At 57.7% G+C, this 55,802-nt stretch carries 58 protein-coding genes and 1 riboswitch (2 of these 59 only partly in view); of the genes, 29 read left to right on the plus strand and 29 right to left on the minus strand.

Features of this window, described 5'->3' with window-relative positions; genetic code table 11:
- Both LL947_RS12535 and polA read right to left on the minus strand, forming a co-directional pair.
- Positions 1-1,055, minus strand: the 5' portion of a protein-coding gene (locus LL947_RS12535) for an ATP-binding protein (RefSeq protein ID WP_499833394.1). It extends 514 nt beyond the left edge of the window; only the first 1,055 of its 1,569 coding nucleotides appear in the window; the start codon lies at positions 1,053-1,055; its stop codon lies off the left edge, out of view.
- A gap of 145 nt (positions 1,056-1,200) precedes the next feature.
- On the minus strand, positions 1,201-3,951 hold the full coding sequence (gene polA, locus LL947_RS12540; RefSeq protein ID WP_499833395.1) for a DNA polymerase I: 2,751 nt from the start codon (positions 3,949-3,951) through the stop codon (positions 1,201-1,203).
- 160 nt (positions 3,952-4,111) lie between these two features.
- On the opposite strand from polA, the gene LL947_RS12545 reads away from it, so the two are divergent.
- A complete protein-coding gene (locus LL947_RS12545; RefSeq protein ID WP_404414345.1) occupies positions 4,112-5,071 on the plus strand; it encodes a homoserine kinase in 960 nt (319 codons plus the stop codon).
- A complete protein-coding gene (gene speA / locus LL947_RS12550; protein ID WP_499833397.1) occupies positions 5,068-6,999 on the plus strand; it encodes a biosynthetic arginine decarboxylase in 1,932 nt (643 codons plus the stop codon). The genes LL947_RS12545 and speA overlap by 4 nt, the downstream gene beginning before the upstream one ends.
- A gap of 6 nt (positions 7,000-7,005) precedes the next feature.
- On the opposite strand, the gene LL947_RS12555 is transcribed toward speA, so the two are convergent.
- From LL947_RS12555 to LL947_RS12565, 3 genes are all read right to left on the minus strand, one after another.
- Positions 7,006-7,671: a fumarylacetoacetate hydrolase family protein gene (locus tag LL947_RS12555; protein ID WP_290822957.1), complete on the minus strand. Its 666-nt coding sequence runs from the start codon at positions 7,669-7,671 to the stop codon at positions 7,006-7,008.
- 102 nt (positions 7,672-7,773) lie between these two features.
- Positions 7,774-8,091 (minus strand): hypothetical protein, encoded by a 318-nt coding sequence (locus LL947_RS12560; protein WP_290822956.1) that lies wholly within the window; start codon positions 8,089-8,091, stop codon positions 7,774-7,776.
- Between the two features lie 200 nt (positions 8,092-8,291).
- Complete coding sequence (locus LL947_RS12565) at positions 8,292-8,681, minus strand: GIY-YIG nuclease family protein (RefSeq protein ID WP_499833398.1); 390 nt, start codon at positions 8,679-8,681, stop codon at positions 8,292-8,294.
- A 146-nt stretch (positions 8,682-8,827) separates the two neighbouring features.
- On the opposite strand from LL947_RS12565, the gene LL947_RS12570 reads away from it, so the two are divergent.
- Complete coding sequence (locus LL947_RS12570) at positions 8,828-9,148, plus strand: hypothetical protein (protein WP_404414349.1); 321 nt, start codon at positions 8,828-8,830, stop codon at positions 9,146-9,148.
- Between the two features lie 105 nt (positions 9,149-9,253).
- Here LL947_RS12570 and argE read toward each other — a convergent pair whose 3' ends face one another.
- Positions 9,254-10,426, minus strand: a complete 1,173-nt coding sequence (argE, locus tag LL947_RS12575) for an acetylornithine deacetylase (RefSeq protein WP_499833399.1) — start codon at positions 10,424-10,426, stop codon at positions 9,254-9,256.
- 209 nt (positions 10,427-10,635) lie between these two features.
- Between argE and ugpB the strand changes: the two genes are divergently transcribed.
- From ugpB to LL947_RS12615, 8 genes are all read left to right on the plus strand, one after another.
- A complete protein-coding gene (gene ugpB, locus LL947_RS12580) occupies positions 10,636-11,961 on the plus strand; it encodes a sn-glycerol-3-phosphate ABC transporter substrate-binding protein UgpB (protein ID WP_499833401.1) in 1,326 nt (441 codons plus the stop codon).
- Positions 11,962-12,097: 136 nt separating this feature from the next.
- Entirely contained in the window at positions 12,098-12,982 is an 885-nt protein-coding gene (gene ugpA, locus LL947_RS12585; RefSeq protein WP_404414355.1) for a sn-glycerol-3-phosphate ABC transporter permease UgpA, read from the plus strand.
- 48 nt (positions 12,983-13,030) lie between these two features.
- The gene (gene ugpE, locus LL947_RS12590; protein WP_499833403.1) at positions 13,031-13,873 is read left to right on the plus strand and encodes a sn-glycerol-3-phosphate ABC transporter permease UgpE; all 843 of its coding nucleotides are present in this window, start codon (positions 13,031-13,033) and stop codon (positions 13,871-13,873) included.
- A 2-nt stretch (positions 13,874-13,875) separates the two neighbouring features.
- Positions 13,876-14,931 carry a sn-glycerol-3-phosphate import ATP-binding protein UgpC gene (locus LL947_RS12595; RefSeq protein WP_499833404.1) on the plus strand — a complete coding sequence of 352 codons (1,056 nt, stop codon included), beginning with the start codon at positions 13,876-13,878 and terminating at the stop codon, positions 14,929-14,931.
- Positions 14,932-15,248: 317 nt separating this feature from the next.
- On the plus strand, positions 15,249-16,067 hold the full coding sequence (locus LL947_RS12600; protein WP_290822948.1) for a transporter substrate-binding domain-containing protein: 819 nt from the start codon (positions 15,249-15,251) through the stop codon (positions 16,065-16,067).
- Positions 16,068-16,151: 84 nt separating this feature from the next.
- Positions 16,152-16,820, plus strand: coding sequence for an amino acid ABC transporter permease (locus LL947_RS12605; RefSeq protein WP_290822947.1), 669 nt, complete (start codon positions 16,152-16,154; stop codon positions 16,818-16,820).
- Positions 16,817-17,470 carry an amino acid ABC transporter permease gene (locus LL947_RS12610; RefSeq protein WP_290822946.1) on the plus strand — a complete coding sequence of 218 codons (654 nt, stop codon included), beginning with the start codon at positions 16,817-16,819 and terminating at the stop codon, positions 17,468-17,470. The genes LL947_RS12605 and LL947_RS12610 overlap by 4 nt, the downstream gene beginning before the upstream one ends.
- On the plus strand, positions 17,467-18,189 hold the full coding sequence (locus LL947_RS12615) for an amino acid ABC transporter ATP-binding protein (protein WP_499833405.1): 723 nt from the start codon (positions 17,467-17,469) through the stop codon (positions 18,187-18,189). The genes LL947_RS12610 and LL947_RS12615 overlap by 4 nt, the downstream gene beginning before the upstream one ends.
- Before the next feature lie 16 nt (positions 18,190-18,205).
- On the opposite strand, the gene LL947_RS12620 is transcribed toward LL947_RS12615, so the two are convergent.
- A complete protein-coding gene (locus LL947_RS12620; protein ID WP_404414365.1) occupies positions 18,206-18,871 on the minus strand; it encodes an SDR family oxidoreductase in 666 nt (221 codons plus the stop codon).
- 135 nt (positions 18,872-19,006) lie between these two features.
- On the opposite strand from LL947_RS12620, the gene LL947_RS12625 reads away from it, so the two are divergent.
- The 8 genes from LL947_RS12625 (at position 19,007) to LL947_RS12660 (ending at position 26,972) form a co-directional block, all read left to right on the plus strand.
- Entirely contained in the window at positions 19,007-19,564 is a 558-nt protein-coding gene (locus LL947_RS12625) for a histidine phosphatase family protein (RefSeq protein WP_499833406.1), read from the plus strand.
- Between the two features lie 421 nt (positions 19,565-19,985).
- A complete protein-coding gene (locus LL947_RS12630) occupies positions 19,986-20,951 on the plus strand; it encodes a porin (RefSeq protein WP_499833407.1) in 966 nt (321 codons plus the stop codon).
- 239 nt (positions 20,952-21,190) lie between these two features.
- On the plus strand, positions 21,191-22,366 hold the full coding sequence (locus LL947_RS12635; RefSeq protein WP_499833408.1) for a glycosyltransferase family 4 protein: 1,176 nt from the start codon (positions 21,191-21,193) through the stop codon (positions 22,364-22,366).
- A complete protein-coding gene (locus LL947_RS12640; protein WP_290822940.1) occupies positions 22,338-22,877 on the plus strand; it encodes a phosphatase PAP2 family protein in 540 nt (179 codons plus the stop codon). Before LL947_RS12635 ends, LL947_RS12640 begins: the two co-directional genes overlap by 29 nt.
- A gap of 112 nt (positions 22,878-22,989) precedes the next feature.
- A complete protein-coding gene (locus LL947_RS12645) occupies positions 22,990-23,514 on the plus strand; it encodes a YqiA/YcfP family alpha/beta fold hydrolase (RefSeq protein WP_290822939.1) in 525 nt (174 codons plus the stop codon).
- A 93-nt stretch (positions 23,515-23,607) separates the two neighbouring features.
- Positions 23,608-23,781 carry a DUF6435 family protein gene (locus LL947_RS12650; RefSeq protein WP_171701737.1) on the plus strand — a complete coding sequence of 58 codons (174 nt, stop codon included), beginning with the start codon at positions 23,608-23,610 and terminating at the stop codon, positions 23,779-23,781.
- Positions 23,782-23,785: 4 nt separating this feature from the next.
- Positions 23,786-24,973 carry a ChaN family lipoprotein gene (locus LL947_RS12655; RefSeq protein ID WP_499833409.1) on the plus strand — a complete coding sequence of 396 codons (1,188 nt, stop codon included), beginning with the start codon at positions 23,786-23,788 and terminating at the stop codon, positions 24,971-24,973.
- A gap of 4 nt (positions 24,974-24,977) precedes the next feature.
- Positions 24,978-26,972, plus strand: a complete 1,995-nt coding sequence (locus LL947_RS12660; RefSeq protein WP_499833410.1) for a M1 family metallopeptidase — start codon at positions 24,978-24,980, stop codon at positions 26,970-26,972.
- Positions 26,973-26,993: 21 nt separating this feature from the next.
- Here LL947_RS12660 and glnG read toward each other — a convergent pair whose 3' ends face one another.
- The 4 genes from glnG to glnA all read right to left on the minus strand — a co-directional run bounded on the left by glnG (position 26,994) and on the right by glnA (position 31,729).
- Positions 26,994-28,421, minus strand: a complete 1,428-nt coding sequence (glnG, locus tag LL947_RS12665) for a nitrogen regulation protein NR(I) (protein ID WP_290822936.1) — start codon at positions 28,419-28,421, stop codon at positions 26,994-26,996.
- A 46-nt stretch (positions 28,422-28,467) separates the two neighbouring features.
- Positions 28,468-29,517, minus strand: a complete 1,050-nt coding sequence (gene glnL / locus LL947_RS12670) for a nitrogen regulation protein NR(II) (RefSeq protein WP_290822935.1) — start codon at positions 29,515-29,517, stop codon at positions 28,468-28,470.
- A gap of 155 nt (positions 29,518-29,672) precedes the next feature.
- Positions 29,673-30,203 (minus strand): DUF4124 domain-containing protein, encoded by a 531-nt coding sequence (locus LL947_RS12675; protein ID WP_499833411.1) that lies wholly within the window; start codon positions 30,201-30,203, stop codon positions 29,673-29,675.
- Between the two features lie 119 nt (positions 30,204-30,322).
- On the minus strand, positions 30,323-31,729 hold the full coding sequence (glnA, locus tag LL947_RS12680; RefSeq protein WP_404414381.1) for a glutamate--ammonia ligase: 1,407 nt from the start codon (positions 31,727-31,729) through the stop codon (positions 30,323-30,325).
- Between the two features lie 550 nt (positions 31,730-32,279).
- Between glnA and LL947_RS12685 the strand changes: the two genes are divergently transcribed.
- Positions 32,280-32,585 (plus strand): hypothetical protein, encoded by a 306-nt coding sequence (locus tag LL947_RS12685; RefSeq protein ID WP_290822932.1) that lies wholly within the window; start codon positions 32,280-32,282, stop codon positions 32,583-32,585.
- A 583-nt stretch (positions 32,586-33,168) separates the two neighbouring features.
- Here LL947_RS12685 and LL947_RS12690 read toward each other — a convergent pair.
- From LL947_RS12690 to LL947_RS12745, 12 genes are all read right to left on the minus strand, one after another.
- Entirely contained in the window at positions 33,169-34,659 is a 1,491-nt protein-coding gene (locus LL947_RS12690; protein WP_499833412.1) for an NAD-dependent succinate-semialdehyde dehydrogenase, read from the minus strand.
- Positions 34,660-34,695: 36 nt separating this feature from the next.
- A complete protein-coding gene (locus LL947_RS12695; RefSeq protein WP_404414385.1) occupies positions 34,696-35,340 on the minus strand; it encodes a TetR/AcrR family transcriptional regulator in 645 nt (214 codons plus the stop codon).
- A gap of 162 nt (positions 35,341-35,502) precedes the next feature.
- On the minus strand, positions 35,503-36,207 hold the full coding sequence (locus tag LL947_RS12700) for an ABC transporter ATP-binding protein (RefSeq protein WP_404414387.1): 705 nt from the start codon (positions 36,205-36,207) through the stop codon (positions 35,503-35,505).
- Positions 36,204-36,986 (minus strand): ABC transporter ATP-binding protein, encoded by a 783-nt coding sequence (locus tag LL947_RS12705; protein WP_404414389.1) that lies wholly within the window; start codon positions 36,984-36,986, stop codon positions 36,204-36,206. Before LL947_RS12705 ends, LL947_RS12700 begins: the two co-directional genes overlap by 4 nt.
- On the minus strand, positions 36,983-37,930 hold the full coding sequence (locus tag LL947_RS12710; RefSeq protein ID WP_499833413.1) for a branched-chain amino acid ABC transporter permease: 948 nt from the start codon (positions 37,928-37,930) through the stop codon (positions 36,983-36,985). The genes LL947_RS12705 and LL947_RS12710 overlap by 4 nt, the downstream gene beginning before the upstream one ends.
- Positions 37,927-38,796 (minus strand): branched-chain amino acid ABC transporter permease, encoded by an 870-nt coding sequence (locus tag LL947_RS12715; protein WP_404414393.1) that lies wholly within the window; start codon positions 38,794-38,796, stop codon positions 37,927-37,929. Before LL947_RS12715 ends, LL947_RS12710 begins: the two co-directional genes overlap by 4 nt.
- 73 nt (positions 38,797-38,869) lie before the next feature.
- On the minus strand, positions 38,870-40,093 hold the full coding sequence (locus tag LL947_RS12720; RefSeq protein ID WP_499833414.1) for an ABC transporter substrate-binding protein: 1,224 nt from the start codon (positions 40,091-40,093) through the stop codon (positions 38,870-38,872).
- 166 nt (positions 40,094-40,259) lie between these two features.
- The gene (locus tag LL947_RS12725) at positions 40,260-41,963 is read right to left on the minus strand and encodes an AMP-binding protein (protein WP_499833415.1); all 1,704 of its coding nucleotides are present in this window, start codon (positions 41,961-41,963) and stop codon (positions 40,260-40,262) included.
- A 3-nt stretch (positions 41,964-41,966) separates the two neighbouring features.
- On the minus strand, positions 41,967-42,344 hold the full coding sequence (locus LL947_RS12730) for a DUF6285 domain-containing protein (RefSeq protein WP_404414398.1): 378 nt from the start codon (positions 42,342-42,344) through the stop codon (positions 41,967-41,969).
- Complete coding sequence (locus tag LL947_RS12735) at positions 42,341-43,405, minus strand: phosphotransferase family protein (RefSeq protein ID WP_499833416.1); 1,065 nt, start codon at positions 43,403-43,405, stop codon at positions 42,341-42,343. Before LL947_RS12735 ends, LL947_RS12730 begins: the two co-directional genes overlap by 4 nt.
- On the minus strand, positions 43,402-44,607 hold the full coding sequence (locus tag LL947_RS12740; RefSeq protein ID WP_499833417.1) for an acyl-CoA dehydrogenase family protein: 1,206 nt from the start codon (positions 44,605-44,607) through the stop codon (positions 43,402-43,404). Before LL947_RS12740 ends, LL947_RS12735 begins: the two co-directional genes overlap by 4 nt.
- A gap of 9 nt (positions 44,608-44,616) precedes the next feature.
- Positions 44,617-45,441: an SDR family NAD(P)-dependent oxidoreductase gene (locus LL947_RS12745; protein WP_404414404.1), complete on the minus strand. Its 825-nt coding sequence runs from the start codon at positions 45,439-45,441 to the stop codon at positions 44,617-44,619.
- Between the two features lie 231 nt (positions 45,442-45,672).
- On the opposite strand from LL947_RS12745, the gene LL947_RS12750 reads away from it, so the two are divergent.
- From LL947_RS12750 to LL947_RS12770, 5 genes are all read left to right on the plus strand, one after another.
- A complete protein-coding gene (locus LL947_RS12750; protein ID WP_171701723.1) occupies positions 45,673-45,822 on the plus strand; it encodes a hypothetical protein in 150 nt (49 codons plus the stop codon).
- Complete coding sequence (locus LL947_RS12755) at positions 45,819-46,553, plus strand: metal ABC transporter ATP-binding protein (protein ID WP_499833418.1); 735 nt, start codon at positions 45,819-45,821, stop codon at positions 46,551-46,553. Before LL947_RS12750 ends, LL947_RS12755 begins: the two co-directional genes overlap by 4 nt.
- Complete coding sequence (locus LL947_RS12760; protein WP_290824177.1) at positions 46,537-47,427, plus strand: metal ABC transporter permease; 891 nt, start codon at positions 46,537-46,539, stop codon at positions 47,425-47,427. The genes LL947_RS12755 and LL947_RS12760 overlap by 17 nt, the downstream gene beginning before the upstream one ends.
- A 35-nt stretch (positions 47,428-47,462) precedes the next feature.
- A complete protein-coding gene (locus LL947_RS12765; RefSeq protein WP_499833419.1) occupies positions 47,463-48,614 on the plus strand; it encodes a metal ABC transporter solute-binding protein, Zn/Mn family in 1,152 nt (383 codons plus the stop codon).
- A gap of 135 nt (positions 48,615-48,749) precedes the next feature.
- On the plus strand, positions 48,750-49,430 hold the full coding sequence (locus LL947_RS12770) for a cupin domain-containing protein (protein WP_499833420.1): 681 nt from the start codon (positions 48,750-48,752) through the stop codon (positions 49,428-49,430).
- Here the strand turns inward: LL947_RS12770 and LL947_RS12775 are convergent.
- Entirely contained in the window at positions 49,411-49,776 is a 366-nt protein-coding gene (locus LL947_RS12775) for a DUF6164 family protein (protein WP_499833421.1), read from the minus strand. The genes LL947_RS12770 and LL947_RS12775 overlap by 20 nt on opposite strands.
- Before the next feature lie 2 nt (positions 49,777-49,778).
- Entirely contained in the window at positions 49,779-50,312 is a 534-nt protein-coding gene (gloA, locus tag LL947_RS12780; protein WP_404414414.1) for a lactoylglutathione lyase, read from the minus strand.
- A 141-nt stretch (positions 50,313-50,453) separates the two neighbouring features.
- Between gloA and LL947_RS12785 the strand changes: the two genes are divergently transcribed.
- The 4 genes from LL947_RS12785 to thiE all read left to right on the plus strand — a co-directional run bounded on the left by LL947_RS12785 (position 50,454) and on the right by thiE (position 52,904).
- Entirely contained in the window at positions 50,454-50,828 is a 375-nt protein-coding gene (locus LL947_RS12785) for a DUF2237 family protein (protein ID WP_290822987.1), read from the plus strand.
- 105 nt (positions 50,829-50,933) lie between these two features.
- A complete protein-coding gene (locus LL947_RS12790; RefSeq protein ID WP_499833422.1) occupies positions 50,934-51,278 on the plus strand; it encodes a hypothetical protein in 345 nt (114 codons plus the stop codon).
- A gap of 43 nt (positions 51,279-51,321) precedes the next feature.
- Positions 51,322-51,449: riboswitch (TPP riboswitch) on the plus strand.
- A 29-nt stretch (positions 51,450-51,478) separates the two neighbouring features.
- Entirely contained in the window at positions 51,479-52,288 is an 810-nt protein-coding gene (gene thiM / locus LL947_RS12795; protein ID WP_290822985.1) for a hydroxyethylthiazole kinase, read from the plus strand.
- The gene (gene thiE / locus LL947_RS12800; RefSeq protein ID WP_404414417.1) at positions 52,278-52,904 is read left to right on the plus strand and encodes a thiamine phosphate synthase; all 627 of its coding nucleotides are present in this window, start codon (positions 52,278-52,280) and stop codon (positions 52,902-52,904) included. Before thiM ends, thiE begins: the two co-directional genes overlap by 11 nt.
- Here the strand turns inward: thiE and LL947_RS12805 are convergent.
- From LL947_RS12805 to LL947_RS12820, 4 genes are all read right to left on the minus strand, one after another.
- Complete coding sequence (locus LL947_RS12805; RefSeq protein WP_404414419.1) at positions 52,882-53,754, minus strand: DMT family transporter; 873 nt, start codon at positions 53,752-53,754, stop codon at positions 52,882-52,884. The genes thiE and LL947_RS12805 overlap by 23 nt on opposite strands.
- A 75-nt stretch (positions 53,755-53,829) precedes the next feature.
- The gene (locus LL947_RS12810) at positions 53,830-55,137 is read right to left on the minus strand and encodes a serine hydrolase (protein WP_499833423.1); all 1,308 of its coding nucleotides are present in this window, start codon (positions 55,135-55,137) and stop codon (positions 53,830-53,832) included.
- Between the two features lie 224 nt (positions 55,138-55,361).
- Positions 55,362-55,748 (minus strand): 50S ribosomal protein L17, encoded by a 387-nt coding sequence (rplQ, locus tag LL947_RS12815; RefSeq protein ID WP_290822981.1) that lies wholly within the window; start codon positions 55,746-55,748, stop codon positions 55,362-55,364.
- Between the two features lie 39 nt (positions 55,749-55,787).
- On the minus strand, positions 55,788-55,802 hold the final stretch of the coding sequence (locus tag LL947_RS12820) for a DNA-directed RNA polymerase subunit alpha (RefSeq protein WP_100820751.1). It continues 981 nt past the right edge of the window; the window shows 15 of its 996 coding nt (coding positions 982-996); its start codon lies beyond the right edge, outside the window; it ends in the stop codon at positions 55,788-55,790.

The following is a 55,802-nucleotide window of genomic DNA, read 5'->3' on the forward strand; positions in this document are numbered from 1 at the left end:
AGCCAATAACCGGTCATCGGCTCTTCTACTGAATGCACCGTGAGATAGCCGGTCTGGAACAGCAACGCTTCCGTGGCGATATGATCGATATCAAAGCGCCCCAGCAGTTCAGCTTCGGTCTGTAACTGACTAAGCAAAGGGGTAAAAACACCGCGCTGTTTGAGGATATCGATCAGAAACGTGGGGGTGGCCGTTTCGAACCAGTAAGGGCTGAATCTGCGCTTCTGTAATAACAACAGTACATCAAAAGGGTTATAAACCGAGTCAACGTTTTGGCCACCCCAGCGATAGCCGTTATACCAGTGGCGAATAGCCTCGCGATCAAGGTCGAGGAGTTCGGGTGCAAACACCGTATCGATATCCTTATCGGTGTAGCCACAAATAGCCGCATAAGGCACATCCAGGGTGATATCGTTAAGGTTGTTAAGCCCCGAAAACAGGCTGACCTTGCTGAACTTGGAGACCCCGGTAAGCAGCACAAAATGCAGGTGAGGGTCGGCATCCTTGAGTACGCTATAGAGGTTTTTCAGCCCCTCGCGCAGCTCGCGGGCAAGTTCAGGGCTAAGCAGGTTATCCAGAATGGGCTTGTCGTATTCGTCGATCAGTACCACAACCCGTTGGCTGTGAGCACGGTGAGCATGTTCAAGCAGGCTGGCAAAGTCGTCGGCAATCCTTTCAGGGGGGCTTGCTTCAATCCTCAGACTGGCGCGCTGTTGCTGCAGTTGGTAGCGAATATTCGCGTCCAGATCTTCACGGCTGGTGACCACACCATTGGAAAAGCTGATGCGTACCACAGGATAGCGTGTCTGCCAGTCCCATTTATCGTGAATATAAAGCCCTTCAAACAGGGCCTCCCGACCTTCAAACAGGCAGCGTAAGGTATCCAGCAGCAGGCTTTTGCCAAACCGCCTCGGGCGGGAGAGAAAGTAGTACTTGTTCTGATTGACCAGCTTCTCGATAAAGGGCGTTTTATCTACGTAATAGTAGCCATCTTCACGGATATCCGAGAAGGTCTGGATTCCGATAGGGAGTTTACGACGCTGATCAGATGGCATACGAGCCTTCCTTATCATCCTGTTGATGGCAGTCTAGCATGCTGGAAAACGTATACGTGCGTTGTTGCTGGTTGGGGTGTGTGGCAATGCTCTCCCATCCATCAGCCCCATCAACATGCCTGTGATACGGCCGTGGTCAAGCACCTCAGTGCGCCTCATCCCAGTTGGCGCCGCTTTCGGCTTCGACCGTCAGTGGTACGCTGAGGCTGGCGGCCGCTTGCATACGCGCCTGAATCTGAGCAATAAAAGAATCGACCTGAGACTCTGCCACTTCGAACACCAGTTCGTCGTGCACCTGCATGACCATCAGGGCATCAAACTCCCCTTCTGCCAGCCAGGCATCCACCTCTATCATGGCCCGCTTGATGATATCGGCCGCCGTGCCCTGCATGGGCGCATTGATCGCTGTGCGCTCAGCACCCTGGCGACGGTTGCGGTTCTGGGAGTGAATCTCGGGGAGATAGAGACGCCGCCCGAAGACGGTCTCGACAAAGCCATCCTCTGCCGCCTGGCTGCGAATGCGTTCCATATAGCGGGCCACACCGGGGTAGCGGTCAAAGTAGCGGTCGATATAGGTTTGCGCCTGGCCACGTTCGATATGCAACTGACGCGACAGGCCCCAGGCGCTCATTCCGTAGATCAGCCCGAAGTTGATTGCCTTGGCGCTGCGTCGCTGGTCGTCGGAGACCTTTTCAAGTGATGTGCCGAACACTTCTGCGGCCGTTGCGCTATGGATATCCTTGCCCTCGGCAAAGGCCGTCAGCAGCCCCTTGTCTTCGGAAAGGTGTGCCATGATGCGCAACTCGATCTGGGAGTAGTCGGCCGCCACAATGCGGTAACCCGGGCGGGCAATAAACGCCTGACGAATCTTGCGGCCTTCCTCAGTGCGGATGGGAATGTTCTGCAGATTGGGATCAGACGACGACAGGCGCCCCGTGGCGGTTACTGCCTGATGATAGCTGGTATGTACCCGCCCGGTGCCTGGGTTGATCAGCCGCGGCAGCTTGTCGGTATAGGTGGATTTCAGCTTGGCCAGGCCGCGATGTTCCATGATGACCTTGGGCAGCGGATAGTCCAGCGCCAGCTCTTCAAGCACGGCTTCCGCGGTGGAGGGCGCACCCTTGGGGGTTTTCTTGATCACCGGGATTTTCTGTTCCTCAAACAGAATCTCCCCCAGCTGCTTGGGTGACCCCAGGTTGAACTCCCGCCCGGCCAGCTCAAAGGCCTGTTTTTCCAGGGCATGAATCCGCTGTTCGAGCTGCTGGCTCTGGGCATGCAGTCGCTCGGCATCCAGCGCCACACCATTGCGCTCGATGTGTGACAGGACCGGCACCAGCGGCAGTTCAAGGGTATCCAGCACCTTGGCCAGCTGCCCTTCCGCCTCTACCCGAGGGCGCAGCGCGTGCTGCAGACGCAGGGTAATATCCACATCCTCACAGGCATAGGGCGCCGCCTGTTCCAGGGCAACCTGATTGAAAGTCAGCTGCTTGGCGCCTTTGCCAGCGATATCTTTAAACGACGTCGTGGCTTCACCCAGGTAGTTCAGCGCCAGCGAATCCATATCATGGCGAGTGGCGGTGGCATTCAGCACGTAGGAAGCCAGCATGGTATCTGCCAGCGGGCCAGCCAGATGAATACCCATACTGGCCAGCACGGACATATCGTACTTGAGGTTCTGGCCGATCTTGACCTTATCCGGGTGTTCCAGCAGGGGCTGCAGGGCGGACAGTACTGCGTTACGATCCAGCTGGGCAGGCGCATCCAGATAATCATGGGCCAGCGGAATATAGAAGGCTTCCCCTGGTTCCAACGCCAGCCCGACGCCGACGATCTCGGCATCCATATAGTTCAGGCTGGTGGTTTCAAGATCCACACAAAACCGCGCGGCTTTCTCCAGCCGCGCCAGCAAGGCGTCAAAGTCTTCCTGAGCGGTAATTACCCGGTCGCGACGTTCGGCAGCGGGGGTAGCGATGGGCGACGCATCAGGCGGTTCGACGGCAGCTTCTACGGCCTCATCCTGCCCATTGAGCAGCTCATTCAGCCATTGTTTGAATTCCATTTCCCGGTACAGCTCGGCCAGCTGCTGCTGGTCAGGCTGGGCAATCTCCAGATCATCCAGCCCGACCGGCAGTTCGCAATCGGTCTTGATAGTCGCCAGCTGATAGGAAAGAAACGCCTGGTCACGGTGTTCTTCGAGCTTTTTAGGCAGCGTCTTGGCCCCCCGGAAGCTCAGCGTCCTGACGCCGTCCAGGTCGGCATAGATGGTATCGAGACCTCCACCCATCCCCTTTAACAGGCCAATCGCCGTCTTTTCACCCACGCCCGGCACACCCGGAATATTGTCTACCTTGTCGCCCATCAGGGCCAGGTAATCAATGATCAACTCAGGCGGCAGGCCGAACTTGGCTTCCACACCCGCTTCATCCAGGGTTTCATCCTTCATGGTGTTGACCAGGGTGATATGCGCGTTGACCAGCTGCGCCATATCCTTGTCGCCGGTCGAAATCACCGCATCACGACCGGCCTGGGTGGCGTGATAGGCCAGAGTTCCTATCACATCATCGGCTTCCACGCCTTCAACGCACAACAGCGGTAATCCCAGCGCCTTGACACAGGCATGCAAGGGCTTGATCTGGCTGCGCAGGTCATCAGGCATAGGCGGGCGATGGGATTTGTAGTCGCTGTAGAGATCATCGCGGAAAGTCTTGCCCGGTGCATCGAACACCACAGCCATGGGGCTGTCAGGATAATCCTTGATCAGCCGTTTGAGCATGCTCAGTACCCCTTTGACCGCTCCCGTGGGCTGCCCCTGGGAAGTGGTCAAAGGCGGTAAAGCGTGAAATGCACGATACAAATAGGAGGAACCATCCACCAGCACAATCGGAGCGCGCGCCATAACCAGAAATCCATCTGCCGAGAATAATGCCCATCATGATAACGCGCCCGGCAGTCCGTGCCGAATGGAAACAGCACCTTTTAATGTTAACGTGTGAATGCTGCCAAGTTACCCCTCAAACCGCTACAATGTTGACCTTGGCAACCTGGGCGAGACTTTCATGGCTGTATTTACTCCGCTTAGCGACGCACAGGTCGCAGCGTTTCTGGAAAAATTCGATGTCGGCCCGCTGCACACTCTGAAAGGGGTAGCGGCCGGCACCGAAAATTCGACATTTTTTGTGACCACCGAACACCGCCAACTGGTGCTGACCCTGTTCGAGCAGGGCGAACATGAAGAACTACCCTTCTTTGTTGACCTGCTGGATTATCTCGACGAACACCGCCTGCCCGTGCCCGGGCCGGTGCATGACCGTGATGGCATTGCGCTGCATAGCCTGGCAGACAAACCTGCCTTGCTGTTTCCGCGCCTCCCGGGGCGCCACCCTGAAGCCCCCAACCTCACGCAATGCCGGGCGTTGGGCGAGACGCTCGGGCATATGCATGCCATCTCCCAGCACTTCCCCGGCCGCCGCCCCAATCCGCGCGATCTGCACTGGTTGCAGGCCATGCATCACAAGGTGCTGGCCTATATCAGCCCGGCCGATCAGACGTTGATGAAAGACGAGATCGACGAGTTCGAAAGTGTCCTCAGCCAATACGGCGAACTGCCCCAGGGAGCCTTGCATGGCGATCTGTTCCGCGACAACACCCTGTTTGACGGTGACCAGCTGGGCGGTATCATTGATTTCTACAATGGCTGCACCGGTGACCTGCTGTTTGATCTGGCGATTGTGATCAATGACTGGGCCTCTGATGAGAATGGCCATCTTGACCGCGAGCGTTACGACACCCTTCTCAATGCTTATCAGTCGCGCCGCCCGCTGCATGCCGATGAGCAGGCCGTCTGGCCGATCATGCTGCGTATGACAGCGCTGCGCTATTGGCTGTCACGGCTGCTGGTGGTTTACGTCGACCCGCCCGCGCACGACCTGACGCCCCACGATCCCCAGCGCTTTGAAACCATTCTGAAGGCAAGGATTGCCCACGGTGCGCTGCCCTTGCCCGAGGCAACCTCATGAGTTCTGCGGCATCCGCCAATAGCCTTGCCAGCACGCCTGCCATGCGCGCCCGGCGCACCTGGAATATTGACCAGTGGGGCAGCGGCTACTTTGATGTCGATGACCAGGGCCACACCCTGGTGCGGCCGCTCGGCTCCGCCACGCCCGGCCCGGCGCTGCCGCTGAATGGCCTGGTGCAACAACTCCTGGCCAGCGGGCTGCGCCTGCCCGTGCTGGTCCGCTTCAGCGATATTCTGCATGATCGGGTCGAACAGCTGTGCGGCGCCTTTGATCAGGCCATGCAGGACGCCGATTATCAGGCAGGCTACACGGCGGTCTACCCGATCAAGGTCAATCAGCAGCGCCGCGTAGTGGAAGAGATCCTCGCCACCGCCGAGCGCGGCAATGGACGGGTGGGCCTGGAAGCCGGCAGCAAACCGGAACTGCTCGCCGTACTGGCGCTGTCTGACCGGGATTCATCGCTGATTGTGTGTAACGGCTACAAGGACCGCGAGTATATCCGCCTGGCACTGCTGGGAGAGAAGCTTGGTCATCGCGTCTATCTGGTGGTGGAGAAGCTGTCCGAGCTGACCCAGGTGCTGGAAGAAGCGCGAGCACTTAACGTACAGCCTCGTATCGGCCTGCGCGCCCGGCTGGCCTCGATCGGCAAGGGCAAGTGGCAGAATACCGGCGGAGAAAAATCCAAGTTCGGCCTCACTGCCAGCCAGATCCTGCAGGTGGTTGAGACGCTGCGCGGGCAGGATGCCCTGGCCAGCCTGCAGCTGGTGCATTTTCATCTCGGCTCCCAGATTGCCAATATTCGCGATATCCAGCGCGGCCTGCGCGAATGCGCGCGTTTCTACCAGAGCCTGGTGGCGCTGGGCGCCCCGATTGACTGTGTGGATGTCGGCGGTGGTTTGAGCGTTGACTACGAAGGCACCCGTTCACGCAGTGACTGTTCAGCCAACTACTCCATGGACGAATATGCCCGCAATGTGGTCAACGCCTTTGCCCAGCTTTGCCAGGAAACGGGGCTGCCCCAACCGCACCTGATCAGCGAATCCGGGCGTGCCCTGACCGCCCACCATGCGGTGCTGATCACCAATGTGATTGATGAGGAACGCATCGACACAGCGCCACCGTCACGCCCGGAAAGGTCAGACCCGCAGCTGGATGCCCTGTGGCGGGTGCTTGACCAGCTGGACACCGATCAGGAACCCCGCATTCTGGTCGAGGCCTGGCACGACCTGCTGCAGGCCGTCAGCGAGTTGCAGGACCGCTTTGTGCTTGGCCTGTGTGACATGCCAGTGCGGGCTGAGGGCGAACGTGTCTATACGGCCGCCTGTAGCCGCTTGCGTGAACAACTGGATAGCCGCAACCGGGCCCACCGTGAAATCCAGGATGAACTGGCAGAAAAGCTTGCCGACAAGCTGTTCGTCAACTTTTCGCTGTTTCAGTCGGTACCGGATGTATGGGGAATCGAACAGATTTTTCCGGTACTGCCGCTCTCCGGGCTGGATCAGGTGCCCAGCCGGCGCGCAGTGATTCAGGATATCACCTGCGATTCCGACGGGCGTATCGACCAATATGTTGATGGCCAGGGCGTCGAAAGCACCCTGCCACTGCCGGAATGGGCCAATGAGGACCAGCGCTGGTTAGGTTTCTTTCTGGTGGGGGCCTATCAGGAAATTCTCGGTGATCTGCACAACCTGTTTGGCGATACAGACTCGGTTGATGCGGCCCTGGACGCCCAGGGCAACTGGGTGCTGTCCAACCCCTTGGCGGGTGACCGGGTGGCCGATGTACTGGCCTATGTCAACTTTGATGCTGACAAGCTGCAACAGCGCCTGATGGCGCAGCTGGCTGCCAGCCAACTGACGCCCCAGGAGCAGGCCGGGTTTGCTGACAGCCTGCGTGACGGCCTGAATGGCTATACCTATCTGCAATAGAGACACTCACTCAACGACGCTGGCGGTGACCTCCAGGCCACCGGTCAGCGTCATACGCAGATGCGCGCCACGCGGCAGCTCACCGACGCCTGCGGGCGTCCCGGTCAGCACGACATCGCCCGCTTCAAGCGTGAAATGACGGCTCATTTCAGACACCAGGGTCGGGATCGGAAACAGCATGTCCGCCCCTTCGCCGTACTGGCGCTCCTCTCCATCAATTTCCAGGCTGAACGCCAGTGCGTTCCAGTTGGGTACCCGGGTCAGCGGCAGAAAGGCCGACATCGGGCAGGCACCATCAAAAGCTTTGGACACCTCCCAGGGGTGGCCACTTTCCTTCAACCGGGTCTGCACATCGCGCAGGGTCAGATCGAGTGCCAGGCCAATCCCGACAATCGCCCGTTCGGCTTCATCCTGGGTAACATCGGTCAATGTTTCGCCGATCAGCAGGGCAAGCTCAATCTCATAATGCACCTCACCACGCGCGAAAGGCGGTGATAGCGGCGCATCAAAGCCTGACGCACTGGTTGACGGCTTGATAAACAGCAGCGGCTCGGAAGGCACCGGGTTTTCAAGCTCCTTGACATGATCTGCATAGTTGCGACCCACACAGACAATCTTGCCCAATGGATGGGGAAATGTCTGGCCATCAGTGAACTGAGGAACAAAGCGCATGGCGGATAGTCTCCTTCTCGTAATAACTGCCGCCGTTTAACGACAAACATTCAGTTTAAACCTGCTGGAGCCTGCACGGGTTATGACGACCCAGCACGGACCTCAGCCGGTATGATGGCGCACCAGCCAGTCTGCCGGTGTATCATTACCGCTCAGACGGGCACCGGTAAGCTGGTACCATTCTTCTTCGGTCAGGTAAGCCTGGCACCAGCGTCCCAGCGCTATTGCCGTCGCCTCACTGCCCTGGCGATTTGTATGATAACTGTTGGCCATGTCCAGAAGATCCTGACGCGCTGAACGGGCACGCGGTTGGCTGCCATGTACATTGGCCAGCGGATAGCGTCGATCATACGCTGCATTGATAAGCGCGTTAAGCCAGTAATCCAGCTCCCGCGCCTGTATGCCGCCGTAAACAGCCAACGTTAACCTCCCTTGAATACATGGCCACGAATTCCGCTGTACTCGCATGGGAACCTGATCGCAAGACCCTTCCCATTCAAGTGTAAAATGCTATTTCGGGTATCGTAACGTATTTGACCGTAAAACGCCTGCCTGGCGGCTGACGGCCCAACCATGACCATGGCCCCCACAAACCTGTCAGCCGGCCGGGCCAACCTCATTCATCCAACAGGAGTCATTGTATCCCTGTCATGCAATGGCCACGCCTGTGCCCATTGGCGCTTTTGCAGAGGAGATTGCTGTTTCAGTTGATACTCCGCCCGGCTGGCGGCGGCGCGATCCGGGAAGGGCTGGGCGCCAAGCAGTGCCAACGGCGGGTTGGCGCGGGTGTAGCGGGCGCCTTTACCGTCGCAGTGGGCCTGGTAGCGTTTTGCCAGATTATTGGTAATGCCAATATAGGTGCCCCGGCGGCACTCCAGCAGGTAGAGATACCACTGGCCATCGGTACTCTCGGGTGGGGTGCCAGGGTCGCCCTGATGATAGGGCTGGCAGCAGTCAGCGAGTGGGCGAGCGCTACCGCAAAGGCAGTTGAGCGGTTTGGATGGTGCCATGGCTAGCTTTCTCTGACCCTTTGCCTGGATGACAGATGTTTTGTTTCGGTATTCATCGATAATTCGGTATAGTGGAAACGCAAGAATATCACACGGAGTAAGCATCACGATCGATCATCTTTCCAACTAGCAATGGAGGTTCTCCTATGAAGGTCTTTAAACCGGAATGGCAGTGCACGTTTAGCGTAAACGAAGGCGCGGAAGAATCGGCAAACTGGAAAGAGAAAGTGGCGTGGCGACTGCGGGGCATGGCTGACTGGCTTGATCGCGGTGGCCGTACGTTGAAAGTAGCGTACAACGTAACCCCGGCAGTCAGTCAGGATGAAGTGGATACTTGTCTGGGTAAAGGGTTTGAAGTGACTCAGCAGCTGTTAACCCAGCTGGCCCACCAGCAAGCGTGTGAAAATGTTATGCGTCATGCCAAGGCGGAACTTTACGACGAGCAACCTTCCGTACAAGGCTTCTGACCCGCCCGTATTGAAACTTGTCATTAAACGCCGTGTTTTTAATGCTGTATGGCGCAAGGCCCCACCCGCTAAATGCGTGTGGGGTTTTTTTGTGGCCATCAAACTTCACACATCCCGGTAGGGTGTTTCCAAGGCACGGCCCATCCGGTGCATAAAGGCCACGCAGGCCTCCAGCTCACTTTTATCAATGTACTCATCCGGTTGATGCGCCTGGGCAATGCTGCCAGGGCCGAGAATAATGGCCTGCAACCCCACCTGCTGAAACTGGCCCGCCTCGGTGGCGTAGGCCACTGCATGCTGGCAGCATGCTTCGTGCAAATGCGCGCTGGCCAGGCGCAGCACCTGATCGTTGTCGTGATCAGCCAGGCCAGGCACCGTCGTGTTCAAAGCCTGGGTGTCGATGGAAAGCTGCTTTCCCGCGGCACGCAGTTGTGTGATCAACGTCTGGCAATAGGCCTCGAACCGGGCAAAGATGTCGTCAAAGGTATCGGTGGGCAGATGACGGATCTCCCACTCGAACTGGCACTCACGGGCCATGATGTTGATGGCCGTGCCGCCTTTGATCTTGCCCACATGCAGGCTGGTATGCGGCACATTGAAGGCGTCATCAAGTCGCCCTTCGTCGATCAGGGCAGCCATGGTGTCTTCGATAAAGGTAACCAGCCGGGCCGCCACGTGAATCGCGGATGTCCCCTGGTTGACCTGACTGCTATGGGCTTCACAGCCAGTGACCGTGGTGCGCAGATTGGTGGCACCTTTCTGGGCCACCACGGGCTGCATGCCGGTCGGCTCCCCCACGATAACGTGAGCGGTGGTGGAATAATGGGTATGAAAGCGGCGTATCAGGTCCGGCGCACCCACACAGCCGATTTCCTCATCATAGGAAAAGCCGAAATAGATCGGCTGTTCGAGCGCTGCCCGAGACCACACCGGCACCATGGCCAGCGCACAGGCAATGAAGCCCTTCATGTCACAGGTGCCACGCCCATAAAGACGCCCGTCACCGTCATCGCGCAGGGTGAAAGGGTCACTGGACCAGGGCTGCCCGGTCACCGGCACCACATCGGTGTGGCCGGAGAGCATGACACCGCCGGGGGCATCCGGCCCGATGCGTGCTATCAGGTTGGCTTTCTGGCCGCACGGGCTCATGACACGTTCGCTTTCCACCCCGTAGCCTGCCAGGTAACCCTCCACAAACTCGATCAGTGCCAGGTTGGACTCACTGGATGTGGTGTCGAACGCCACCAGGCGTTCGAGCAGATCTATTGCCTCTTGCATCACTCACCTTCTCTTGAACGGCAGGCATCATGCCAGTGCCACTGAGACTACACGGCCAGACAATCGGCGCCAACACTGCCATGATTTTTATCAGAGCGCTGGCGTCATCTGTGGTTCATCTGGTATTCATGAAAGTGTCATCTACAATAATTAGTGTTGCTAGACAACTTAAACCAAAAAAATAGCACGCGGTATAAAAAGGAGACGTCATGTCACGCTTCAAGTTTCAGGCCCTCGCTCTGGGCGTCATGAGTGCCAGTTTGAGTTTTTCCGCCCAGGCCGCCACCGAGGTGACCTGGTGGCACGCCATGGGTGGCCAGCTAGGCGAAATCCTCGAAGGCATGACCGAGGAGTTCAATGCCTCCCAGGATGATTACCGCGTGGTACCCAGCTATCGCGGCAACTATACCGAAACCATGACAGGGGCCATTGCCGCCTTCCGTGCTGGCGAACAGCCGCACATCCTGCAGGTGTTCGAAGTTGGTACCGGCACCATGATGAACGCCGATGGCGCCATCTACCCGACCTACCAGCTGATGGAAGATCATGGCCGCGGTTTTGACCAGAGCGCCTTCCTGCCCGCGGTTGTCGGCTATTACACGGATACTGACGGCAACATGCTGTCCTTCCCGTTCAACTCTTCCACACCGATCATGTACTACAACAAAGACATGTTCGAGGCCGCTGGTCTGGACCCTGAGCAGCCGCCCACCACCTGGCAGGAAATGGAAGACGCTAGCCTTCAGCTGATGGAATCCGGTGCCGCCTCCTGTGGCTTTACTACTTCCTGGCCCAGCTGGGTGATGCTGGAAAACTTCTCCGCCTGGCATGACCTGCCACTGGGCACTCAGGAAAACGGCTTTGGCGGTATTGATACCGAATTTGTCTTCGACAACGAACATGTCGCGCGCCACTGGGATAATCTCAAAACCTGGCAGGACGCGGGTGCCTTCCAATGGGGTGGCCCGGGTTCCGGCCCGGACTCCGAGCCCATGTTCTACTCTGAAGACTGCGCCATCTTCTTTGGCTCTTCCGCTTCCCGTGCAGACGTCGCCGCCAACGCCGAGTTTGACGTCGGCTTCGGCATGCAGCCCTACTACGACGACATAGAAGGTGCCCCGCAGAATTCAATCATCGGCGGCGCCACCCTATGGACCCTGCAGGGCCATACGGATGAAGAGTATGCCGGCGTTGCCGCCTTCTTCGACTACCTCTCCCAGCCGGAAGTCCAGGCGGAATGGCACCAGCAGACCGGCTACCTGCCAATCACCCAGGCCGCCTGGGATCTGAGTGAAGAGCAGGGCTATTACGCCGAAAACCCGGGCGCCGATATTTCGCTCAAGCAGATGACCCTGAACGCGCCAACGGAAAACGCCAAAGGGCTGCGTTTCGGTAACTTCGTGCAGATCCGCGACATCATCTCCGAAGAGATGGAAGCGGTGATGAGCGGCGACAAGACCGGCCAGGAAGCCGCCACTGAAGCGGTGGAGCGGGGTAACGACCTGCTGCGCGACTTCGAAGCCGCCAACCAGTAAGCCGCGTAAACGGAACCACCGCCTGGCCGCTGGCCGGGCGGTGGTTTTGCTGTTTTCATCCACCCCGCTGACGATCAGGCGCGATGTACGCGTGCCGACCCCGTCATAAAAACGCGCTGCAAAAAAAGAGTCGCCCATGCAAACCAAACGCATGACGTTTCCCGGCCACTGGCTGCCCTATGCCCTGCTGGCGCCTCAGGTCATCATTACCCTGATTTTCTTTATCTGGCCAGCCGGCCAGGCCATGTATCAATCGCTATTGCGTGAAGACGCCTTTGGGCTGAAAACCACCTTTGTGGGGCTGGAAAATTTTGCTCGCCTGTTCCGTGATGGTGCCTACCTCAACTCACTGTCGGTAACGGCGGTGTTTGCGATTGGCACCACCCTGCTCTCCATGTCGGTGGCCCTGTTGCTGGCCAGCACGGTTAACCGCATGATTCGCTCGCGCAGCACCTACACCACCCTCCTGGTCTGGCCGTATGCCATTGCACCGGCGATTGCCGGGGTCTTGTGGTGGTTTATCTTCCACCCCTCGATTGGGGTCATCCCCTATGTGCTGGATATGGTTGGCTATGACTGGAACCACCGCACCTCAGGGGCAGATGCCATGCTGCTGGTCGTGTTTGCCGCTGCCTGGAAACAGATTTCCTATAATTTCCTGTTCTTCCTCGCCGGCTTACAGTCTATCCCGCAATCACTGATTGAAGCGGCCGCCATTGATGGCGCCAGCCCCATCAAACGCTTCTGGACCATTATATTTCCGCTGCTGACACCCACGACCTTCTTTCTGATGGTGGTTAACGTGGTGTACGCCATGTTCGACACCTTCGGGATCATTCATGCCACCACCGAAGGCGGGCCCTCCCAGGCCACCAACACCCTGGTCTACAAGGTCTATTCCGATGGTTTTGTGGGCCTGAACCTGGGCTCATCCGCCGCGCAGTCGGTAATTCTGATGGCCATCGTGGTCGCGCTGACAATTGTCCAGTTCCGTTATATTGAACGCAGGGTGAATTACTGATGCTGCCAACACTCGCCTCTCACTCGCTTATTCCGCAGGAGTGCCACCATGGTTGAGAACCGCCCCTGGGCCAATGTCTTTGCCCACCTGATGCTGATCGGCGGTGTGGCACTGGTGGTATTTCCTGTGTATATCGCCATCGTCGCCTCGACCCAGGCGCCCGGTGACCTGCTGCGCGGCAGCCTGCCGATGTGGCCGGGTTCCCACGGTTGGGAAAACTACAAGGCCATGTGGAGTACCGGGCTTTCCCGGGCCGGCGCGCCACCGGCGGGCCAGATGCTGTGGAACAGTTTTGTCATGGCCATGGCCATTACCATCGGCAAACTGAGTATTTCGCTGCTTTCTGCCTTTGCGATTGTGTATTTCCGCTTTCGCTTTCGGATGTTCTTCTTCTGGCTGATCTTTATTACCCTGATGCTGCCGGTAGAGGTGCGCATTATCCCTACCTATCAGGTGGTGGCGGATCTCAGCATGCTCAACAGCTTTGCCGGGCTGTCGATTCCGCTGATTGCCTCGGCCACCGCCACCTTCCTGTTCCGCCAGTTCTTTATGACAGTCCCGGAAGAAATGCTCGAAGCCGCCCGGGTGGATGGCGCAGGCCCCCTGAAGTTCTTCAAGGACATCCTGATGCCGCTGTCCATCACCAATATCGCGGCGCTGTTTGTGATCATGTTTATCTACGGCTGGAACCAGTACCTGTGGCCGCTATTGATCACCACGGACCCGGATTACTACACCATCGTCATGGGCATCCAGCGCATGACCTCCGAAGAAAACCCTCAGTGGCACCTGATCATGGCCGCCGTGGTGCTTGCCGCCCTGCCGCCGGTGCTGGTGATTCTGTTTATGCAACGCCTGTTTGTGAAAGGCCTGACCGAGACGGAGAAATAACCATGGCCAGTATTACCTTGGAAGGGCTTAAAAAAACCTACGGCGGCAATGTTGATGCGGTCAAGGGGATTGATCTGAGCATTGAGGACGGCGAGTTTGTGGTCCTGGTCGGCCCGTCGGGCTGTGGTAAATCAACCCTGTTGCGGATGGTCGCGGGGCTTGAAAGCATTACCCAAGGCACCCTGAAAATCGGTGACCGGGTGGTTAACCGTCTGGAACCTGCCGAGCGCGATATTGCCATGGTGTTTCAGAACTATGCCCTCTATCCGCATATGACGGTGTATAACAACCTGGCTTACGGGTTGAAAAACCGCAAGTTCAACAGGGAGCAGATCGAAGCGCGCGTGCAGACCGCCGCCAGGATGCTGGAAATTACCGACTTCCTGCAGCGCAAGCCACGCCAGCTGTCCGGCGGCCAGCGCCAGCGGGTGGCCATGGGTCGCGCCCTGGTACGCGACCCGGCGGCCTTTCTGTTTGATGAACCGCTTTCCAACCTGGATGCCAAACTGCGCGTGCAGATGCGTGTGGAAATCAAACAGCTCCAGCGCCGCCTGAAAACCACCAGCCTGTACGTCACCCATGATCAGCTGGAGGCCATGACATTAGGCGACCGCCTGGTCGTCCTCAATGGCGGGCAGATTGAGCAGGTCGGCACGCCCATGGAGATCTATGCCCGCCCGGCGAGCATGTTCGTGGCCGGCTTTATCGGCTCACCGGCAATGAACATGCTGCCGCTGGACTACCTGCACGTACAAGGCTCCGGTGCACTGCTGCATGACCTGCCCGAGAATACCGACACTGTTGGCATTCGCCCCGACGACATGCTGTTGCAGGCACCCGACAGCCCCCACTTTACCGTGGAGGCGACGCTGGTTCTGTTTGAAGCCGCCGGAGCGGAAAGCCATCTCTATGTGCAACTGGCCGATAGCGCGCAGCCCACCGTGATTCGCACGTCCGGTCAACCGCCGGTCAGCGAGGGAGATACCCTGACCCTGCATATCGCCCGCGAAGCGATACATCCGTTCAATAGCGCCAGCGGCAAACGCACCGGCGGTTAATTCAACTGCGTGACCGTTTGATGTCAACGGATCAGCTTTTCCAGCCACCCGTCAGTTGATGCCAGCGGCCTCCCGACTTTATCAATAAATTCAGGGTAATAGAGCTTTTATTGACCCACGGCCAGTCAGAATCACGTGGATTTCTGGTCTGATAACACCACCGATCGCTTTGTCGGAATGGCGCTTCAACGGAGAAAAAACGTATAGTCAGGCTGTGCTATGAACAAGTATTGCCACCCACAATCGGTTTGTAGAGATAAGTGGCATACACATGTTTTCTCGAACGGTCGAATCAATAACAAGCGGAGAAGCCCACTATGGTACGTAAAATTACAGCAATAACGGCTGCCTGCGTCGCACTGACCTCCATCAGTGCCACGGCCGACCAACTGGATGAAGTGATCAAGCGGGGCACGCTTAACTGCGGTGTGGTTCTTGACTTCCCACCCATGGGCTACCTGGATGAAAACAATGACCCAGCCGGGTTTGATGTCGATTACTGTCATGACCTGGGCGAGGTGCTGGACGTCGATGTCAATATATTGAACCTGACCTGGGGCGATCGGATTCCTTCCCTGGTATCCGGCAAGACTGATGTGGTCATTGGTTCCACCTCGGACACTCTGGAACGGGCCAAGTCGGTTGGCTTCACCTACCCCTATTTCGTATTCAAGTTCCAGGTGATCGCCAACAAGGACAAGGATATTGAATCCTTTGATGACCTTGAAAACCTGCAGGTCGGTGCTGCACTGGGAACGACTTACGAGACTGAGTTCCTGGCCTATGCCGAAGAGCAAGGCTGGGATGAGGATAATTACACCTCATTCAAATCTGAAAACGATGCCTTCCTGGGCCTTTATCAAGGCAAGGTAGATGCCATCATTTCCACCAACACCAACATTGCCACCAAGCTGCAAGGTGATGAATTTGCCGACTTTGAAGCAGGCCCCTATGTGCCTAACTACGATGATGTGGTGGGTATCATTGCCAAGCGCGACGAAGTTGCCTGGATTAACTACCTGAACCTCTTCCTGGTGCGCCAGATTCGTGATGGCAACATGAACGACGCTTACAACAAGTATTTTGGCTCGGATGCTCCCGCCGATCTGATCCAATCCTTGAGAGACAACAAGTAACGATGCATACGGCAGCCGCCAAGATGGCGGCTGCTCATACGCACACCCCTGAGGTCGTCCATCCACTCATTAAAGTGGCCAAATATGGAATATAATTTTCATTGGAACACTGTGTTCCAGAAAATGCCTGAATTGCTGAACGGTGTTTTCGTCACTTTTCATGTATCTGTGCTTGCCATGTTAATCGGTGTGGTCATTGCCATCCTGTTGGCGATTACCAAGATGAATAACAGCAAGCCGTTTTGTTACGTGGCAACCGTGTGGGTTGAGATCGCCCGAAATACACCTGCCCTGTTTCAGATTTATATGGCCTATTTTGGGCTTGGCGCCCTGGGAATTCATCTAAGCCCTTATGTAGCAGTGCTCAGTGCCCTGGTCTTTATCAACGCCGGCTATCTGACGGAAACCTTCCGCGGTGGCTTTTCGTCTATCCCTGACACTCAGTTCCGCGCCTCCAGATCGCTGGGAATGAGCAGTGTTCAGGCATACCGTTACATTATTCTCCCGCAGATGCTCAGACGTATTTATCACCCGATGACCAATCAGTTTGTGTGGTCCATCCTGATGAGCTCACTGGGTATTCTGGTCGGGATGAGCGAGCTTTCCGGCACCACTCAAAAACTGCAGTCGCAGTCATTCCGGACACTTGAATTCTTTATCGTGGCTGCCGTGCTGTACTTTGTTCTCACCAAGCTGGTGCTGTTCGGGGCATCGCTCCTGTCGCGCCGTCTGTTCAAGGGAGATATCGGATGAACTCACTGTTCACTCCCCTGTCATGGAGCGATACCGGCTACATTCTGACCGGTGTCTGGAACACCGTGACCATCTCGGTGGTGGCCATTGTGATCGGCACCCTGCTCGGCATCCTGGTCGGTTTTTTACGTGCCGAAAGCAACCGGTTCGTCAATGTTCTGCTTGGCGGGATACTCGACGTTTTCAGAAGCGTGCCGCTGATTATCCAGCTCATCCTGTTTTCCACCTTTGTGGGCGCCATTGGTCACCCCTTGGGGCCCTTCGTGGCGGGCTCCATTGTACTTTCCATCTACACCATGGCATTCATGACGGAAGTGTTTCGCGGTGGCTTTGAAGGGGTTAGTCAATCCTTGCAGACCGCGGCCCGCTCGCTGGGGATGACCTATTGGCAAACCGTCTACCACATTCGTTTTCCGATTGGTCTACGCGCCGTGCTGCCTTCCTGGCTTGGCGTTGCCTTGAGCGTGATCAAGGATTCCGCTCTGGTGTCGGTGATTGGCTATATGGAGTTGCTGCGCACCTCGGAACAGCTCATCTCACGCACCCAGCAACCGCTCATGATCCTGATTGGCGTGGGCCTTTTCTACTTTATTATTTCTTATCCGCTGTCGTATTACGGGCGGCGCCTTGAAAGGAAGATGGCATTATGATCAGCGTCCAGAATGTTCACAAATCCTTTGGTGACCTGGAGGTTCTCAAAGGCGTCAGCCTGGATGTCCCCAATGGCGAAGTGGTGAGTGTGATTGGCGGCTCCGGTAGCGGCAAGTCAACGCTGCTTTACTGTATCAACGCCATCGAATCCATCAATTCAGGCAGGATTCTGGTGGATGACGTTGATGTCCACAGCAAAAGCACCAACAAGGACAAGCTGCGCCAGAAACTGGGCATGGTGTTTCAGCAGTTCAATGCCTTTCCGCATATGACCGTGCTTGAAAACGCTGCCCTGGCACCCAGGATCGTCAAGAAAATGAGCCGCGAAGAAGCCATCGAGATTGCCAAAAAGGAGCTTGAACACGTTGGCCTGGGGGATAAATTCGACGTCTACCCAACACGCATGTCCGGAGGCCAGCAGCAGCGCCTGGCGATTGCCCGAGCCCTGGCAATGAAACCCGACTTCATGCTGCTTGATGAGGTAACGTCAGCGCTGGACCCCGAACTGGTTGGCGAAGTACTCGACACGCTTCGTCTGTTGGCCGAAGAAGGCATGACCATGATCTGCGTCACCCATGAAATGGGCTTTGCCCGCGATGTGTCTGACCGGGTGGCGTATTTCCATCAGGGTGTGATTGCCGAGATCGGGGATGCCAAGCAGGTCATCGGCGACCCTCAAAACCCTTTGACCCAGAAATTCTTGTCCAAGGTGCTTTAGGCACCGGCAATACCACTTACCAGGGTAGCTCTTCGCCATTGGAATGCCAGAAGCCCCCGGTATTGTCGAGCGTCAGGGCATCAATACGCGCCACGATACCGGCGGCAGCGTCTTCCGGTGAGATTACCCCGCCAAAGTTGACCATCCGGGTTTTGACATACCCCGGATGCAGCTGAGCCACGGCTATGCCCTTTGGCTTGAGGTCCATCGCCAGGGATTTGCCAAAGGCATTGAGTGCCGCCTTGGAGGCGCGATAACCGTAGCGACCACCCGAGTCGTTATCCGCAATCGAGCCCATTCGGCTGGTGATATTGGCAATCTTGCTGCCGCTTTTCAGCAGTGGCAGCAAGGTTTCACAGACGCGCAGCGGCGCATAGGCATTGATTTCCATCTGGGTGCGGATACTGTCGAAATCCAGGCTGCCCAGGGATTCATCCTGCAAAAGCCCGGCGTTGTTGATCAACAGGTCCAGGGTTTCGCCCGCCAACGCATTGGCCAGGGCCGCAACACTGTCTGGCTGGGTGACATCAATCCTGTCGATCACTTTTGCGGCCACCGCCTGCAGGTCATCAGACGACTCGCGGCAGGCACCAATCACCCGCCAGCCGGCTTTGTGATACTGCTCGGCCAGCGCCAGGCCGACGCCTCGGTTTGCACCCGTAACAAGCACAGTGTGTTGCATGCCAGACTCCTGAAACAATGTGATAACAGTCTTTATCGAAACTGAAATCCACCAGCAGGTCAAGCGGCCCGGCCAGTCGCCCCACGCCTTGCTTACGCATCAAACGCCATACACCAGCACAGGAAACCCAATGACATGATCACCCAGTACACACTGAGCAGTGAGGCAAACGTCACCTACAACCCGACAGACAAGGTGCCTGTGTACCTGCTGCGTCACGGGGAGACCGACCTGAACGCCCGTGGTGTGCTGCAGGGTTCCATCGAAGAACCGCTGAATGCCGTGGGCCGCCAGCAGGCGCAGGCGGCTGCTCAAACACTTTCAGGGCTGGGGATTGCACGCATTGTCAGCAGCCCACAGAGTCGCGCTAGGCAAACGGCGGATATCGTTGCCGCAGTGCTGCATTCAAGCATCGAGGAAAATGCCCTGCTGCGCGAACGCGACTGGGGTATTTACGAAGGCCGACCGATTGGTGAACGTGATGAAACAGGCGCCGGTGTCGAACTTCTCAGCCATCTGAATGCTCGCGCCTGCCAGGCGTTTGAAAGCATTACTGCCGACCTGACCGCACCTTGTCTGGTGGTTGCCCATAGCGGCCTGATCAAGGCATTACTTGCGCAGCTATGCGGCCAGGCCCCAGACGTTGTCCGCAATGGCGAAATCATTCAGCTTATGGCTCAGCGCAACGCTTGAGCTTTGCCGGCTTTTCCTCCCTCATTCCTGGATCACTGCCTTCAAGGCGCCGCTTTAAGCGAATATAAATAAAAAATATTCGCATTCATATTTACATCCCAAATGAGAATGATTATATTGCGCTTGCTGGCATTCGATACATCGAGTGCCGCAAGCGCACTGCGTAGCACTGAAGGGCATTGGGTCTTCGGTGAGTAAAGGATGCAACCATACCGTCATTAAACTGCTTTATTTCAGTCACTTTAACGACACATAACCCAGTTAAGTTGTTCGCATGGAAAGCAAAGATGGCTCTCTGGAATACTCCGACTAAAGCGTTGGAGAAATTATAAAGAACTGGATAAAGACCAGTCACCACTATTGTTGCTGGAAACTTCCAGTAAACGGGATTAACACAACCAAGCATTCAAGGGTTTTAACCATGAAAAAGACACTACTCGCTCTCGCTGTATCTCTGGCGTCTGTATCATCTGCCCACGCGGTAACTGTTTATGACAACAATGGCCTGACATACGAAGTTAACGGTGACTTTCAGGTGCAGCTTCGTCAAAAAGCCGGCGAAGATAAAGATTCTGATATCGAGTTTGACGACCTGGAGATCAAGAACTCTGTCAGCTATGAACTCAATGACGATATGACGGCGTTTGGTCAGATGGATTTTGACTTCAAGGGTATCGCCAATGATGATGACGGCGAAGCGGACCTTGAAGAAGCTTACGTTGGTATGGCGTTCAACAACATTGCCGTCTCAGTGGGTAAGCGCCCCACGGCAGGTGATGAGTTCGGTGTTGAGAAATCCATTGAACTGGATGAAGCTGACGGCGACCGTTTCGATGCCGTAGCCACCAGCGGTGATGACGTTATTCACGTTGAAGCTGACTTCGACACAGTGACTCTGATGGCGTCTTACGAAATGGCCGCCAGGGGTTCTGACAAGGCAAACGATAGTCACTTTGACCTGTTTGCATTGACTGAAATTAACGGCCTGGAACTGGGCGCTGGTTTTCAGCAATGGAACGAAGCAAACGGTGACGGCGGTAATGGTGTCGACACTTACGGTATCAGCGCTGCCTATGACTTTGGCATGTTCGAGCTCGGAGCTGATTACAGCTCCTCAGATAGTGATGAAGAAACCAACAAGCTCAACGCGTCACAGTACAACCTGGCCGCCAGCTTTGCGGCCAACAGTGATACCACAGTTGCATTCGGCGTAACTGATACGTCATATGACAATAGTGTCAATGAAGAAGACTTCATGGAGTACTACGGCAACATTACCTACAAGTTCCCGACGCAAAGCAACGTGCGTGTTTTTGCTGAAATCAAGAACACCGATCTTGATGGCAGCGACATGGGCTACCTGGCCGGTATGCGCGTCAAGTTCTGATCGTGTATGACCCGCTCTGCTCCGGGCGGGGTGTGATGTAGGAAGACTGTTTCGACGTTTCTATCAGAATGGTGACGTTTTGATGGGTTGGCCGGTGCACTTGCACCGGCTTTTTTATTTTCCCTTCCCTGAATTAGTACCTACCAGCCAGTGCTGTCATTGCTTGTTCATCTCAATGTAGTGGGCATGTCATTGTTGTACGCCATGCTGCAGGCATACCAAACAACAGAGCGACGCGCATGCGGCTGTGTATTGTCAGCGAAACCTGGTTACCGGAAATCAATGGCGTTGCCCATACCCTGGCCAGACTGAGCCGGGAGCTAGATCAGCAGGGCATCAAGATTGATCTGGTACGCCCACGCCCTGCCCCCCTGCCTGGTGAGCAGCCCGTGGCTTCACGCCAGGTGCCTGTGAACGCTGAGATGCAGGTAACGCCTGTGTCGCTACCCGGCTATCGTGACGTACAGATCGGCCTGACGACCCCCCAACGGCTGCAGCGCTTTATGCAGGCGAACAGCCCCGATGTGGTGTACCTCGCCACCCAGGGGCCACTAGGCTGGGCAGCTCGCCAGGCAGCGCGACGCCTGGGCATACCGCTGATTGCCGGCTGGCATACCAATTTTGATCACTACTGCGGTGATTATGGGCTGGGCATGTTGACCTGGCTGACCCGGCGCTACCTGCGTTACTTCCACAACGCCTGCTCCCTTAACCTGGTGCCCACCGAGCCTCAGGCACGCGCCATGCGCACTGCCGGCATCCAACGGGTAGAGGTGCTTGCCCGGGGCATTGACAGCCAGCAGTTTGCACCCAGCCTGCGCGACCCCGTGCTGCGTCAGCAATGGGGGGTGAACGAACACCAACCCGTTGCGCTTTATGTGGGGCGGCTGGCCGCTGAAAAAAACCTGACGCTGCTGCAGGAAGCCTACCAGGCCATGGCCAATGTGCGCCCGGACATGGCGTTTGTCGTCGTGGGTGATGGCCCGGCACGTCAGCAGCTGGAAGCGCAGCTGCCCAACGCACACTTTACCGGCTTTATCCATCAGCAGGCGCTTGCCCGCTACTACGCCAGTGCCGATATCTTTGTGTTCCCGTCGCTATCGGAAACCTGGGGCAACGTGGTCACAGAAGCCATGGCCTGCGGCCTGGCAGTCATTGCCTACCGCCAGGCGGCGAGTGCCACCCTGATTCAAAGCGGCCATAACGGCCTGACCCTGCCCGTTGGTGATGCTGACGCTTTCTGTCAGGCGGCGGTCAGCCTTTGCCAGCACCCGGCAGACTATGCCCGCTATGGACGTATGGCCCGCCTGCGCGCTCGTGAACAAAGCTGGCCGGGTATTGCCAGCCAGTTTATTAACCACCTCCATCAAACTCAGGAGATGCATCATGCGACCTCGGCTTCTTGGCGTGTTTGACCGTCTGGACCTGATTGAATGGCAGTTTTGCCAGCGGGCCACCCGACTCTCCCTGTTTCGCCCCTGGCGGCTGACCCTGCAGGCGGCCAGCAAACTGGGCGACTGGCCCGTCTGGGTGGCCTTGATCATTGCTCAACCCTGGCTGGTCCCTGACGGTGGCCTGCGCCTGATGCAGTACACCGTGACGGCACTGGTGGCGATAGGCGTCTACCGCCTTGTCAAGACACGCCTGTGTCGCGAGCGGCCCTTTATTACCTACTGCGGTGGCATTCAATGCAGCGAACCGGCCAGGGATCGTTACAGCTTCCCCAGCGGCCATACCATGCATGCCGTCATGTTTTCGCTGCTGGTGGCGGCACACACCCCCTGGCTGCTGCCCATTGTGATTCCTCTGGCGGTGCTGATCGCTATTTCCCGGGTTGGGCTGGGGCTGCACTATGTCAGCGATGTGCTGGCTGGCGCCGTAATGGGCTATGGGTTTGCGTTGTTGAGCCTGGCGATAATGGGTTGAGGCTTTCTTGCACAAGCGACTGGTGTGAATGACGGGCAGGACGCGCATTTCAGCGGTAAAAACGTTAATGTTTCATTGATGCGGATTGAACCATTGACCGAGGGAATACGCGATGCTGACTGTCTACCTGTCCCACGGCCTTGAAAGCGGGCCAAATGCCATGAAGATGCAGGCCCTGAAAGGCGTGATAGAGACGCTTGATGACTGCGAGGCGGTGGTGATGGATTACCGCAACATGCCAGACCCGGCTACCCGGCTGGAACACCTGTATGCCACTCTGGATGCCCGTTCCGAACCGGCCACCGACTGGGTGATGGCAGGCTCCAGCCTCGGCGGCTGGTTAAGCGCCATGGTCTGCGCGCGCTACAAGACCCGCGGCTGTTTCATGCTGGCGCCGGCGCTGGGTCTGCCCGACTACCCACAAACCTCCCCCACCCTGCAGCCCTGCCATACGCATATCATTCACGGCTGGCAGGATGACATTGTGCCGCCCGGCCCGGTCATCGACATTGCCCGACAGCAGCACCTTCCCCTACGCATGGTTGATGACGGCCACCGCCTGCACGCCAGTATGCCGACCATTCTTGGCGACTTTGATGCCTTTCTGAAGCAGTGCCTGAGCGACGACAGCCGCTGAAAACTGGTTTGAAAGCGCAAAAAAGACCCGATAACGTTAGACATAGGCAAACAAAACCTCTACAAATAATATACACACATACGGAGGTGAACCATGTTCGGTTTATTCAAGAAAGACCCCGCCAAGAAGCTACAGCAGCAGTACGAGAAGAAACTCGAAGAGGCCATGCAGGCCTCCCGCAATGGCGATATGCGCGCCAATGCCACCCTGACCGAGGAAGCCAACGCCCTGCTGGCTGAAATCAATAAACTCAAAGCCCAGGACTGAGCCCATGTTGCGCCTAGCCCCTGCCTTACGCGCCTTATGGCTCGTACCACTGGCGAGTGTTTCCGGCATATCGCTTGCCGCCACAGACAGTGACCAGTGTGCTCACCCCGGCCAATGGTGGCAGGGCGGGCAAGCCGTTACGGCGAACAGCCTGTTTGAACAGGCCGCCGACCAGGATGTCGTGCTACTGGGGGAATACCATGACAGGATGAGCCACCATCGCTGGCAGCTGCATACCCTGGCGGGGCTGGCCGCCCACCGCGACAAGATGGCCATAGGGCTGGAAATGCTGCCGCGTGACGCCCAGCCGGCCCTGGATGCCTGGGTGGCGGGTGAGCTGTCCGAGGCGCAGTTTCTCCAGCAGAGCCAATGGCAAGAGGCCTGGGGCTTCGACCCTGACCTCTATTTGCCCATCCTGCATTTTGCCCGTATGCAGCAGATTCCGCTGCTGGCCATCAACATCAAGCCGGAGCTGCGCCGCCGGCTGGCCACCGAGGGGTTCGATGCCGTCAGCGCCGAGCAGCGTTTCAACATCGAAGCGCCGGCGCCCGCCAGCGACGCTTACCGCCAGCGCCTGGAACAGAGCTTCCAGATGCACCCCACCAGCATGGGCGCTGAGGGCCATGGGAATGAAGATCAAGAAGGTGATAACGCCTTTGAGACCTTCCTTAACGCCCAGCTGACCTGGGATGCCGCCATGGCCGATGGCCTGGCTTCCGCCGTTGACGATGACACCCTGGTGGTCGGGCTGATGGGCGTGGGCCACCTGGCATACGGCGACGGTGTTCCCTACCAGCTGGAGGCCATGGACATCACCGATACGCTGTCGCTGATGCCCACCCCCCTGGAAGCCTGCGAGCCGCCTGACAGCCAGCTGGCGGATGTGCTTTATCTGCTGGGCGATGAAGCGGCCGCAGAGACACCACCGCCCCGCCTGGGCGTGCAGATTGCACCGGGTGAGGATGGCGTCAGTATTGTTGCCATCCGAGAAGATTCCCTGGCCCATGAGGCCGGGCTTCAGCCAGACGATACAGTGACGCAGGCTGCCGGGCAGGAGGTACGTGCCCCGGGGGAACTGATTGCCACCGTTCAGCGTCAGGCACCGGGCACCCTGCTGCCCCTGGAGATCCTGCGTGACGGCAGCCGCCAGGAGATACTGGTACGTTTTCCACCCGCTGCACCCTTGAGGTAACCCGATGAGGCTGTTTGCCCTGTTGTGTAGCCTGGGGGTGTGGGCCGGCCTGTGGACGACAGGCGCCCTGGCGACAGCGCCAGCACCACAGGCAGATATCGAGAAATCTTTTCAGGTAGCCCTGGACCCGGGAGAGCGCTCGATCAGCGGCACCCTGGTGCTTCGTCTGCCCGAGGATAGCGATGCCGAGCCACTCACCTTCACACTGGCCTCCGGCCTGAACCTTGAGCGGGCCGAACAGGCTGAAGAACCGCTTGAGTGGGAAGAGACCGGCTCAGGCCGCTATCGGCTTGAGGCGCCTGCCCCGCAGTCACCGATCACCCTGAGCTGGTCAGGCCAGCTTCCGGCTCAGCTGCCTGGCGGCGGCTATTGGTCTGAAGATAACCTCTGGCTACCCGGTCAGCTGGCCTGGTACCCAAGGTTGGATACCAGTGCGCCCTTTGCCGCCGACATTGAGGTTTCCACCCCGGACAGTATCGAAACCGTTGTCAGCGGCCACTGGCTGGGCACCGCCAGCCAAGACAACCAGCGCCAATCACGATTTGCTCACCCCCAGGCCCGGCAGTTATCGCTCGCGGCCGGTCGCTGGCAGGCAGCAACCCGTGACATTGCCGGCGACGGCACTGAAAGTGTCACGCTTCGCACCCTGTTCCCGGAGAGGCTAAGCGCTGGCTTTGCCGATACTTATCTGGACGCCGCCGAGCGTGCTCTGCTGCTGTTTCAGCAGCGTCTCGGCCCTTACCCCTATTCAAGCTTTACCATGGCCGCCTCATCGCGCCCCATCGGCTTTGCCTTTGCCGGTTTCACCCTCTTGGGCGAGCAGGTCATCGCGCTGCCCTTTATTCCGCATACCTCGCTGCCTCATGAACTGATGCACGGCTGGTGGGGCACCGCCATACAGGCCACACCGGGCCAGGGTAACTGGAGCGAAGCCCTGACCACCTACCTGGCCGACTACGCCATGGCGGCACAAAAAGGCGAAGAAGGCGCTCTGCGCCAACGCTGGCTGACCGACCTTAACGCCCTGCCGGATGCCGACCATCTGGCCCTGCAAGACTTTGGCTACCAGCGCCAGCCCCAGGACCGCCTGATTGGCTACCAGCACGGCGCCATGCTCTTTCATATGCTCGAAGCGCAGATAGGCACATCGGCCTTTGACAGCGCATTGCGCCAACTGATTGACCAGCATCGTTTCGGGCAGGCCAACTGGCAGGCTATACAAGACGCTTTTGAAGACACTTCCGGCCAGGCGCTGGGCGGGTTCTTTGACGCCTGGGTGGCGCAACCCGGCCGCCCGACGCTGGGCATGAACACCCCCCGCCTGGAAGAAACGCCAGAGGGTTACAGGGTCACGTTCAACCTGAGCCAGACGGCGCGCCAGCATGACCGCCATGACGATGAGGAACGGCGATGGCCGCTGCGACTTCCGGTAGACATTCACTATGCGCAAGGAGAGACCGATCGCACCTGGCTCAACCTGGAAACGGCCAGCGAGCGTTTCACTCTCGATACCCGTGAACGCCCCACCCGCATGGTCATCGACCCGGATTACCAGGTGTTGCGACAACTGCCCAACGCGCCGGAAACCCTGCGCGAGCTGAGCCTGGCCACAGAGACCCGCTGGCTGCGCCTGGGTGCCTTCCAGGAGCTGCCCCTGCCGCGTGGCGCTACTGAACTCGACAGCCTGCCGGATGACCTGACGACCACCCCGCTGTGGGTGATCGGTACGCCGGATGAGATTGCAAAGTGGTGGGACGACCAAGGCCTTGAAGCCCAGGCTCAACCCCCCGCAGAACAGCCGCAAGACGCCCCTGACGGGACGCTATGGCGTCAACCCGGCACCCAGCTGGGCATCATCAGCGCCCCCACGCCGCAAGCCGCCATGCGCCTGGTGCGCGGCCTGCGCCACTGGGGAAGCGCCAGTTACGTTGTACTCAACGATGGCGACACCCAACGCGGCACCTGGGAAAGCGAGCCTGCCTTGCAGCATACTTTTTGACCCATGCTTTGCCACCAGCCATTATTCATCCGCCAGCGCGGGCAGCAGCGCCTTGAGTTTGCGCGTCAGGGTATTGCGCCCCCAGCCCAGCAGTTCGGCGGCCTCGCCCTTGCGCCCACCGGTGTGTTTTAACGCCGTCTCGATCAGGATGCGTTCAAAATCGGGCACGGCTTCTTCCAGCAGGTGCGTATGCCCCTCTGCCAGGGCCTGATCGGCCCAACTGCGAAAGGCACTGCGCCAGTCCCCGTGCAGGGTACCTTCCAGGGTATCCGCATCGCGCAGCTCGGGCGGCAGGTCTTCCACCAGTATTTCCCGCCCGGAGGCCATAACCGTCAGCCAGCGGCAGATGTTCTCCAGCTGGCGCACATTGCCCGGCCAGGGCAGATGGGTCAGATGGGCTTCCGCCTCGGGTGTCAGCACCTTGATATCCGTTGACAGCTCCTTGGCCGCTTCGGCCAGGAAGTGCCGGGTCAGGCGGGGAATATCCTCGCGCCGCTCTGACAGGCAAGGTAAATGCACCCGGATCACGTTAAGGCGATGGAACAGGTCCTCGCGGAAACGCCCGTCTTCCACCAGCGATTCCAGGTTCTGGTGGGTGGCAGCAATAATCCGCACATCAACCCGCACCGGCGTATGCCCCCCGACCCGGTAGAACTCACCGTCCGCCAGCACCCTCAGCAAGCGCGTCTGGGTTTCGGCGGGCATGTCACCGATCTCATCCAGAAACAGAGTGCCGCCGTTGGCCTGTTCAAAGCGGCCCTGACGCTGGGCCGCGGCACCGGTGAAGGCGCCTTTTTCGTGGCCGAACAGCTCGGACTCGATCAGATCACGCGGAATCGCCGCCATATTCAGGGCAATAAACGGCTTGCCCGAACGCGGGCTGTGCTGATGCAGCGCCTGGGCCACCCGCTCCTTGCCGGTGCCAGATTCACCGTTGATCAGCACGGTAATATGCGAATGCGACAGCCGCCCGATGGCGCGAAACACCTCCTGCATGGCCGGGGCTTCGCCAATGATTTCCGCGTTCAGGCCTTCCGGCACGCTGACCGGCTGCTGGCGCTCGCGGGCATGGGCCACCGCCCGGCGCACCAGCGCCAGGGCTTCATCAACATCAAAGGGTTTGGGCAGGTATTCAAAGGCACCGCCCTGATAGGAGGCGACGGCACTGTCCAGATCCGAGTGGGCGGTCATCACGATAACCGGCAGATCCGGGTGGGCGTCACGGATCCTGGCCATCAGATCCAGGCCGTCAATCCCCGGCATGCGGATATCGGTCACCAGCACATCCGGCGGCTCGGCAATCAGGCGCTCCAGCACCGTATCCGCACGCTCGATACATTCAACGTCCAGATCAGGCTGCGCCAGGGCGCGCTCCAGTACCCAGCGAATCGCGCGGTCATCGTCCACAATCACCACACGAGCAACATCGGTCGAGTGAACTTCAGTCATGGCGCTTCTCCGGTGAAATCAACCAACAAATCAGTAGATGGCCCCATCAGGCCGGGCCATCCATAAACAGGGGAATCAGTAAACGAAACTCCGTCCGCCCAGGCCGGGACTCGCACTCGATCAGCCCCTGATGCTGGTGCAGGATCGACTGGGCGATCGACAGCCCCAGGCCGCTACCTTCAGCGCGCCCGGACACCATGGGGAAAAACAGCGTTTCCTGGAGACTGTCCGGCACCCCCGGCCCGTTATCAATGATGCCCACATCGCACACCAGCCGGTGCCGCTCGGCGCCCAGGGTAAACTGTCGCCGTGCCCGGGTGCGTAATACCAGCCTGGGCGCCTGCACACTGGCATCGTTCATCGCCTGAACCGCATTACGGGCCACGTTGAGGATCGCCTGGATCAGCTGGGCCTCGTCACCGGACAGGTCCGGCAGGCTGGGATCATAGTCACGCTCAATACGCACCTGGGGGTGCTCGGCAATCAATAAGGCACGCACCCGCTCCAGTACCTTATGAATATTGACCGGTGAGTGCTTCACCATGCGATTGGGTCCCAGCATGGAATCCACCAGATCGCGCAGGCGGTCAACTTCTTCAACAATAATATGGGTAAATTCCTTCAGCCCCGGATCAGAAAGATCCCGCTCCAGCAGCTGCGCTGCGCCGCGAATGCCGCCCAGCGGGTTTTTCACCTCATGGGCCAGGCCGCGGGCCAGCACCTTGATGGTTTCCTGGCGGGTCGTCAGCGCTTCCTCACGGGAAATCTGCATCAGCCGGTCACGAGGCTCAATTTCCAGCAGCAGCTCATCGGCGGACAGCGGTGTCACGGTGTAGTCCACTGTCAATGGCTCACCGCTCATCGGGATGACCCGGGCCTCGCGCTGGGTAAAGGGATGAAAGGCATCACGGGCCTTGATCAGGACATCCTCAATCGCCTCCTCCTCGCCCAGCAGCCCCTCCAACCGCGACCCCATCACACGACTGATACTCACCGCCAGCAAGGCTTCTGCTGCCGGGTTCATCCACCGCACCTGCAGCTTGCCATCCAGGAGCAAAACGGCAGTGGTGAGGTGGTCAAGCAAGCGTTGGTACATATCACTACCTGTGATCGAGTGGCATGGTGATGGAACTGCAAAAAGCGCGCCAACCTGGCGCAGCTTACTGACACAGCGTTAAGCCAGGGCTGGCCGCGCTTACACGGGCTGTTCGCGACCAGAATGCCCGCCATGATGCGCCCACTAAAGCACCATTATGGTGCAACATGAAACCGCACCATCGGGGTCTGATGGCGCACCCGCCCCTGGGCATCCAGCAATTCAGCCTGAAGCTGGTGCACGCCGGCAGGCAGATTGGCCATCCAGAAAGCCTCGCTGTGCATCGCGCTCTGGTTGATTTCACCATTAAGGCGCAAACGCAGCTGGTGGTCGTCACGCAGCGCCGGGCTCAGATCAATCTCGACCGCTGTGGCAGCGCTATTTAATCGCGCCTGATGGGCAGGATAGGCTATGGTAAAGCGATCATAAGGCATGAAGGGCGGGCCGGGAGCAGGCTTGCCTGATGGCTCAGAAGCCGGTGATGACGAAGCGACACCCGGCAGCGGCGCCAGCTCCACAGCTTCACCACCCCGCGCCGGGTTATCGGTAAAGGTGACGCGGCCTTGCTCATCCACCACCCGATAAACCGCCTGGGCTGCCAGCGATGGCGCTCCAACCAGCAAGGCCGCCCCGAGCACTCCCGCGCAAAGCCGCTGCCATTGCTTTTCTGCTGTGTGTTTGGCCATTACCGCCCCCTAACAAAAAACCCCGCCGAGGCGGGGTTTATAACGGATCACGTCGGGTTATGCCCCCTGGGTGATCATAGCAGCTTAGTTCAGCATCAGTGCTTATATCAGCAAGGTGCTTAGCAGCTGTAGTACATGTCAAACTCGATCGGGTGCGTGGCCATACGCATACGCTCGACGTCTTCCATTTTCAGTTCGATGTAGGCATCGATCATTTCATCGGTGAACACGCCACCTTCAGTCAGGAAGGCGCGGTCAGTATCGAGGGCTTCCAGCGCCTGATCCAGGCTGTGCGCAACGGTCGGCACGGCCTTGCCTTCTTCCGGCGGCAGGTCGTAGAGGTTTTTGTCCATGGCATCGCCAGGATGGATCTTGTTCTTGATACCATCGATACCGGCCATCAGCATGGCTGAGAAGCACAGGTAGGGGTTGGCGGTCGGGTCAGGGAAACGCAGCTCGACACGCTTGCCTTTCGGGCTGGCGGTATACGGGATACGGATGGACGCGGAACGGTTGCGGGCGCTGTAGGCCAGCATGACCGGCGCTTCAAAGCCCGGCACCAGACGCTTGTAGGAGTTGGTTGAGGCATTGGCAAAGGCGTTCAGGGCACGGGCGTGCTTGATGATGCCGCCAATGTAGTAAAGCGCCATTTCAGACAGGCCCGCGTACTCGTCACCGGCGAACTGGTTCTGACCTTCTTTCCAGAACGACTGGTGAACGTGCATGCCGGAGCCGTTATCACCCACGATCGGCTTGGGCATGAAGGTGGCCGTCTTGCCATAGGCATGTGCCACGTTGTGGATCACATACTTCATTTCCTGAACTTCGTCGGCCTTCTTCACCAGGGTGTTGAACTTGACGCCGATTTCGTTCTGGCCGGCGTTGGACACCTCATGGTGATGCACTTCTACCGACTGGCCAATCGCTTCCAGGGTATTGCACATGGCACTACGAATATCGTGGAAGCTATCCACCGGGGGAACCGGGAAGTAGCCGCCTTTGACACGCGGGCGGTGGCCCAGGTTGCCGCCTTCCACCTGACGGTCAGTTGACCAGGCACCTTCTTCTGAAGAGATCTTGTACATGGCGCCTTCAATATCGGCCTTCCAGTGTACTTCATCAAAGATAAAGAACTCAGGCTCCGGGCCAAAGAAGGCGGTATCGCCCAAGCCGGTAGACTGCAGATAGGCTTCAGCGCGCTTGGCAATAGAACGCGGGTCACGATCGTAGCCCTGCATGGTGGCCGGCTCGATGATATCGCAGCGCAGCACCAGGGTAGCGTCTTCGGTGAAGGGATCCAGGTACGCTGAACCGTCTTCCGGGCGCAGGATCATGTCGGATTCGTTGATGCCTTTCCAGCCATTGATGGAGGAACCATCAAACATCTGGCCATTTTCAAAAAACTCTTCATCCACGTCACGCGCAGGAATCGTCACGTGCTGTTCCTTGCCGCGCGTATCAGTAAAACGCAGGTCGACCCACTTGATGTCGTGTTCTTCGATGAGTGCAATTGTCTTGGTTGACATGGTGTCCTCCGGTTTAGGCGTAACTGAGCGTATCTGGGCACCTGTTGGTACCTTGCGTATTACCTGAAGCTTCAGGCAAGACGCAGAACAGGCCAAACGCGGTGCAAAGTTAAATCGGCTACTGTTTTAGCACGTCCAGGCATCCGCTGCCTATGACCTTAGCCGCTGACATTTATAATGCAGGTTGTATGCCAACCACGCACCAATAAAGGGTATAAAAAAATAAACTCCTGTTTTAGATGATATTTATCCGCTTTTTCAAAATCACTCAATGCCACATAAAAGAGCAAAACGTATTTCCCAACGCCTAAATGCCACTAAAAGGCGACCCATCCCAGTATTAACGCACCAAAAAAGCACAGATAAAACCCATATTGCACCATATAAGTGCAAAAGGCTTGCAGAAGTGACGACCAGGCCCTTGACGCCTCCTCTTTCCCCTAATCCGGATGTGCTCTAGTGTGTAGGTAAGGCCAACCGCGCAGCCTGACGCTTTCAATCAGCCACCAGCCTGGCGGACTTCACACTCTTTCCAGCCAAGGAAATAACCATGCACAAGCACATCGAATGGGACCCCACCGACGGCGACAGCGTCACCGCCAACCTCAACCCCGACACCCCTTACCCGGGCGAGATCCTTTCCGCCCGCTACAAAGGCTGCAATGTGCGCGTCAAGGTAGAAACCTACCGCGAGGATGACTGCGTCAGCGTCGCCAGCGTTGTGGCTCTCATCACCCCCAGCGGCAAACGCAAGGAAAGCCACCACGACCTGCAACTCGGCGACATCGTCCGCCTGCCGGATGACAAGCGCAGCATTGAACGCTGGCATGAAGAAGATCAGCAAGGGGATGAATAAAGAGGCGTTGATGATGCTTACCACCGATTCATCAACGCCACCCCGTCATTCCCGCGTGCTTTTAACGGGATTCCATGTTGATCTTGGTGTTCTTGCCGCTGCAGGAAAGCCAATCTTCCTACACGCATAAGGAAGAAGCACAAAAGTCCCCGGCAGCATCACCTGCTTCGCACAGCGCTTGCGCAAATTCAGAGTTGCCTGTGCGCCAGCGAACAATATCGTCATTAGCTGTATAGAAGGCTTGTGATGAATGAGCACTTAGATGGAAACAACCGCGAAGGGCCTTGTCATTTTTCGCTGATGCCGCGGTCGGCGGTGAAACGCCTGGATTGGTTGTGCTGCCGTTGGCGGTGCTGTGGCTGTCGGGCCCACCACAACGGTAGCGTCAACAATGTTAAAAACCCATTGTTGGTTTTAGAGGACTAAACACCTGGATTGTGTTGTATCTCAGTAGAGGAGACGTTCATTGCAGCGAACGTCTCCATTTAGCAGCCTTTACCAGAGAAATTACTGTTTCATGCAAGCCTTTCCGCTTGGCCAACAAAAGCACCTTCTCCCTGACATGACACTGCATACGACATAGTCACTGCATGCCGCCCATACACAGGTATTTCAGTTCCATAAATTCATCCAGCCCGTAGTGGGAACCCTCGCGGCCCAGCCCGCTTTCCTTGATGCCGCCAAAGGGGGCTACTTCGGTGGAAATGATGCCCTCGTTGATGCCTACTATGCCGGTTTCCAGGGCCTCAGCGACGCGCCCTATGCGTTGCACGTTGTTGCTGTAGAAATAGGCCGCCAGGCCAAACTCGGTGTCGTTGGCCATGGCAACGGCCTCGGCTTCAGTCTCGAACTGAAACAGTGGTGCAACCGGGCCAAAAGTCTCGGCCTTGGCAATCTGCATATTCTGGGTGACGCCTGTGAGTATGGTGGGGGTGTAAAAACACCCGGCAAGACCTTCCAGGCTCTGGGGGGTGCCGCCACACAGTATGCTTGCGCCCTTGTCGGTGGCGTCCTGAACATGCGCTTTGACCTTGTCGAGCGCGGCCTGATTGATCAGGGGCCCTTGGTCGGTGTCGCCCTCAAGGCCGGCGCCCACTACCAGTTTGGCCACGGCGTCAGCGAGTTTTTCACTGAATGCCTGGTACACGCCAGACTGCACGTATACTCGGTTGGCGCACACGCAGGTTTGCCCGGTGTTGCGGTACTTTGATGCCATCAGGCCGGCCACAGCCGCATCAAGGTCAGCATCGTCAAAGACGATAAAGGGCGCATTGCCACCCAGTTCCAGGCTGACTTTTTTAACGGTACTGCTGGCCTGAGACATCAACAGCTTGCCCACCGGAGTGGAGCCCGTAAAGGTGACCTTGCGGACCTCGGGGTGGGTGGTCAGCGTCTTGCCTATGTCGGGCGCCTGCGCTTTTGAGCAGGTCACCACGTTGAGCACACCGGGGGGAATGCCGGCCTGCTCGGCCAGTTCAGCCAGTGCCAATGCACAAAGCGGGGTGTCTTCAGCAGGCTTTACCACCACGGGGCAGCCGGCTGCCAGGGCCGGCCCAACCTTGCGGGTCATCATCGCAATCGGGAAGTTCCATGGGGTGATGGCGGCCACCACCCCGATAGGCTGCTTGATGACCATGATCCGCTTGTCAGGGCCGTGGCCTGGGATGACATCACCATAGGCGCGTTTGGCTTCTTCTGCGAACCATTCAACAAAGCTGGCGCCATAGGCGACTTCGCCCCGTGCTTCTTTCAACGGCTTGCCCTGCTCAGCCGTCATCAACCGGGCGAGCGCTTCCTGATTGGCCATGATCAGATCAAACCAACGCCTTAACAGCCCTGCCCGCTCTTTGGCGGTGAGCGCTCGCCACGCTGGCCAGGCGGCGGTAGCTGCGTCTATCGCCCGACATGTGTCGGCCTGGTTCATGTCTGGCACATTCGCCAGCGTCTCGCCGGTGGCCGGGTTGATCACCGCAAAACACGCGCCGGTTTCGGCGAGCACCCATTGGCCGTTCAGGTAGGCATTTTCGCGCAGCAAGGGAAACTCGCTAGATACCTGGTGGGTTGAATGAGCCATGAAACACCTCTTGTAAGAAAGGGTTGGTCGGTGCAGTCAGAGCAGGTAGCTTTCTACCACGTCTCTGACAAACACGGCGTAGTCATCGACCGCTACGTTCTGGTCGCGATACTTTCTGCGCTTCAGGTACCAGTCCTGAAGTAGGGCCTTGATCATTGAGGCTACCAGGCGAACATTGCGTGCCTGATACACTCCAGCCTGTATGCCATCTTCAATCATGCCCAGGAAAATCGCCTCGATTTCGAGTTCAATCGCAATGGCGTCGCGCTTTTCTTCCGCGGGCAGGCTTTTCGCTTCCATATACGAAAAATAGAACCAGGCTCGCATCATCTCACTTAGGTAAAGATGCGCTTTGATCGCTGCAAACAGGCGGCTGCGTTGCTCTTGAATGCCGTTGGTATAGTGAAGCAGCGTCCAGCGAGTCAGCACAAAACCATGGCTCTGTATCAGATGAATCAGGTCATCCTTGTTACGAATGTAGGCATAGAGCCCACCCATACTCATGTCCGCATCGGCACAGAGGTCACGCAGGGTCATTGCATGAAAGCCTTTTGAGTTGGCAAGGCGCAGGGTTGAATCAATGATCCGAGTCAGGTTCTTGACCGCGGTGGCCTCCTTCTTGATGCTGATCCTGTCCTGGTTCTGGCGATAGACGTCACGGATCACATCTTCCTTGGACAAACTAAGCTCTTGCCGAAAGGCCTCATAATGCTCGATTTTAGGGGCATCAAGATTGCCTCTTGCGTCTGAGCCATTTTGATTGCTGGGTCCAGTATTGTAAGCCACGCTGCGCGTCTCCTTATGCTATGGCGTGCATGATGGCCCCCTGAGGGGCCTTGCGTTTCATGCTACCGACAGGAAGCGGTCCTGGGTTGCCTGATCGGCTCGCAGTGCCTCACTGCTTGAGGCATGCGCCACTTGGCCTTTTTCAAGTATGTAGGCGCGTTGGGCATGTTTAAGGGCAAACCTGACGCTCTGGTCGGTGAACAATATCGTGGTGGTATGGCTCAGATCGTCGATCAGCTCACCTATCTGCTTCACGATGACAGGGGCCAGCCCCTCATTGGGCTCATCAAGCAGCAACAGCGATGGCTGGATCATCAGCGAGCGGGCTACCGCCAGCATCTGCTGCTGGCCTCCGGAAAGCGTCGCTCCATCCTGATCAGCGCGCTCGCCGAGCATCTCGTATTTATCCAGGATCCCCTTGACTGTCCAGTGGGCGGCAGTACCTTTACGACGATAGGCCGCCACCTCCAGGTTATCGCGTACCGTCAGCCCCGGAAAAATACGCCGATCCTCGGGCACATAACCAATGCCTCCCCGGGCAATACGATGAGGGGGTTGTCCCTGTATCGGGGTACCTGCATGAATCACCTCACCTGAACGCGGTGGCGTCAGCCCGACAATACTTTTCAGCGTTGTACTCTTGCCGGCGCCATTGCGACCCAGTATGCAAACGGTCTCACCTTCTTCAAGCTGGAGGGTGACCCCTTGCAATGCCTGACTTTCACCATAGAAGGTCTGGATATTGCGTACATCGAGCATCATGGGCTGGCCTCCTCAACCGCTTCGTCTTCTTCTTCGCCAAGGTAGGCGCTACGAACCTCAGGGTGATGCTTGACTTCTTCGGGGGTGCCAGCAAACAGCTTTTCGCCCCGATGCATGACCAGTATCCGATCGGCCAGATCAAACACCACCCCCATGTCGTGTTCGGTGACCAGAAAGGTGTACTCGCCGCCACTGGCCAGATGCTTGATCAAGCGGGTGGTGCGCCGGGTTTCATCCGGGGTCATACCGGCCGTGGGCTCATCGAGGAGCACAAGCTTGGGCTGAGTGGCAAGCACCATGGCTATCTCCAACAGACGTTTATCGCCGTAACTGATCACTTGAGCCAATTGATTGTAGAGGCCGTCGATGCCCAGCCGTTCAAGATAGACCATCGCTTCCTTCTGAACAGCGGTGTTGCGCGCGGCAATATTGAACAGCCGGCGGCTATGCCTGTGGTAGGCAGTCAGCACCACTTCCACATTTTCGCGTACCGTCATTTCCGGGAAGATATTATTGATCTGGAAAGACCTCGACACGCCCATCCGGCTGATCTTATGCGGGGCAAGCCCGGTGATATCGGTGCCATCGAGCGTGATCCGCCCTTCAGTGGGCATCATGCGTCCGGAGACCATGTTGTAGAAGGTGGTTTTGCCCGCGCCGTTAGGGCCAATGATGGCAATGGTTTCCTTGGGCGCTACCTCAAGGTTAATGCCGGATACGGCCGTTACGCCGCCAAAGCGCTTGGTCAGATTGTCAATCGACAATAAAGGCGTTGTCATTTTTTGACCTCCATCCACCAGTCAACGGCTGTACCAAGCAGCCCCTTGCGAAAAAAGATCACCATCAGGGCCAGAATGATGCCGAGCACCAGCATCCAGGACTGGGTAACACTGGTGATCCAGGTTTCCAGCAGTACAAAGACGGCGGAACCAATGAAGGGCCCCAGAAAGTAGCCGGTGCCGCCCAGTATCGCCATCAGGATCGGCTCGGCAGACATCGACCAGTGCATCAGCTCAGGGCTTGCAACGCGCAGGAACGGGGCCATCAGCCCGCCCGCCAGGCCTGCAAAGGTGCCGGCAATCACAAAGGCCGCCAGGCGATAGGTGCGCACATTCAGGCCCGCAAACGCCACCCGTTCAGGGTTCTGGCGGATCGCCTTGAGGATCATGCCGAATGAGCTTCTTGAGATCATGAACAGCACCACGCTGGCCATCGCGACCAGGACCAGGACCACCTGATAGTAAACCGCAGGGTCCACCAGCATCAGATCAATCCCGAGACCAAAACTCCCCAGGGTAAAACCTGCCAGGCCATCACTGCCATTGGTCAGTGAGCGCCACTGGTAGGCGGCGGCAAACACCATCATGCCGAAGGCCAGGGTCAGCATGGCAAAATAGACTTCATTGAGCCGCACACTGAGGTAGCCGATCACAAGCGCCAGCATGCCGGCCACTCCCATCGAAACCAGCAGACAGGCCAAAAACGGCCATTGAAGATGGATAAGGATAAGGGCAGTAGCGTAGGTACCGATCCCGAAGAAGGCCGCATGCCCAAAGCTCAACATACCGGTATAGCCGAAAATGAGATTGAAGCTGACGGCAAACAGCCCAAGAATCAGAATCTCTGTGAATATAAACACATAGAAAAAGGAGGCAATCCAGGGCACTGCCACAAGGCCCGCGATCACCACGGCCAGCAACACCATCAGAAGAGTATTTTTCATGAGGTTTTCCCCTTCCCGGTGATGCCATTGGGCATGAACAACAGCACCAGCGCCATGCCAACAAAGGGTAGCAGGAGGTTAACTTCAGGGAGATAGCGACCACCAAAGCCATGAATCAGACCAAGAATAAGCGCACCGATCAAGGCACCTGGAAAGCTTCCCAGGCCACCAATCACCACTACGATGAAGGACTCTATGATGATCTTGTCGCCCATCCCAGGGTCCAGCGCACGCATGGGGGCGGCCATGACACCGCCCATAGCGGCCAGCCAGGCACCAAAGGCGAAAACCCCGGTGACCACCAGACGCGTGTTGATGCAAAGTGCCTCGGCCATATCGCGATCAAGGGCGGCGGCACGCATGATACGGCCCACCCGGGTGCGGTTGAACAGGTACCAGAGGCCTGCCAGCAGAATCAACCCGGTCACAATCACAAACAGACTGTAAGTCGCCACGGAACTACCCAAGAGTTCAACCGAGCCAGCCAGCATCTCAGGGGGCTTAACAACGTGAATGCCACTGCCCCACAGCAGGCGGACGCTCTCATTGATGATCAGCAGCACCGCAAAGGTCAACAGCAAGCTGTCGGAAATGTCACGGGAATAGATGAACTGCAACAGAACGCGATCAATCACGACTGCCAGTGCAGCCACCCCGAGCGGCGCGAGCAGAAGCGCCGCCCAGAACGGCATTCCAACCAGATTGATCAGGGTAAAGGCCAGGTAAGCCCCCAGCATATAAAGCGCCCCATGGGCAAAGTTAATGATGTTGAGCACGCCGAACACTATGTTCAGACCAACCGCAATAATGAACAGTAACAGCCCTATATCCAGGCTGTTCAGTAACGCCGCTATGAAACCAGACATGGATCACCTCAGTAGTGAAAACCGTGGCCAGGACGCCTTCCTGGGCGCCCAGGCAGCTAAGGAGAAGACTTGCTCAGAGTTTGCAGCCGGTTTCTTCGATTGAGCGAGCGACGCTTTCGCCTTCAAAGATCTGCAGATTGGTCAGAGTGCGGATGCCGTGCTCTGAGTGCATCGGTCCGGAAACGCCCCAGTTAGGGCTGACCATGGCCTGGTTATCGCCTTCACGGAAGGTCACGGTGCCGTTGGCGGCCTCCATGCTCATTCCGCTGAGCGCCTCTGCAACAGCACTACCGTCGGTAGTGCCCGCGGCTTCCATTGCCTGCTTGTAGGCATAGATGGCGGAGTAGGCACCTTGGGCGTTATAGCTGGGTGGGCTGTCGTAAGCATCCATATACGCGGATACAAAATGCTCATTGAGATCGTTGTCGTAGCCTTCATACCAATAGCGGGTAGAAAGGTGAACGCCTTCCGGCATTTCGTCACCCAACGCCGAGAGTACTTCGGTGGCGGCCCCCACCGTGAACATCAACTCAAGCCCTTGATCAAAGAAGCCACGGTTGTTGGCCTGACGGATGAAGTTGACCAGATCGCCTCCCCATACCGATATCAATACGCCTTCGGCATCCGAATCCATGACGCGATCAATAAAGGGGGTGAAGTCTTCTGCGCCAAAGCGCGGAAAGTTGGTTTCCGACATCAGGTTGACGTCGGGGTTGATATCCTTGAGGTAATCACCGAAAAACTCCCAGGATTGATAGCCAAAAGCGTAATCAGGCCCGATCGTGGTCCAGTTGGTAGCATTTGTCTCGGCGGCCACCATGGCCGCGGCCTTCATGTTCTGGGCCACGTTGACGCTGATCCGGTAGGTAAAGGGGTTACACAGCTCACCGGTGACATCCGGGGTGGCGGCGTGGGTGATGATCAAGGGTTTATGGAGTGAGGGCATGGTCGGCACCATGCCTTGGGCGACGCCGGAGCTGTCCAGCCCGACCAGGGCGGCGGCATCTTCAGAAAACACGAGTTTACGGGCCGCCTGTATGGCCACTGACGCCTTGCCCTGGCTGTCCTCGTAGAGCATCTCGATGTCACGACCGAGAATCCCGCCATCGGCGTTGATTTCTTCTACTGCCAGATCAATGCCGCGCTGGGCAAACTCGCCGTAGGTGGCTGCACTGCCCGAGAGAATATAGATACCGCCAATGCGGATCGGATCCTCTGCCTGACTGATCGTCGCAGCACCCAAGGTGCCGGCTGCCGTCATCGCGATCAAAAGGGGTTTGATGGAAAATGCTTGCATGATGGTGCTCCTGTGTACTTATCGTTGTTGTCACTGGCTGTGGTTTATCACGTTCGGTCTTTCTGCTTCCGATCATGGAATTTATTGTTATCGTTGCGTTAGCCGTGGCGTTTATAAAACGCTCTGCTCGGCATCGATCAGATCCTCCTGTTGATAGTGTCAGTGGTTATCGGGAGTCGATATCCCTGGGTGTGGCTTCCGTGCGTGAGGCATCCTCGATCAGGCGATCCCTGAGAATGTTCTTGCGGACCTTGCCGGTCACCGTCTTTGGCAAAGCACCAAATACCACCTTGCGCGGGGCCTTGAAGTTAGCCATGTGATCACGGCAGAAGGTGATCACGTCTGCTGCCTGAAGCGCACTGTGGTCGGCCGGATCAATAAAGGCACAGGGCACCTCTCCCCATTTATCATCGGCCATGGCAACCACGGCGGCTTCGCGTATCTCGGGATGGCGATACAGAACTTCCTCGACCTCAAGGCTTGAGATATTTTCGCCGCCAGAAATGATGACGTCCTTGGCCCGATCGCGAACCTCGACATAGCCGTCAGGGTGGGTTACAGCTAGGTCCACGGTATGAAACCAGCCGCCGGCGAAGGCTCCGGCTGTGGCCGCCGGGTTTTTCAGATAGCCTTTCATCACGGTATTGCCACGCACGCAGATTTCACCCAGGGTACTGCCATCGGCGGGCACTGGTTCGCCGGTATCCATGTCCAGGACGCTGATGTCATCAAGCCCCAGAGTGGCAACTCCCTGGCGGGACATCTTGAACGCGCGCTGTTCGTCAGACAGGGCCTGCCATGCCGGCTGCTCAACGCACAGCGCGGAGGGGCCGAAAGTTTCGGTAAGCCCGTAAAGGTGGGTAATCTGAAAGCCGATGGCATCGGCCTGGCGAATCACGCGGCTGGGCGGCGCCGCCCCGCCAAGGGCGAACCGGGTGGGATGACTCAATACCTGCTGACGCTGGCCAAGATCCTCTAGCAGGATGTTCATGACCACCGGAGCGCCGCACAGATGAGTCACCCCATGGGTTTCGATACGTTGATATATCTGCTGTGGATCGATCTCTCGCAGACAGACATGGGTGCCGCCCACCGCGGTGATTGCCCAGACATAACCCCAGCCGTTGCAATGAAACATCGGTAGGGTCCATAAGTAGGTCGTGCCGGCATTCATGTCAAACGCCATGGCATTGGACAGCGCCGCCAGATAGGCGCCTCTGTGATGATATACCGCGCCCTTGGGATTGCCGGTGGTGCCTGAGGTGTAATTGAGGCTGATGGGATCCCATTCATCCGCTGGCCGCCGCCAACCAGTGTCTGCAGAACCTTCCTCGAGCAGTGCCTGATAGCTCAGCTTGGCATGGCCTTGATGTTCACCACCGTCACGCTCGACCGCCACGCAAAGCAGTGAAGACAACCAGGGTGAATCAGGTTGTTCCAGTGCTTCCTGGACCAGGGTTTCCCACTGGGTGTCATAGATCAGCGCACAGGCTTCGCTATGGGTGAGGATAAACGCAAGCGTTGCCGCATCAAGGCGGATATTGATGGGTACAATGACCGCACCCGCCATAGGGATGCCGTAATGGGCTTCCAACATTTCGTGACTGTTCGGGCACAAGACCGCCACGGTATCACCTGCTGCGACGCCGCGCCGGCTGAGGGCGTGACCTAGCTGGCAACAACGGCGGTACAGTGCCTTATAACTGATCTGACCATCATCATCGATGACAGCGGGTTTATCCGGGTAGATATGCGCGGAACGTTGCAGTAGCCCGATCGGTGTCAGCGCCGAATAATTGGCGGCCGTCTTCTCGAGGTCGGCGTACTTGCTCATTGGCGTGTCATGGCTGTAATCAGGATGAGAAGTCATCAGTCATCGCCTCAGGTAGCCAGGGTTATTGACGGCCAGGCGCGCATCTGTCAGCGCACGCAGCAAGGCTTGCAGGGTAGCGTCAGCGACCGACACATCACGCGCACGAATCAGGTCGGCCAGCGCCTGTTCCGGGTTATCAACTGCAAGATCAACAGCACGGGACGAGGCATTGAGCGCCACAAAATCCTGGACGTCACTTTCGATGGCTGACGCCTGCTCACCGTCATTTTCAGTCAGTTCACGGGCCACCATGCCGATAGCGTTGACCGCCATGAGGGCATCATATTTGCGCTGACCCTCAAGCTCTGGAATCACGGATTCCTTTAGCACCCGTCGCGCTTCTTCAAGCAGGTCTTGAGGGAGTGGGCGGTGCATCATGACGTAGCCTCCAATTCCTGAATCTGATCCAGCAAGTCTGATTCCATCTGGGCCACCATGCGGCCGGTGAGCACCAGCTCCAGTGAACGCTGCTGGCCGGAAAGATGGCGTTCAGCCTGCTGCAGGGCAATCATCGCCCAGCGCACCAGAGCCATGACTTCCCAGTAACTAACGGTGGACGCCTCAACCGGGTGCCCGGACGCTTCTCGGTAGCTTTCCAACAGGTCATGACGGTGGCCGACGCCACCCACCTCGAAATGGCTCGCACCGAACCGCCAGCTGCGGCAGCACAGCCAACCCAGGTCTTCAGCCGGATCACTCCAGGACGCAAATTCCCAGTCAAGTACTGCCGTCAACTGATCACCGTCCATCATGTAATTGCCGGTTCTGAAATCGTTGTGGCAAAGCACAACTGGGCCAGCGGGGGGCACCTGGTCAGCCAACCAGTTAAGTGCCCACTCCAGCACCGGGTGAGGTTCATCAATTGCGCCAAGATAGCGGCGATATTCACTAATACGGTGGATGGCTGGGTGTGTAGGCGATGGCGATGGCAACGGCAAGAAGTCAAGGCCTTCATGAGGCGGACGCACACGGTGGAGGTTGGCAAGCTCGATGCCCAGCCGGTGAACGATATCGCGGCGCTGCTGATCGCTGAAAGCTGCCTTGATCAGCTGGCGTGGCGAAGCACTGCCATTTGCTCGGCTCATGACGTAAAACGTCTGGCCACTGATTGACGGATCTTCACATAGCCACAGTGGTTCCGGGGTGGTGACACCAGCGCCATGAGCGGCTTTAAGCACCGCATATTCCTGCACTCGGTTGAGGCTGAAAGCTATACCTGAAGGGGCATCCTGGCGTACCACAAACGCCTGGTGACCTGGCCTGTCGCCGCCGTCAAGTTCCAGAGTCAGGCCAAAGTTATCCTGAATGGCACCGCCGGAAAGCTTGTCAAAACCAATGACAGTTGCCTTGCGTGCGCCAGTCTGGTCGGCAATAAACGCTGCAAAAGCGTCAGCTGTTGGTTCTCCAGAAGACGCTGGGTGCCTGGATGCAGTCATCATTGCGTCTCTCCCCAGCGCCAGAAATCGGTGCCTTCCACAAGCAGGGTTTTTGAGAACACCATTTTGTGAACTTCTGAAGCACCGTCGACCAGACGAGCCTGCCGCGCATAACGATAGATCCATTCAAGCGGAGTATCTTTTGAATAGCCATGCGCGCCACACAGCTGAATGGCGGTATCAACGGCCTTGTGCAAGGTATCCGCCACAGCCACCTTGGCCATGGAGACCTCCTTGCGCGCAAAACTCCCCTGATCCAGGGTCCAGGCAGCATGCATGGTCAACAGCCGGCCTACCTGAATGTCCATGGCAGCCGCGCCCAGCATGGTCTGAACGCCCTCTCGCTCAGCCAGCCGTTGACCAAAGGATTCGCGTGTGTCGACGTAGTCAGTGGCCACTTCAAGCGAGCGGCGGGCAAGCCCCAGCCAGCGCATGCAGTGGGTAAGCCTGGCGATACCAAGCCGGATCTGGGTAACCTTGAGACCATCCCCCACCTCCATCAGGCGGTTATGATCCGGAATCCTGAGACCGTCAAAGCGCAGTTCACAGTGGCCACCATGTTCCTCTGGCCCCATGATGGGTATCCGGCGGACGATATCCCAGCCCGGGTCATCCCTGTGGAACATGAAAGCTGTCAGACCCTTGCGGGGGTCGTCAGACGTCTTGGCTATCAGGATGAAGTGACTCGCATCAGCGGCACCGGTGATGTAATGCTTACGTCCGTGAATCAACCAGTGATTGCCCTCTCGCGTCGCCGTGGTCTGCATCATGCCCGGGTCTGAGCCACAGCCAGGAGGAGGTTCGGTCATCGCAAAAGAAGACCCCACCCGGCCATCGATAATCGGTTCAAGCCAGCGTTCTTGCTGAGCGGCAGTGGCCACCTTGGCCAGTACCATCATATTGCCGTCATCCGGCGCCGCTGAGTTGAACACTACAGGGCCGAAGATAGAACGATTCATTTCTTCATAGCAGGCTGCCATTCCACAGGTATCCAGCCCCTGACCACCCAGATTTTCAGGCATCTGCAGGCACCAGAGTCCCTGTTGGCGTGCTTTGGCACGCAGCTCGGCAAGTCGATCAAGTGCTATATTCTCGTGTTCATCATAAGCACCCGGGTCTTGTTCTAGCGGCAACAGTTCGCTTTCCACGAACGTCCGCACCTGGCGACGGTAGGTTTCATTTTTTGGGGTCAGCGTAAAGTCCACGATCTCTCCTTAAAGCGAGGATTGAAGATGCCCGCCATCCACCACCAGGGTGGCGCCGGTCATGTAGTCGGAAAGCCCTGAGGCAAGAAACAATAAGGGGCCCGCCAGGTCTTGTGGCTGACCAAGACGACGTTGTGGAATCCTTCGAATCATTGCCTGACCGGTTTCGGTAGCAAAGAAGTCGCGATTCAGATCTGTCTCGACGTATCCCGGTGCCAGTGCATTGACCCGAATACTGTAACGAGCCCACTCAAGCGCCAGCGCCCGAGTGAGTTGCTCGAGGCCTGCCTTGGCGGCTGTGTATGCAGCTACCTGACCAGCCACACGGTGACCGAGAATGGAGGAGATCATGATAATGCTGCCCGGCCGCTCAATTGCCGACAGCCTGCGGGCTGCCTCGCTGGCGACCAACCAGGATCCGGTCAGATTGGTGTCAATGACCTGACGCCAACTAGCCGTATTAAGATCAAGTGCTTTCGAGGTCGTCGCCACGCCCGCGTTGGACACCACGATGTCTGGCACCCCGATATCGTCCCCGATGGCGTCAAATGCAGCGATCACGCTGGACTCATCGGTCACATCCATGGGCACTGCATGTACCCGACCGGCGTGTTCGGGGAAGCTTTCCTGCAGAGCCTTGAGCGCGTCGAGACGACGTCCGCTCACCACCAGAGTGGCACCCGCATCCAGCAGGCAACGGCTGAATTCCCTGCCCAGACCGCCGGCGGCACCGGTCACGAGCGCTATTCGGCCTTCCATACTCAGCGCGCCGGGTGAAACGTGAGAGGCTTGGCGAGATTCGCCGGGCAGCCCTTGATCAGGATCATGTGTCATTGTTGTTGTATCCGCGTTTTTGTTGTGTTCGCGTTGATGCTTAAAAAATAGAACGAGCGCTCGAAATATTCAAGGAATTTCGACAATTTCTAACAAAGAGGTTGCGCCCACCATTGCCTATGCGCCTGCAGGGCGTACAATCCGATGTTTTTGGCACATGATTCGAAACGCCAAAACGTTATGTTATAACTTATTTTATGCTATCGTAATTGCCTGTTAAGAGGATGCCTGATGAGTGAGCACTCACATCGACATAACCGCGAGGGGCCTTGTCATTTTTCCCTGATGTCGCTGTCGGCGGTGAAACGCCTGGCATTGGTGGCGCTGCCGTTGGCGGTGCTGTGGCTGCTGGTTGTCTGGGCAGGTGGCTGGGCATCATGAGCCATAAGACACCCTCCCGCCTGATACTCCACGACCTGCACCTGGCCCAGGCGCGGCGCAGCGTGCTGGCGCATGTTTCCGGTGAGTTTAAAGCCGGGGCAATTACCGCCTTGATTGGTGCCAATGGCGCCGGTAAAAGTACGCTGATTCAAGCCATTATGGGCGAGCTCAGCCCCATAAGCGGCGAGGTGGTATGTGCCATACCGCCGGAGCGGCGGGCCTGGCTGCCCCAGCAACTGGTGCTGGACCTGACCTTTCCAATGAGCGTGGAAGAGCTGGTGATGACCGGCAGCTGGCCAAGCCATGGGGCGCTGAAGGGCTATTGCGCGGCGCACTATCGCAAGGGTCGCGACATCATGGCGCGCCTGGGTATTTCGCATCTGGCCCATCGCCCTTTGGGCGAGCTTTCCGGCGGCCAGCGCCAGCGCGCTCTGATTGGCCGCACCCTGATGCAGGAGGCGGAGCTTCTGCTGCTGGATGAGCCCTTTGCCAACGTGGATAGCGAAACCGTGAGCGTGCTGGTGCCTATTCTGCGCCAGATGGCCGATGACGGCATGACGCTGATTGTGGTGCTGCACGATATGGATCATTTGCAGCGCCTGGCAGATGAGGTGCTCTTGCTGGAAGGTGGCCACGCTTACTGGATGCTGCCTGGCGAGCTGGTGTCGGCGCACAGGCCGGTCAACCCCTTGCCGTTCACGTCTGGAGGGCATTATGTGGGAACTGCTTGATAGCTGGCTGATCGCGCCCTTTGATTATGGCTTTATGCGCCGCGCCGTGGTGGCGGGGTTGGCGCTCTCGCTGGCGGCGCCCACCCTGGGGGTTTTTCTGGTGTTGCGGGGCATGAGCCTGATAGGCGATGCCATGGCGCATGCCATTCTGCCGGGCGTGGCCCTGGGCTTTCTGCTGGCGGGGTTTTCGCTGCCGGTGATGAGCATCAGCGGGATTATCTTCGGAGTTTTTGTGGCGCTGCTGGCCGGGGCGGTCTCCAAGATGGGCGGGCAGCGTGAGGATGCGGCCATGGCGAGCTTTTTTATTATCTCGCTGGCGGCAGGCGTCATGCTGATTTCACTGGGTGGCAGCAGCGTTGATCTTACCCATGTGCTGTTTGGCTCGATCCTGGCGATCAACTCCACGGCCCTGCTGTTGATTGCCAGCATCAGCACCCTGATTGTGCTGATACTGGCGGTGATTTTCCGCGCCCTGGTGGTCGAGTGTCTGGACCCGCTGTTCCTGCGCGGCCAGGGGCGGCGCAACCAGTGGATTCACAGTATTTTCCTGGGTTTGCTGGTGCTCAACCTGACGGCGGGCTTTCAGACCCTGGGCACCCTGATGGCGGTGGGGCTGATGATGCTGCCGGCCACCTCGGCGCGCTTCTGGAGCAAGCGGCTGGAAGGCCTGATCGGCATTGCCATTGTGCTGGCGATGCTGGCCAGCACTGGCGGCCTGCTGCTGTCGTTCCATTTTGATCTGCCGTCCGGGCCGAGCATTATTCTGCTGGCGGGCACAGGCTATCTTTTATCTGCCTTGTTCGGGCGCTACCACAGCCTGGCTGCCCGCTTGAGGCGCAAGACGACCCCGATTGAAACACAATCGTTAACCTAACGCTGCCTGGCAGCGGTTGCTTTACAGGAGTCAAGATGATGCCCTCTTCTTTATCACGCTGGTTAGTGGGTGCGGGCACCCTGCTCGCGCTGCCTGCTGCCATGGCGGCGGAACGTGTCAATGTGGTCACCAGCTTTTCGATTCTGGCGGATATGGTCGAAAACGTCGGCGGTGAGCATGTGGAAGTGACGTCTCTGGTCGGTGCCGATGGGGATGCCCATGTCTTCTCTCCCAGCCCTGGCGATGCGCGCTCTTTGGCGCAGGCGGATCTGGTGGTGTTCAACGGCTTGCTGTTTGAAGGCTGGATGGAACGCCTGATTGATGCCAGTGATTATAGTGGGCCCCTGGTAACCGCAACCCAGGGCGTTGATGCGCGTGCTTTCACTCCTCAGGCAGAGGATGAGCACTCGGAACATGATGAGCATAAGCATGACGACCATGGGCATGACGACCATGGACATGACGACCATGGGCACGACGACCATGGGCACGACGACCATGGGCATCACGATCATGAAGGCCATGCCCACGGCAATGAAGACCCTCACGCCTGGCAGGATATGCAGCAGGCCCAGGTTTATGTGGCCAATATCCGCGATGGGCTGATTGAAGCCGATAGCGACAATGCCGACACTTACCGTGCCAATGCTGAGCGCTACCTGGAAGAAATGGCCGAAGTGGATAGTGAGATGCGCGACCTGCTGAGCGAGATTCCGGCATCGACCACGATTATTACCGGGCATGATTCGTTTGGGTATTTTGCCAACGCCTATGGGTTGCGCTTTCTCTCACCGGTCGGGCTTTCTACCGAGGCGGACCCCAGCGCTGCCAGCATTGCCGATCTGGTGGATGTGATTGAGGATCAGGATGTGCAGGCGCTGTTCCACGAGAACATGACCAATCAGTCGATCATTACCCAGCTGGCCGAGGAAACCGGCCTGCCGATTGCAGGCACCCTGTATGCAGATGCGCTGGCCAGCGAGGGTGAGGCGAGCACCTACCTGGGAATGATGCGCCATAATGCCGAGGTGCTGAATGCTGCACTGGCGCAGCCGGGCCATGATGATCACCACGCCAGCAACCATGACGACCATGACGACCATGACGACCATGACGACCATGACGACCATGACGACCATGACGACCATGACGACCATGACGACCATGACGACCAGCATGATCATTGACCGTGAGACAGACATAACAATGTAAACGATTGGATACCGCCCTCGGGCGGTATTTTTTTGGATTGCATTTCACGCAAGAGACGCCGAAACTTGTTTCCCGAACCCTGCCATTCCCCGATTGCAAGAGCTCAAGCCATGCGTGTAAACGCCGATTTTAATGACTTTGCCTGTATCACACCGGAACGCTATCAATGGGTCACGTCCCCCAGTGCGGGTGTGGAACGGATGATGCTGGACCGCATTGGTGACGAGGTGGCCCGCGCCACCAGCCTGGTTCGCTACGCGCCTAACACCCAGTTCAGCCGCCATACTCACGGCGGCGGCGAAGAAATACTGGTGCTTGAAGGCGTTTTTGCTGATGAGCATGGCCGCTACCCGGCGGGCAGTTACCTACGCAACCCTGTGGGTACGGGGCACACGCCGCGAATTGGCGATGAAGGCGCCCTGATCCTGGTCAAACTGCACCAGTTCGACCCTGACGACATCCTCCAGCTGGCCGTGCCGGCCCACCGCCTGCCCTGGCAGCCTGACCGTCGTGCAGGCATCACCTACAAGATGCTGCATACCTATGGCGGTGAACGGGTCAGCCTGGAGCGCTGGGAGGCAAACACACAGGTGACTTATCCGCCGCTGGGTGGCGGCCTTGAGCTGTTTGTGCTGCAAGGTTCGCTGATCAGTGATGGCAATGAGTACATACAAGGCAGCTGGTGCCGTTTCCCCTGCGGTGCTGCCCCACAGCTTGAAGCTGGCAGTGAAGGTGTGCAGCTATATCTTAAACGTGGCCACCTGGCGGTTGTTAACGCGCCAGACCAATAAACGGCAGCAGCGTCAGCAGCACGATCAGCGCCACCCCCAGGATCACCAGGGTGAACTGGACGGGATGCTGTAGCAGGCGTTGCCAGAAGCTGGATACCTCGCCTCTGGCCAACGCCTCTGCGTGTTCGCGGCGGGCCTTTTCCAGGCGGCTTGTCTGATAGTCCTTGAGCACAGCTTCTGCGGCTTCTTTCTGGCGTCTGTCGCGCAGCCAGATGGCGTCTACCCCCAGACGGAAAAACCCCGCCTGGGTCTCATAGGTATCAAAGCCGTGTTCTTCCAGCAGCTGGCGAACTTCCATGGCTTCTTCATCGGTCACATGGCGCAACCGGAACAGCAGATGTGCCATGCTCAGTCGCCCTTGTTGGCCATGCGGTCTGGCTGTATCACTTCGATCCAGTAACCATCTGCATCCTTGACGAAGATCACGTCCTGCATCTTGCCCTGGTCAGCGCGTTTGACGAAGGTGACATCGTGTTCGTCAAACCAGGCCTGGGCGGCTTCAAGGTTCGGCACGCAAAAGCAGATGTGCCCAAAGCCCTGCGGTTCGGCGTTGCCATCATGGTAGGCAAAATCCGGCTGATCTTCCGTGCCCCAGTTGTGCGTCAATTCCAGCAGGCCTTTCTGGCTGAAGGTCCAGGCCGTGCGGGCTGAAGTATCGTCCGGCACCTCGTCCCCGTCTTCCAGGTTGGCCAGGAAGTAGAGAGAAAACTGCATCTCTTCAAAATCCAGCCGGCGCATGACCTGCATACCGAACACTCGGGAATAGAATGCCAGGGCACGTTCTGGGTCCTTGATGCGTAGCATTGTATGGTTAAGACGAAAGCCCCTGGTTTCTTCAGGCGTTGGCGCCACGCCAGGATGATGCTCACCGCTGAAAGCCATGTCAGACTATCCTTTTAGGCTTATACATGAAGTTGCTCATGTAATATATAAAATATATTTTCATAGACGTATCTTTGCAGTATGCAGGCAATACACTGAAACACGCAACGGGCGAGCCAGCCCCCTTTTGGAGTCGATTCGATGTCACGTGACCGTAACGTATTGGGCGAACCGCTGACCCCTTGCTGCCATGACCCGGTTACCGGGTTTTACCGCGATGGCTTTTGCCGTGTCGGCCCTAATGACCATGGCGTGCATGCCGTGTGTGCCATGGTGACTGAGGAGTTTCTGGCCTTCTCACGCGCGCAGGGCAACGATCTGGTGACCCCTCACCCGGAGTTTGGCTTCCCTGGCCTCAATCCTGGCGATCGCTGGTGCCTGTGTGCCAGTCGCTGGAAGGAAGCAGCCGTAGTGGGCCTGGCTCCTCCGGTTATTTTATCTGCCACCCATGAAAAAGCCTTGGATGTTATCCCCCTGATTCAACTGCAACAACACGCCCTGGATGCGGTTCGTTAGTGAATTTAACGCCGGGATGGCTGGCAAAGATTGACGATTGCTCTACACTGATTTATCAAAAGCTGTACAAAATATTTTACGCAGTTCCGTCTGCAGGAGTTCATCATGACGAGTATCGATTACCAGATAGGCGACCGCCTAAGCTATCGCCAACTGGCACATGCGCTACATAATGGCTTTTCACCCATCGTTGAGGTGGAATCCATGGACGGCATCTATACCGTCCGTTTCCACCACGCCAATGGTGTATCAGAACTGAGTGACAACGAGGGTCGTGTTGTGTCGTTTCTGGGCACTGGTGAAATCCGCGACAAACTGGGTCAACTCGGTCTAGAGCATGGTGTGCTGACGTTTGCTGACCAGTGCGGTGATGAAATGATCGGGGTTCCCGGCCGTGCCATGTCGCCGGATGAAATGCTGACCTATGGAACACGCATCGCTTTTAAATGAAGAATTCGCCAGCCTAGCGATGTTCAGTTAGACTTTTGCCTTGAAGTAACGACAGGGGCGCTTGAACGGTCACCTTGGCCTGACGACCAAGATAAGACAGCTTCAAGCTGAGACGCACCCTCACTACCTGATCCGGATAATACCGGCGTAGGGAGTCGTGGGGGCGAATGCTCCCACTGCCTCCCGCCCGGGAGGAATGTATGACAACAGCGCACCTGGGCCAACACCTGGCCTGCCTCCATCAAACTCCCCCCTTAACGCATTGCATCACTAACTATGTGGCGATGAATAGCAGCGCTAACATCCTGCTGGCCCTGGGAGCGTCACCGGCTATGCTGCATGCTGAGCAGGAAGTGGCTGAGTTTGTAAAACTTTCTTCAGCGCTTTCAGTGAACATTGGCACAATTTCCGCTCCCTGGGCCACTGGTATTCAGCTAGCTGCCCGCACGGCTCAGGCGTCTGGTACGCCCTGGGTGCTGGACCCCGTTGCCGTCGGCGCCACCGCCTACCGCCAGCAACTTTGCGCTGAGCTGCTCGCCTTCAGGCCCACTGTGATACGCGGCAATGCCTCTGAAATTCTCAGTCTTAATGGCGTTGCCAACCCGGGACGCGGCGCCGATAGCACGGCGAGTTCAGACGATGCCTACACGGCTGCTCTCCAGTTGGCCAGGCAACAGGGCTGCATTGTGGGCGTCAGCGGTGAGACGGATATCATCACCGATGGGCAGCGATCATTACGCCTGTATGGCGGCCACTCCCTGATGCCCAGAGTCACTACCCTGGGCTGCGGGCTGAGTGCTGCGGTAGCAGCGTTTGTAGGCGCTAACCCATCATCGCCGTGGATGGCGACTGCCGCCGCCTTTGGCTGTTTTGCTCTGGCCGGCGAGCGAGCAGGCCAGAGGGCCAAGGGCCCAGGGAGCTTTACCCCTGCTTTTCTGGATGCCCTTTATCAGCTGACCCCTCAGGATCTGGACACCTGTTTGAAAATGGAGCCAATGAATGTCGCTTGATCTCTCACTGTATCTGGTAACGGATGCAGGCTTATGCACTGAAAAAGGCCTTGAACGTACCGTCGAAGAAGCGGTAACCGGAGGGGTAAGCATTGTCCAGTTGCGCGACAAGCAGGCCAGCGATGTGGCCATGATCGAGCAGGCCAGGCGGTTGAAAAGCCTGTTGGCAGGAACCGGTGTTCCACTGATCATCAATGACCGCCTTGAGGTGGCGATTGCCAGCCAGGCGGATGGCCTGCATGTCGGGCAAACCGATGCCACCATCGAGCAGGCGCGTCAGGCCCTGGGAAAAGAGGCGATTATTGGCCTATCCGTCAACACCTTGACACAACTTTCCAGAGCGCCGGCCAGCCTGCTGGATTATTTCGGTTTTGGCCCTGTGTTTGCCACCCCCAGCAAAGGGGATCACGAGCCGCCTATCGGCTTTGATGGCCTGGCCGCATTGGTCTCGGCAAGCCCGCTGCCGGGGGTTGCCATTGGCGGGCTGAAGACCGCGCATATACGCGCTGCCAAGCGCAGTGGTGCTGCCGGTGTTGCGGTCATTTCGGCTATCTGTGGGCAAACCTCACCTCGCGACAGTGCCCAACATCTGGCTAGGCAGTGGGCCGACGCTTGAGGCTGGTGCGGCGGTCGTGGTGGGCAATCGCCAGGCCGCTGCCTATGATCAAGACGCTACCCACCAGTACCCAGATATCCGGGAGTTCGCCCCAGAACCACCAGCCCAGCAGAACGGCCCACAGCATGGCCGTGTAATCAAAGGGGGCGGCAATGGCTGCCGGGGCGTGACGAAAGGCCTGGGTAATAAACGCCGTGGCGCCAACGCCTAAAACACCTGACAGCAGAAATCCGGGCCAGTGCCATGGATAAGGCGTTTGCCATACCCAGGGGAGCGTTAGCGCTGTCAGCAGCATGGGAATCAGTGTCATATAGAACACCATGGCCCAGAGGTGCTCGCGGCCGTAGCGGCGCGCGGTCACCATCATCAGCGCATAGCAGACCGCCGCCGCTATCATCACCAGCGAGCCCAGCTGGAAGGCTTCACCCCCCGGGCGTACGACAATCAACACGCCCATAAAACCGACCAATGACGCCACCAATACGGGCAGTTCGATACGCTCCCCGAGCAGGGGAACTGACAGCAGAGTGACAAACATGGGCGCCACAAAGGCAATCGCCGTCGCTTCTGCCAGCGGAAGCATGGTCAGCCCCCAGACAAAAAAGCCCATGGTGCCGGTATAGATCACGCCACGCACCAGATGTACCTTCGGCCGGCGGGTTTGCAGCTTGCGCAGGCCTCCCCCGAAATGCGCCAGAAGCGCAATCAGCGGCAAGGAAACCAGGGTACGGAAAAACACAATCTGCAAGGGTGAGTGCACTTCTCCCAGCCATTTCGACACAGCGTCGCCCAGGGCAAGACACAGCACCCCGGCACACATGAACATGATGCCTTTGAAAGAAGTGGTCATATCAGGGCAGGTCTCGATGCATAAACAGAAAACCCCGCGAGGTTACCCAGGCGGGGCTACCGCTTCACGTTAACACTACAGGCTAGCGTTTACGACCATGCAATCCATGCCATGCGAGCGCAGTTGCAGACAGGCGTTTCGTGCCTGCTGTTCTTCAAGAGAAACGACACGGGCACGAAACAGACGGCGCTGGCCGGGCACCGGCTGCACGGCAACCTGACCGTTGACTTGAGTACCTAACTGCTGCGATGCCTGAGTGGCCAGTTGGCGCGCCAGCGCTTCTTCACTGAATGCACCGAGCTGTACACCCCAGCCCGCCTGACGCTGTGGGGGTGATACGGGCGGTGTGGTGATAGTATCCATGGCAACCGGTGCAGCGCCACCAGCGCCTTCACCTGCCCTGCCAGCACTGTCTGAAATGACAGCGCCGTTATCGACACTTGCATAGGCAGGCTGTGAATAGCGCTGTGGCACTGCATCAAACTGCATGTATTCACGCGAAAAATCAGCATTGGCCAACCAGCTGCTCTGGTCACGCAGGCTGGCACGCAGGAAACTGCGATCCAGCAGGTCAGACATATGCGCGTCACGTGACCGGGATGAAAAGCCTCCCATGACGATACCGACCAGGCGGCGATTACCCCGCGTCGCGGTAGTCGCTACATTAAATCCGGAGGCGCGGATAAAACCGGTTTTCAGGCCGTCTGCCCCAGGGTAATTGCGCACCAGGCGGTTATGGCTTTTGTGTGTCTTGCCATTGAAGTTGAACGATTGCAGCGCAAAATAGTGGTAATACTGTGGGAAGTCGTTCATCACCCGTACGGCAAGACGCACCATGTCACGGGCCGTGGTAACCTGACCGCTGTCGGGGAGGCCCGAGGCATTTTTAAATGTCGTGGCGGTCAGACCTAGCCCCCGGGCGCGTTCGGTCATCTGTCGCGCAAACATTCTCTCCGAGCCCCCTAGTGCTTCTGCCAGCACGGCAGCCACGTCATTGGCAGAACGAACCGACAAGGCGCGAATCGCCTGATCAACCGTAATAGTGCTGCCCGCAGGCAGCCACAGTTTGACGGCCGGCTTGGCCGCAGCGTAAGTCGATACGCTCAGCGGTTGATGCAGGGAAAGACGACCGCTCTCCAAGGCTTCAAAGGTCATGTAGAGTGTCATCATCTTGACCAGGGAGGCCGGGTAGCGTCGCTCATCAGGATTCTCAGCGTAGAGCACTTCGCCGTTATCCAGATCAACCACCATACCGGCATAACGCGGATTTGCCTGTGCGCCAGACGCCAGCAACAGCCCCCCCACCACAACAGCCAGCACGATAAACGCGCCAGGCCAGGTGGCACGACGATACTGAGTCCTAGAGCAATTGCCAGCCTGCATGATCAAGACCTCTGAGTTCCTTGGTGATAACAGCCTATCCGTTCAATGGTTGAGCGTAACGATGATAACGCCTATAGAGAATAGCGGTTTTTCAGCTTTCTGTATCTGTCATTGAGGCCCACCGACAATATAAATTACACACAAAAAAACCGGCCTGATAGTCTCTCGCATTATGCCAGAGATATCAGGCCGGTTTTACCGTCACCCTTGCGCCGAAACGGAAATTAATCTTCGGCGGCGACGTCTTCCACCATGGGGCGGTCTACAAGCTCGACGTAAGCCATTGGTGCGTTATCACCGGTGCGGAAACCACACTTGAGAATACGGATGTAGCCACCCGGACGCTCGGCATAACGCGGCCCTAGCTCGTTGAACAGTTTACCCACGGCTTCCTTGGAACGCGTGCGGGAGAACGCCAGACGGCGGTTGGCAACGCTATCCTGCTTGGCCAGAGTAATCAGCGGCTCAATGACGCGACGCAACTCTTTGGCTTTTGGCAGGGTTGTCTTGATAACTTCATGCTCGACCAGAGATACAGACATGTTCTTGAACATAGCCTGACGGTGCGAGCTGTTACGATTTAAATGACGACCACTCTTACGATGACGCATGGTTGTGATTCCTTACCAAACTGGGACTCAAGATGACGCTCACGCGGAGGCCTT

This window comes from Halomonas sp. BLK-85, from assembly GCF_044792155.1.
Taxonomy (GTDB): domain Bacteria; phylum Pseudomonadota; class Gammaproteobacteria; order Pseudomonadales; family Halomonadaceae; genus Vreelandella.

Bases quoted from the DNA above. Each gene is read 5' to 3' on its own strand.
- LL947_RS12730 (WP_404414398.1), bottom strand. From the start codon at position 42,344: ATGATGCACCGCCCACTCCCTCAAGACCTGCTTGAAGAAGCGCGACGG.
- LL947_RS12750 (WP_171701723.1), top strand. From the start codon at position 45,673: ATGAGTGAGCACTCACATCGACATAACCGCGAGGGGCCTTGTCATTTT.
- ugpB (WP_499833401.1), top strand. From the start codon at position 10,636: ATGTCACGCTTCAAGTTTCAGGCCCTCGCTCTGGGCGTCATGAGTGCC.
- LL947_RS12725 (WP_499833415.1), bottom strand. From the start codon at position 41,963: ATGACTTCTCATCCTGATTACAGCCATGACACGCCAATGAGCAAGTAC.
- LL947_RS12640 (WP_290822940.1), top strand. From the start codon at position 22,338: ATGCGACCTCGGCTTCTTGGCGTGTTTGACCGTCTGGACCTGATTGAA.
- LL947_RS12615 (WP_499833405.1), top strand. From the start codon at position 17,467: ATGATCAGCGTCCAGAATGTTCACAAATCCTTTGGTGACCTGGAGGTT.
- LL947_RS12745 (WP_404414404.1), bottom strand. From the start codon at position 45,441: ATGACACATGATCCTGATCAAGGGCTGCCCGGCGAATCTCGCCAAGCC.
- LL947_RS12675 (WP_499833411.1), bottom strand. From the start codon at position 30,203: ATGGCCAAACACACAGCAGAAAAGCAATGGCAGCGGCTTTGCGCGGGA.
- LL947_RS12620 (WP_404414365.1), bottom strand. From the start codon at position 18,871: ATGCAACACACTGTGCTTGTTACGGGTGCAAACCGAGGCGTCGGCCTG.
- LL947_RS12635 (WP_499833408.1), top strand. From the start codon at position 21,191: ATGCGGCTGTGTATTGTCAGCGAAACCTGGTTACCGGAAATCAATGGC.
- glnA (WP_404414381.1), bottom strand. From the start codon at position 31,729: ATGTCAACCAAGACAATTGCACTCATCGAAGAACACGACATCAAGTGG.
- gloA (WP_404414414.1), bottom strand. From the start codon at position 50,312: ATGGCTTTCAGCGGTGAGCATCATCCTGGCGTGGCGCCAACGCCTGAA.
- LL947_RS12710 (WP_499833413.1), bottom strand. From the start codon at position 37,930: ATGAAAAATACTCTTCTGATGGTGTTGCTGGCCGTGGTGATCGCGGGC.
- speA (WP_499833397.1), top strand. From the start codon at position 5,068: ATGAGTTCTGCGGCATCCGCCAATAGCCTTGCCAGCACGCCTGCCATG.
- LL947_RS12655 (WP_499833409.1), top strand. From the start codon at position 23,786: ATGTTGCGCCTAGCCCCTGCCTTACGCGCCTTATGGCTCGTACCACTG.
- polA (WP_499833395.1), bottom strand. From the start codon at position 3,951: ATGGCGCGCGCTCCGATTGTGCTGGTGGATGGTTCCTCCTATTTGTAT.
- LL947_RS12775 (WP_499833421.1), bottom strand. From the start codon at position 49,776: ATGGCACATCTGCTGTTCCGGTTGCGCCATGTGACCGATGAAGAAGCC.
- LL947_RS12805 (WP_404414419.1), bottom strand. From the start codon at position 53,754: ATGACCACTTCTTTCAAAGGCATCATGTTCATGTGTGCCGGGGTGCTG.
- glnG (WP_290822936.1), bottom strand. From the start codon at position 28,421: ATGACTGAAGTTCACTCGACCGATGTTGCTCGTGTGGTGATTGTGGAC.
- LL947_RS12765 (WP_499833419.1), top strand. From the start codon at position 47,463: ATGATGCCCTCTTCTTTATCACGCTGGTTAGTGGGTGCGGGCACCCTG.
- glnL (WP_290822935.1), bottom strand. From the start codon at position 29,517: ATGTACCAACGCTTGCTTGACCACCTCACCACTGCCGTTTTGCTCCTG.
- LL947_RS12770 (WP_499833420.1), top strand. From the start codon at position 48,750: ATGCGTGTAAACGCCGATTTTAATGACTTTGCCTGTATCACACCGGAA.
- LL947_RS12755 (WP_499833418.1), top strand. From the start codon at position 45,819: ATGAGCCATAAGACACCCTCCCGCCTGATACTCCACGACCTGCACCTG.
- LL947_RS12650 (WP_171701737.1), top strand. From the start codon at position 23,608: ATGTTCGGTTTATTCAAGAAAGACCCCGCCAAGAAGCTACAGCAGCAG.
- LL947_RS12570 (WP_404414349.1), top strand. From the start codon at position 8,828: ATGAAGGTCTTTAAACCGGAATGGCAGTGCACGTTTAGCGTAAACGAA.
- LL947_RS12790 (WP_499833422.1), top strand. From the start codon at position 50,934: ATGACGAGTATCGATTACCAGATAGGCGACCGCCTAAGCTATCGCCAA.
- LL947_RS12545 (WP_404414345.1), top strand. From the start codon at position 4,112: ATGGCTGTATTTACTCCGCTTAGCGACGCACAGGTCGCAGCGTTTCTG.
- ugpE (WP_499833403.1), top strand. From the start codon at position 13,031: ATGGTTGAGAACCGCCCCTGGGCCAATGTCTTTGCCCACCTGATGCTG.
- LL947_RS12810 (WP_499833423.1), bottom strand. From the start codon at position 55,137: ATGCAGGCTGGCAATTGCTCTAGGACTCAGTATCGTCGTGCCACCTGG.
- LL947_RS12565 (WP_499833398.1), bottom strand. From the start codon at position 8,681: ATGGCACCATCCAAACCGCTCAACTGCCTTTGCGGTAGCGCTCGCCCA.
- LL947_RS12700 (WP_404414387.1), bottom strand. From the start codon at position 36,207: ATGATGCTCGATGTACGCAATATCCAGACCTTCTATGGTGAAAGTCAG.
- LL947_RS12625 (WP_499833406.1), top strand. From the start codon at position 19,007: ATGATCACCCAGTACACACTGAGCAGTGAGGCAAACGTCACCTACAAC.
- LL947_RS12715 (WP_404414393.1), bottom strand. From the start codon at position 38,796: ATGTCTGGTTTCATAGCGGCGTTACTGAACAGCCTGGATATAGGGCTG.
- argE (WP_499833399.1), bottom strand. From the start codon at position 10,426: ATGCAAGAGGCAATAGATCTGCTCGAACGCCTGGTGGCGTTCGACACC.
- LL947_RS12720 (WP_499833414.1), bottom strand. From the start codon at position 40,093: ATGCAAGCATTTTCCATCAAACCCCTTTTGATCGCGATGACGGCAGCC.
- LL947_RS12705 (WP_404414389.1), bottom strand. From the start codon at position 36,986: ATGACAACGCCTTTATTGTCGATTGACAATCTGACCAAGCGCTTTGGC.
- ugpA (WP_404414355.1), top strand. From the start codon at position 12,098: ATGCAAACCAAACGCATGACGTTTCCCGGCCACTGGCTGCCCTATGCC.
- LL947_RS12735 (WP_499833416.1), bottom strand. From the start codon at position 43,405: ATGATGACTGCATCCAGGCACCCAGCGTCTTCTGGAGAACCAACAGCT.
- LL947_RS12785 (WP_290822987.1), top strand. From the start codon at position 50,454: ATGTCACGTGACCGTAACGTATTGGGCGAACCGCTGACCCCTTGCTGC.
- LL947_RS12660 (WP_499833410.1), top strand. From the start codon at position 24,978: ATGAGGCTGTTTGCCCTGTTGTGTAGCCTGGGGGTGTGGGCCGGCCTG.
- LL947_RS12555 (WP_290822957.1), bottom strand. From the start codon at position 7,671: ATGCGCTTTGTTCCTCAGTTCACTGATGGCCAGACATTTCCCCATCCA.
- thiE (WP_404414417.1), top strand. From the start codon at position 52,278: ATGTCGCTTGATCTCTCACTGTATCTGGTAACGGATGCAGGCTTATGC.
- LL947_RS12610 (WP_290822946.1), top strand. From the start codon at position 16,817: ATGAACTCACTGTTCACTCCCCTGTCATGGAGCGATACCGGCTACATT.
- LL947_RS12595 (WP_499833404.1), top strand. From the start codon at position 13,876: ATGGCCAGTATTACCTTGGAAGGGCTTAAAAAAACCTACGGCGGCAAT.
- LL947_RS12600 (WP_290822948.1), top strand. From the start codon at position 15,249: ATGGTACGTAAAATTACAGCAATAACGGCTGCCTGCGTCGCACTGACC.
- LL947_RS12630 (WP_499833407.1), top strand. From the start codon at position 19,986: ATGAAAAAGACACTACTCGCTCTCGCTGTATCTCTGGCGTCTGTATCA.
- LL947_RS12760 (WP_290824177.1), top strand. From the start codon at position 46,537: ATGTGGGAACTGCTTGATAGCTGGCTGATCGCGCCCTTTGATTATGGC.
- LL947_RS12645 (WP_290822939.1), top strand. From the start codon at position 22,990: ATGCTGACTGTCTACCTGTCCCACGGCCTTGAAAGCGGGCCAAATGCC.
- LL947_RS12685 (WP_290822932.1), top strand. From the start codon at position 32,280: ATGCACAAGCACATCGAATGGGACCCCACCGACGGCGACAGCGTCACC.
- LL947_RS12690 (WP_499833412.1), bottom strand. From the start codon at position 34,659: ATGGCTCATTCAACCCACCAGGTATCTAGCGAGTTTCCCTTGCTGCGC.
- thiM (WP_290822985.1), top strand. From the start codon at position 51,479: ATGACAACAGCGCACCTGGGCCAACACCTGGCCTGCCTCCATCAAACT.
- LL947_RS12605 (WP_290822947.1), top strand. From the start codon at position 16,152: ATGGAATATAATTTTCATTGGAACACTGTGTTCCAGAAAATGCCTGAA.
- rplQ (WP_290822981.1), bottom strand. From the start codon at position 55,748: ATGCGTCATCGTAAGAGTGGTCGTCATTTAAATCGTAACAGCTCGCAC.